This window comes from Nocardioides sp. Root151 (assembly GCF_001427925.1).
Lineage (GTDB): Bacteria > Actinomycetota > Actinomycetes > Propionibacteriales > Nocardioidaceae > Nocardioides.
This window is the reverse complement of the sequence record NZ_LMGG01000008.1, coordinates 55,831-102,971: the sequence shown is the minus strand read 5'-3', so window position 1 is coordinate 102,971 and position 47,141 is coordinate 55,831. Positions and strand designations below refer to the sequence as shown.

The window sequence follows — 47,141 nt, the reverse complement described above, 5'->3', positions numbered from 1 at the left end:
TTGTCCTGCTGGCCGCCCTGCCTGTCGGACTGCTGCTTCTCCTGCTGCTTGTCCTGCTGGCCGGACTGGCGGTTGCCTTGTTGCCGGTCCTGTTGCCGGTCCTGTTGCCGGTCCTGTTGCCGGTCCTGCTGCTTGTCCTGGCGGCCCTGCTGCTTGTCGCCGTGCTGCTTGTTGTCCTGCTGGCCGGCGCCACGGTCCTGCGCCTGATCGGCCTGCTTGTCCGACTGCTTGTCCGACTGCTTCTCGGGCTGGTCGCGGCGGGCGCGCTGGCCCTCCGACGCGTCCGCGCCGGAGGCCTCGCCTGCTGTCGCGCGGACCGACGACTCCTGGTTCGTGGTCTCCCGGTCGTCCTGGGCACGCTGGCGTTCACCGCGCGACTCACGCACGGTGTTCGCTTCGTCGGCCGGGCGGTCACCCTCGCCGGATCCGGCAGCGGCGCCCGGCGCCTTGGCCGCGCCGCGGACCCGGGTCCGGACCCGTGGCTGGTCCGGGGCGTTGTCGCTGGAGCCTCCGCTCGGCGCGGACGACTCCGCGGCCGGCTTGTCGGCGACCGGCTTGCCGCCCGACGGGCCGCTCGTCTTGCCGCTTGTCTGGGCCGCCTTGATGGCCTCGACCAGTTGTGCCTTCTTCATGCTGCCGGAGCCGCTGATGCCGAGCCCGCCGGCCATGGCCTTCAGGTCGGCGATCAGCATGGAGTTGAGCCCGCCGGTGCGCTTCTTGGGCGCGGCCTTGGCGGCCGGGGCCTCCGACTGCGTCGCAGCGGTGGTCTCGTTGGTTTCCGTCACGTGAGGTCCTTCCCACGTATCTGTGCCGTTCCGGCTCGAGTGCCGACGGCTTCTCGTGTATGTGCCTCGTCGCGCCCGGTCGCGAGTCACACCGAGGTGACGGTCGCCGACTGCGACATGACGAGGAGGAGGGTGCACCGCGCCGGGCGAACCCAGAGGGAGTGCGAGCGCCTGATGATCGTGGCGCCCGACCAGAGTAACACCAGGTGACCGCCCTCACTGCGCACCCGTCGTACGCGTCGGCGTGGGGTCAACTGGTGACGACAACCCCGTGCGTGTCGACCTCGAGGTGAAGCGTCGTCCAGCCCTCAGGGCACTGCGCCATCAGGGACTCGGGGCCGGTCGACCAGCCCGCCACCGGGTGCACCGGGCCGTCGGTGAACGCCAGGACGGTCGGCCCCGCCCCCGAGACGATCGCCGGGTGCTCCTGGCCGCGCAGGGCCTCGACCAGCGCCAAGGACTGCGGCATCGCGGGCGTCCGGTAGGACTGGTGCAGGTAGTCGCGGGTGGCCAGGTGCAGCAGGTCCGGACGTCGGGCCAGGGCCGCGACCAGCAGCGCCGTACGTCCGGAGTTCGCCGCAGCGTCGGCGTGCGGGACGACGTCGGGCAGCAGGCCCCGGGCGGCCTCGGTCGAGACGGGGGTGGACGGGATGAAGACCACCGCCGAGATGCGCGGGTCGACGACCGACCCGGCGGCGTAGAAGTCGTTCGCCTCACGTCCCGAAATCACGAAGCCCCCGTAGAGCGCAGGCGCCACGTTGTCGGGGTGCCCCTCGATCTCCGCCGCGAGGCGGAACATCGCGTCGTCGTCGAGCAGCAGCTGCCCGCCGGCGACGAGGCCGCGGGCCAGGGCGAGGCCCCCGACGATGGCGGCAGATGACGAGCCCAGGCCGCGCGCGTGCGGGATGCGGTTGACGCAGCTCAACGACAGGCCCGGAGGTTCGGCGTTCATCAGACCGAACGCAGCCCGCATCGCACGCACCACCAGGTGCGACTCGTCGCGGGGTACGTCGTCCGCACCGGCACCCTCGACGTCGATGCGCAGGCCGGAGCCGGTCACCGTGCCGGTGAGCTCGTCGCGCAACGAGAGGGCCAGGCCGAGCGAGTCGAAGCCCGGTCCGAGGTTGGCCGAGGTCGCCGGCACCGAGACCGTGACCGGGCCGTCGACGAATCGCGCCATGTCAGGCGAGACCGGCCGCCGCCGCCGCGGACTCGACGTCGGGGTCGACCACGTTGTCGACGAGGTCGCCGAACCCCTCGAGTGCGGTCGCGGTGTCCTTGAGCCCGTGGCCGGTCACGGTGATGACGATCGTCTTGCCGGTGAAGTCCTCGCCACCGGCGTGCGCCTTCAGCAGACCGGCCACACCGGCTGCCGAGGCCGGTTCGACGAAGACGCCGTCGCTGGAGGCCAGCGCCTTCTGGGCGGCCAGGATCTCCTCGTCGGTCAGCGAGGTGAACCCGCCGCCCGACTCGGTGGCGGCGTCGACGGCCAGGGTCCACGAGGCGGGGTTGCCGACCCGGATGGCGGTGGCCTTGGTCTCGGGGTTCGGGAACGGCTCTCCGGTCACCAGGGGTGCGGCACCCTCGGCCTGGAAGCCACGCATCACGGGCAGCCGAGTGGCGTCACCGGAGGCGACGTACTCGGTGTAGCCGAGCCAGTACGCCGAGATGTTGCCGGCGTTCCCGACCGGCAGGAAGTGCAGGTCGGGGGCCTCGCCGAGGAAGTCGACGATCTCGAACGACGCGGTCTTCTGGCCCTGCAGGCGGATCGGGTTGACCGAGTTCACCAACGCGACGGGGTACTTCTCGGACAGGCCGCGGGCGATCGCCAGGCAGTCGTCGAAGTTGCCGCGCACCATGATGACCTGGGCGCCGTGCACGATCGCCTGGGCCATCTTGCCGGCCGCGATCTTGCCCTCGGGCACGAGCACGAGCGGCTTGATGCCGGCCTTGGCCGCGTAGGCCGCCATCGACGCCGACGTGTTGCCGGTCGAGGCGCACACCACGGCCTTGGCGCCCTCGTGCACCGCCACGGAGATCGCCGCGGTCATGCCGCGGTCCTTGAACGAGCCGGTGGGGTTGTCACCCTCGACCTTGAGCCACACCTCGGCGCCGGTGAGGCCCGAGAGCCATCCGGAGGAGACCAGCGGGGTGCCGCCCTCACGCAGGGTGATGGCCGGGGTGCCCTCGGGGATGTCGAGGCGGTCGCGGTACTCCTCGACGACGCCGCGCCACTGGTGCGTGCTCACTCTGATTCACCTTCCACGCGCATCACCGAGGTGACCTCGCGAACCATGTCCATGCCCCGCAGGTGCTCGACGGTGGCGCTGAGTTGGGCGTCGGTCGCCCTGTGGGAAACCACGACGAGCTGTGCGTCGGCGCCGCGGCCTTCCTGGCGGACGGTCTGGATCGACACGTCGTGCTCGGCGAAGGCGAGCGCAACAGCCGCCAGCACACCCGCGCGGTCCTGGACGTCGAGCGCCACGTGGTAGCGCGTGATCGTCTCGCCCATGGGCAGCACGACACGATCGGCGTACGCCGACTCCCCCGCGCCGCGCGTTCCGCCGAGACGGTTGCGGGCCGCGGTGACGAGGTCACCGAGCACCGCCGACGCGGTCGGTGAGCCGCCGGCGCCGGGGCCGTAGAACATCAGCTGACCGGCCGCCTCGGACTCGACGAAGACCGCGTTGTAGGCCTCACGCACCGACGCCAGCGGGTGGGTGAGCGGGATCATCGCCGGGTGCACGCGCGCCGAGACAGCGTCGTCCTTGAGCTCGCAGATCGCCAGCAGCTTGACCACGCACTTCATCTCGCGGGCCGACTGCACGTCGGCGGCGGTCACCTCGGAGATGCCCTCACGGTAGACGTCGTCGGCGGTGACCCGGGTGTGGAACGCGATGCTGGCCAGGATGGCGGCCTTCGCTGCGGCGTCGAAGCCCTCGACGTCGGCGGTCGGGTCGGCCTCGGCGTACCCGAGCTCCTGGGCCTCCTCGAGCGCCTCGCCGAAGCCGGCACCCGAGGTGTCCATCTTGTCGAGGATGAAGTTGGTGGTGCCGTTGACGATGCCGAGCACGCGGGTGACCTTGTCACCGGCCAGCGACTCACGCAGCGGCCGCAGGATCGGGATCGCGCCGGCGACGGCCGCCTCGTAGTAGAGGTCGCGCCCCGCCTTGGCCGCGGCCTCGAAGAGCGTCGGCCCGTCTTCGGCGAGCAGCGCCTTGTTGGCCGTGACGACCGAGGCGCCGTTCTCGAGCGCGGTCAGGATCAGCGACCGGGCCGGCTCGATGCCACCGATCACCTCGACCACCAGGTCGAGGTCGCCCCGGGCGAGCAGCGCGTCGGCGTCGGTGGTGAGCAGTCCCTCGGGCACCTCGACCTCGCGGGTCGCGTCGAGGCGGCGTACGGCGACGCCGACCAGGTCGACCGGCGCACCGATCCGCGCGGCCAGGTCGTCGGACTGCTCGGTGAGCAACCGCACCACCTGTGAGCCGACCGAACCGCATCCCAGGACTGCGACCTTCAGCCGCTTGCCAGCCTCACTCAACTGCTTGCTCCATCACGTCGGGGTGCCACGTCGGTGGCCAGAAGATCGTCCTCAGTCTCTCGCCGAACGACGACGCGCGTGACGCCGTCCCGTACAGCGATCACCGGCGGGCGCAGCGCATGGTTGTAGTTGCTGGCCATCGAGCGGCAGTAGGCGCCGGTGCCGGGCACCGCGACGAGGTCTCCGGGGCGTACGTCGCCCGGGAGGAACTCGTCCTTGACCACGATGTCGCCGGCCTCGCAGTGCTTGCCGACCACGCGGGCCAGGACGGCGGGCGCCTCCGAGACGCGTGAGGCCAGCGTGCACGAGTAGTCGGCGTCGTAGAGGGCGGTGCGGATGTTGTCGCTCATGCCGCCGTCGACGCTGACGTAGACCCGTCGCGCGCCGCCGTCGAGGGCGACCTCCTTCACCGTTCCGACCTCATAGACCGTGCACACGCTCGGCCCGACGATGGCCCGACCGGGCTCGATCGAGAGGCGCGGCTCCTCGATGCCGAGCGCGCGGCACTCGTGCTCCACGATCTTGCTCATCTCGGTGGCCAGCTGCGCCGGGTCGGACGGGTCGTCCTGGGTGGTGTAGGCGATGCCGAAGCCCCCGCCGAGGTCCATCTCGGGCATGTCGACCGACAGCTCCTCGGAGACCCGGGCGTGCAGCGCCAGCACCCGTCGGGCGGCCACCTCGAAGCCCGAGGAGTCGAAGATCTGACTGCCGATGTGGCTGTGCAGCCCCAGGAGCTCGAGGCCCGGCGCGGCGAGCACGCGGCGTACGGCCTCGAAGGCGTCGCCCGAGGTGATCGAGAAGCCGAACTTCTGGTCCTCGTGGGCAGTGGCGATGTATTCGTGGGTGTGCGCCTCGACGCCCGCGGTCACCCGCAGCATCACCTTCACCGACCCCCCGGTCGAGGAGGCACGTCCCACCTCGAGACCAGCCGTGATCGCCTCGAGCCGCTCGATCTCGTGGAGGGAGTCGACCACGATGCGGCCCACACCGGCCTGGATCGCACGCCGCAGCTCGGCGGTGGTCTTGTTGTTGCCGTGGTAGCCGATGCGCGACGGGTCCACGCCACCACGCAGGGCGACGGTCAGCTCACTGTTGGAGCACACGTCGAGGCACAGACCCTCCTCGGCGATCCACGAGGCGATCGTCGTGCAGAGGAACGCCTTGCCGGCGTAGTAGACGTCGTACGCCGAGAACGCGTCACGGAAGGCGCGCGCCCGGCCGCGGAAGTCGTCCTCGTCGAGGACGTACGCCGGTGAGCCGTGCTCGGCGACGAGGTCACGGAGGTCCACTCCCCCGACGACCAGCGCACCGTCGTCGTTCTTGTGCGCGGTCGACGACCAGAGCTGGCCGACCAGGGCGTTGGCGTCGTCGGGCTCACGCAACCAGTGGGGTCCCCGGAGGGCACCGTCAGCGTGGGCCCAGCCGGAGGGGTGGGCGGTAGGCACTCCGGATCACATCCTCTCGGGCGCGGAGACGCCCAGGAGGGCGAGGCCGTTGGCCAGCACGGTCCGGGTCGCGTCGACGAGCAACAGCCGCGCCCGGTGCAGGTCAGTGGTCTCCTCGTCGCCGCGGGGCAGCACCCGGCAGCTGTCGTAGAACCGGTGGTAGACGCCGGCGAGGTCCTCGAGGTAGCGCGCGACCCGGTGCGGTTCGCGCAGCTCGGCGGCCGCCTTGACCACGCGCGGGAACTCCGCGAGGGAGCGCAGCAGCACGCCCTCCTTCTCGTGGACCAGGAGCTCGGGGTGCGACGCCGCCACGACGTCGAGGTCGGCCGCGTTGCGCAGCAGGCTCGCCACCCGTGCGTGGGCGTACTGCACGGTGAAGACCGGGTTGTCGTTGGTTGCCTTCGCCCACAGGTCGAGGTCGATGTCGATGGGCGAGTCCGAGTGGTAGCGGGCCAGTGCGTAGCGGCTGGCGTCGACACCGATCGCGCCGACCAGGTCGTCGATGGTGACGACCGTCCCGGCACGCTTGGACATCCGCAGCGGCTGGCCGTCGCGGAGCAGGTTGACCATCTGGCCGATCAGGATCTCGAGGTTCTTGCCCGGCTCGTCGCCGAATGCGGCACACATGGCGTTCATGCGGCCCACGTAGCCGTGGTGGTCGGCGCCGAGCATGATGAAGCAGCGGTCGAAGCCCCGCTCCCTCTTGTCGAGGTAGTAGGCCAGGTCGCCGGACAGGTAGGCGCCGTTGCCGTCGGACTTGATGATCACGCGGTCCTTGTCGTCACCGAACTTCTCGGTGGCGAGCCAGAGCGCGTTGTCCTTCTCGTAGGTGTTGCCGAGCTCGGTGAGCCGCTCGACCGCCTTCGCGACGGCACCGCTCTTGTGCAGGTTGTCCTCGTGGAAGTAGACGTCGAAGTCGACGCGGAAGTCGCGCAGCGACTTCTTGATCTCGTCGAACATCATCTCGACGCCGATCCGGCGGAAGACCTCGCGCGCCTCGTCGTCGCCGAGCTCGAGGACGTCGGGCTCCTGCGCGACGATCGCTGCGGCGATGTCCTGGATGTACTCGCCGCCGTAGCCGTCCTCGGGGGCCGGCTCCCCCTTGGCGCTGGCCAGCAACGAGTTGCTGAACCTGTCGATCTGGCCGCCGTGGTCGTTGAAGTAGTACTCCCGGGTGACCTCGGCGCCGGTCATCGTGAAGATTCGGCCGAGCGCGTCACCGACGGCAGCCCAACGCACGGCACCGATGTGCAACGGACCCGTGGGGTTGGCCGAGACGAACTCGAGGTTGATCTTCTCGCCGGCGAACGCGTCGGAGGCGCCGTACGATGACCCGGCGGCCACGACCTCGGCGGCGAGCCGGCCCTGGGCGCCCGCGTCGACCGTGATGTTGAGGAAGCCGGGACCGGCGATCTCGACCTCGGCGACACCGTCGGCGGCAGTCAGCTTCTCCGCCACCAGCTCGGCGAGGGCGCGCGGATTCGTGCCAGCCTTCTTGGCGAGCTGGAGGGCGACGTTGGTGGCGTAGTCCCCGTGGCCCTTCTGTCGCGGCCGCTCGATCGTCACCTCGGAGGGAACGCCGTCGGGCAGGGCGAGCGCGCCCTGGTCGACCAACGAGGCAAGGGCATCGACGACTGCGGTGGAGAGCTGTTCGGGAGTCACCCGGTAAGCCTATCGGCGGACCTCGGTTTCACGTCAGCGAGTATCGACCGGTAGTCTTCGGCAGCGCGCTGCGACGCGCATGCCTCCGTAGCTCAGGGGATAGAGCACTGGTTTCCGGTACCAGGTGCCGCAGGTTCGAATCCTGCCGGAGGCGCTCGACCGAATCACCACCACAACCCCGCCCGAACGTGCGGGGTTGTCGGCATTTCGTGACCCGTGTGACTGGTGTGAACCATCCGAATGCCGGGCAATCTCGCCATTCTCCAGCGGGTTTGCCCAATTTTGGGGAAGATTTCCACGTAACGAAGTGGACTGCCTCTCGTTGCATCCGGTGAGACCTTTCATCGGGAGCTGACATAGGCGGTCTCGGACCACTATTTATCGTTTTGGGGAGACAACCTGTGAAGACTTCAGTGCGGCGTATTCTCGCTGCTTCAACGGCCACGGCAGTGGCCATGGTCGGTGCGCTCGGCCTTGCCGGCAGCGCGAACGCGGCACCCGCCGCGGCCGCGACGACCATCACGAACTACGCGTTCCAGGGCTGGGCCTACGGCACCTACGCGAACGTCGGCCTCGCCGGCGTCTCGTCGTCGCCGACCGCCTACTCCTGGCTGGGCTGCACCCGCCGTACCGGCATCATCCGTGACCGCAGCGTCGCCGCCGCCAACGTGCCGAACCCGAGCCCCGTGCTCAAGGTCGGCGCCGTGGCCAGCCGCAGCCGCACCTACAAGTCCGGCAGGACCGTCGGCATGCGCAGCACCAACCGGGTCGCCTCGGTCCGTCTCGGCGCTGCCGACGGGCTGAACCTCAGCATCACCGGTCTCTCCACCACGGCCGACGCCCACGCCCGGTCCGGCAGGTTCGGCACCAGCGCGTCGTTCAGCTCGGTCGACATCGCCGCCAACACCGGCACGCCGCTCGACGACATCCTGAACCAGGTCGGCGCCGGCGTCGGCGACCTGATCAAGCAGCTGCAGAAGGCCACCGGCAACGAGCTCACGCTCCCCGGTCTCGGCGTCATCCGGCTCGGCAAGACGCGCAAGGCGGCCTACGCCCACCACGCGTTCGCCAACGCCGTGGCGTTGAACGTCACGCTCTTCGGTCTCGACGGCCACGCCGGCGGATCCGACGACGTCAACGTGACCATCGGTCGCTCCTTCGCCCAGATCAGCGACGACGTCCCGTCAGCCGTGATGGCCGGCAACGCCCGGGTCCTCGAGGCCAAGGTGCTCGGCGGTGTGGTCACCGCGGGTCCGATCTCCGAGCGCTCCATTCCCTGTGAGGGCACTCGCGGCGTGGTCCGCAAGAGCGCGACGGTCGGCGCCAACCTGCTGAACCTGAACGCCGTCGTCGCCGGTGTCGCCCAGGCCCGGGTGTACGGCGTGCAGCAGAGCCGTGGCCGCGCCAAGGCCTGGACCGAGGCCGCACTGGCCGACATCAAGCTGGGCGTCGGCGACTCCAGCCTGCAGGTCAAGGGCGTCGTGGCCCGTGCCAACGTGGCGCGCTCCGCCAAGGGCCGCATCGCCAAGAGCACAGCCGGAAGCTCGGTCGCCTCGATCACCTTCGGTGGCAAGGCCTACAAGGTTCCGGTCCCCGGCCAGACGCTCGACATCGGCGGGCTGGTCAAGATCCAGTCGATGGTGAAGTCGACCACCAAGACCGGCATCACCGTCACGGCCCTTCGGGTGACCGTGCTCGGCGACCAGACCGTCGTGGTGAACATCGGCGTGGCGAAGGCCAGCCTGCGTCGCACCTGATCCACCGCATCACCTGACAGACGCTGAAGGGGCGGCTCCGATCCGGAGCCGCCCCTTCACGCTTTCCCGAGCTCACGCCCGCCGGTTCAGCAGTGGGAGATCACGGCGTCCTTGCGGGCGTCGTTGCCGTAGCGCCGCGCCTGGTCGACGTACGGCAGGACGACGCTGGCGCCACCGATGTTCCCGATGCTGCCGTTGACCACGCAGTGGGTGATCCGGTCGCTGCGCACCGCCGCCACCGCGCGTGCGATGCGGAAGAGCTCCTTGGGCGGCACCCGGGCGTCCATGTGCTGCATGACCGCCAGGGTGCCCTTGTCGAGGAAGCCGGGCTGGTCCTGCCGGGCCTTGACCTGCCGGTGGATCGCCTGCAGTGTCTCCTGCTGGTTCGCCGACCGGTCGAAGTCACCACGCGGCAACGACTTGCGCACCCGCGAGAACGCCAACGCCCCCAACCCACCGAGGTGCTGCTTGCCCACCTTGAAGCCCTGTGGCCGAAGGTAGGGGTCGCTGAAGGCGTGCCGCGAGTTGACCGTGATGCCGCCGATCGCGGTGACCATGTTGCGCAGCCCCATGAAGCTGGCCACCATCACGTAGTCGGGTTCCACGCCGGTGAGGCCCTTCACGGTCTCGGCCATCAGCTGCGGACCGCCGAAGTAGAGGGCCGCGTTGATCCGGTTCGACCCGTGTCCCGGGATCGAGACCCAGGAGTCGCGCGGCATGCCGATCGCCGTGGCCGCGCCAGTGCGGCTGTTGATGCCGACCAGCTGGATGGCGTCGGCACGGCTGCGCAGCACGTTCTGGCCGGGCCGGGCATCGGAGCCGAGAGCCAGGATCCACACCACGTCCGGCGACAGGTCGACCCCCTGCGCGCGCTGCACCTTCACGAGGGTCGCGTCGGTCTGGCTCACCGAGCTGTTCGGCACGAGCAAGAGCGTCGCGGAGAGTACGGCGGCCAACGCCGTCCTGCTCAGTAGTCGTCGCATCAGTTGTCCTTCCTCGACGCCGGCACGGCCCTGGCCGAGCGCGCCACGTCGTACTCGAAGATCCGCCAGGTGCCCTTGACCGGGCTCAGGGTCAGCCGACCTGTCACCGTCACGCGGCGCCGGGCGTCACCGTCGGTGTCGAAGACGAGCCGGAAGCGCGCGGTGGCACCCACCGCTCGCTTCGACGCGCCGAGCAGGTCGACCTTCACGGTGCGGCGTACGACGGTCACCTCGTCGATGCGGCCCGCCAGCTGGGCGTTCGAGGTGAGCGTCCTGTCGTGCCGGGCCTGCGCTGCCAGGTCGCGGGTGAAGCCGGGCCACGAGCCCTTCATGCTGCGCCGGGGGAAGTCGCCGCCGACCCAGGCCGCCTCGAACCACGTGTCGACGGTGCGTCCGACCGTCGTCACTGCCTGCGTGCGCCGCTTCGGCGGGAGCTTGCCGGTGACCTTGCCGACCGTGGCCACCAGGGGCACCTGGGCCACCCGGGGCTCGTCGAGCCCCGGCGCACGCCCCTTCTCGGTCGGGTCGTCGCCCTCGTCGTCGGAGCTGCATCCGCTCGCGAACAGGGCCAGGACGAGCACCAGTGCGGCTCCTCGTGCTCGCCGATTTCTCTTCGTCGACATCAGTCGTGCACCTCCTCAATGGTGATACCGGCAACACCTTGCCCGAGAAGGGAGACCAGCCTCTGCATTTGTTGCCGGGTGGGTCTAGCCTTGACGCTTGTATCGACACCCCGCAAATGCCGCACCGGAAGAGGCGAACCAAGCCGTGGCTGAGTCTTCTCAGAACAACCGACTTATCGACTTCGGAGCCAACGAGTGGCTCGTTGACGAAATGTTCGAGCAGTACCAGAAGGATCCGGCCAGCGTGGGCCCGGAATGGACCGCATACTTCAAGGATCAGGGCGGCTCCAACGGGGCCGCTCCCGCATCCGGAGACGCCTCCGCGCCGGCCTCACGGACGACCGCACCGACCGCGTCCGCCCCGGCCGCGGCACCCTCCCAGCCCGCGCAGCAGGCTGCGGCGGCTCCCGCCGCGGCAGCGCCTGCGGCAGAGACACCCGCGGCCGACTCCGCGACGCCGGCTCCGGTGGCCAAGCCCCGCCCGGTGAGCAAGCCGGTCGAGCCCGCCAAGGGCACCGCGAACCCCGAGCCGCGTGACCCCAAGCCCAGCGAGCCGAGCGAGCCGACCGACGAGCCGAAGCACACCGTGCTGCGCGGCATCGCGGCCGCCACGGCGAAGAACATGGACGTCTCCCTCCACGTCCCGACGGCAACCTCGGTGCGCAACGTCCCGGTGAAGCTGCTGTGGGACAACCGCGTGGTCATCAACAACCACCTCAAGCGCGCCCGTGGTGGCAAGGTCTCGTTCACCCACCTCATCGGCTACGCGATCGTCAAGGCGATCCGCTCGATGCCGGAGATGAACAACTCCTACACCGAGACCAACGGCAAGCCCACCATGGTCACGCCGGCGCACATCAACCTCGGGCTGGCCATCGACCAGCAGAAGCCCGACGGCACCCGCCAGCTCGTCGCCCCCTCCATCAAGGCGACCGAGTCGATGGACTTCGCCGGCTTCTGGACGGCGTACGAAGCGATCATCCGCAAGGCCCGCGACAACAAGCTGTCGATGGACGACTACACCGGCACCACGATCAGCCTGACCAACGTCGGTGGCCTCGGCACCAACAACTCCGTCCCCCGCCTGATGGCCGGCCAGGCCGCGATCATCGGCGTCGGGTCGATGGACTACCCGCCGGAGTTCCAGGGCGCGTCCGAGGAGACGCTGACCCGCAACGCGGTCAGCCGCATCCTCACCATCACCTCCACCTACGACCACCGGGTCATCCAGGGTGCCCAGTCGGGTGAGTTCCTGCGCCGGCTGCACCAGCTGCTGCTGGGCGAGGAGGGGTTCTACGACGAGATCTTCCGCTCGCTGCGCATCCCCTACGAGCCGATCCGTTGGGGCAACGACATCGCCACCAACCACGATGACGAGATCAGCAAGCAGGCCCGCATCCTCGAGCTGATCCACGCCTACCGGGTGCGCGGTCACATGATGGCCGACACCGACCCGCTCGAGTACCGCCAGCGCAGCCACCCCGACCTCGAGATCGAGTCGCACGGGCTGACCCTGTGGGACCTCGACCGCGAGTTCGCCACCGGCTCGTTCGGTGGCGAGGGCCGCCGCTTCATGCGCCTGCGCCAGATCCTCGGCATCCTGCGTGACTCCTACTGCCGCACCATCGGCATCGAGTACATGCACATCCAGGACCCCGAGCAGCGTCGCTGGATCCAGGAGCGCGTCGAGCAGCCGCACGTGAAGACGCCCCGCGAGGAGCAGCTGCGGATCCTGCTGAAGCTCAACCAGGCCGAGGCCTTCGAGACCTTCCTGCAGACCAAGTTCGTCGGCCAGAAGCGGTTCAGCCTCGAGGGCGCGGAGACCACCGTGCCGGTGATCGACGAGATCTGTGAGGCAGCGGCCGAGTCGGCCCTCGACGAGGTCTGCATCGGCATGGCCCACCGTGGGCGCCTCAACGTGCTGGCCAACATCGTCGGCAAGAAGTACTCCCAGATCTTCCGCGAGTTCGAGGGCAACATCGACCCGCGCACCGTCCAGGGATCCGGCGACGTGAAGTACCACCTCGGCGCCGAGGGTGAGTTCCTCTCGGGCCTCGGCGACAGGATCAAGGTCTCCGTGGCCGCGAACCCGTCGCACCTCGAGGCCGTCGACCCGGTGCTCGAGGGCATCGCCCGCGCCAAGCAGGACGTCCTCGACCGGGGCGCCGAATACCCCGTGCTCCCGCTGCTCGTGCACGGTGACGCGGCGTTCGCCGGTCAGGGTGTCGTCGCCGAGACGCTCAACCTGTCGCAGCTGCGCGGCTACCGCACGGGCGGCACGATCCACCTGGTGGTCAACAACCAGGTCGGGTTCACCACCTCCCCCGGTTCGTCGCGCTCCTCGCTCTACTGCACCGATGTCGCCCGCATGGTGCAGGCGCCGATCTTCCACGTGAACGGCGACGACCCCGAGGCCTGCATCCGCGTGGCGCGTCTGGCCTTCGAGTACCGCCAGGCGTTCCGCAAGGACGTCGTCATCGACCTGGTCTGCTACCGCCGTCGCGGTCACAACGAGGGTGACGACCCGTCGTACACCCAGCCGTTGATGTACGACCTGATCGAGCAGAAGCGGTCGATCCGCAAGCTCTACACCGAGTCCCTGATCGGTCGTGGCGACATCACGATCGAGGAGGCCGAGACCGTGCTGCGCGACTACCAGCAGCAGCTCGAGCGGGTCTTCACCGAGGTGCGTGAGGCCAAGAGCTCGCCCGACGAGTGGACCACCGTTCCGGACTACCCGGAGAAGCCCGCGGGCGAGGCGGTCACCAAGATCAGCCAGGACGTCCTCAAGCGCATCTCCGACGCCTACGTCACGCCGCCGGAGGGCTTCACCGTTCACCCGAAGGTGATGCCGCAGCTCCAGCGTCGCGCCACGGCGATCACCGAGGGCCCGATCGACTGGGGCACCGGCGAGATCCTGGCATTCGGCTCGTTGCTGATGGAGGGTCGTCCGGTGCGTCTGGCCGGCCAGGACTCACGTCGCGGCACGTTCGTGCAGCGGTTCGCCACCATCATCGACCGCACCAACGCCGACGAGTGGACCCCGCTGAGCACGCTCACCGAGGACCAGGCCCGCTTCCACGTCTACGACTCGCTGCTCTCCGAGTACGCCGCCCTCGGCTTCGAGTACGGCTACTCCGTGGCCCGTCCCGACGCCCTGGTGCTGTGGGAGGCCCAGTTCGGTGACTTCGTCAACGGCGCACAGACCGTCATCGACGAGTTCATCACCGCCGGTGAGGCCAAGTGGCGCCAGCAGTCGGGCGTCGTACTCCTCCTGCCGCACGGCTACGAGGGCCAGGGCCCCGACCACTCGTCGGCCCGCATCGAGCGGTTCCTGGCGATGTGTGCCGAGGACGCCATGGTCGTGGCACAGCCGTCGACGCCCGCGTCGTACTTCCACCTGCTGCGCCGGCACTCGCTGGGTGAGGAGCACCGACCGCTGGTGGTCTTCACACCCAAGTCGATGCTCAAGCGCAAGGAGGCGGCCTCGCAGCCGGCCGACTTCACGCAGGGGTCGTTCCAGGGCCTGATCGGCGACGACCAGGCCGACCCGAACACCGTCGACACGCTGCTGCTGTGCTCGGGCCGGGTCACCTGGGACCTCATGGTCGACCGGGGCAAGCGCGAGAACGGCAACCGTTTCGCGATCGCCCGCGTCGAGCGCCTCTACCCGTCACCCGACGAGCAGATCGCCGACGAGATCAAGAAGTTCCCGAACCTCAAGACGGTCCGCTGGGTGCAGGACGAGCCGCAGAACATGGGCCCGTGGCCGCACTACGCGCTCAACGTCTGGAACAAGCTCGGCATCGAGGTCCAGCCGATCACCCGGGCCGCTTCGTCGGCGCCCTCGGTGGGCGTGGCCAAGCGGCACCAGGAAGAGCAGCGCAACCTGCTCGACCGTGCCTTCGAGTGAGCTGAACCAGATGTACTTCACCGACCGCGGCATCGAAGAGCTCGAGAAGCGTCGGGGTGACGAGGAAGTCACCCTGGCGTGGGTCGCCGACCGGTTGCAGGAGTTCACCGACACGTTCCCGGAGTTCGAGACACCCGTCGAGCGGCTGGCCACCTGGCTGGCCCGCCTCGACGATCCGGAGGACTAGGACACGCCCTGGTTCCAGACGCAGAACGGCCCCGCGACTCGATGAGCCGCGGGGCCGTCTTGCTTGTCTGCCGATCAAGCCGTGCTCAGCAGGTCAGCCCTGTCGTGGAGCCGGCCGGATCGTCACCTCGGGGATCGTCGCGTCCCCCGGCAGGTCGAGCACGTGGACGATCGTCCCGGCCGCGGTCTGCGGATCGATCCAGTTGCTCGCGTCGTACGCCGCCCCCTCCTGCTCGTGCACCTTCTGCTGCATCGCCGTCGCCGTACGTGAGGGGTAGACGGTGGTGACGCGTACGCCGTTCCCCTGCTCCTCGGCACGCAGGGCGTCGGCGAACGCGCGCACCCCGAACTTCGAGGCGGCGTAGGCCGACCAGTGTGCGTTCGCCGTGAGACCGGCGGAGGAGTTCACGACGAGCACCAGGCCACGCGCAGCACGCAGCGCCGGGAGACAGGCCTTGGTGAGCAGCATCGGGGCCACCAGGTTCACGTCGAGCTGCGCGCGAAGGTCGTCCACCTCGAGCTCCGCCACCGGACCCAGCTCGACGACACCCGCGATGTGCAGCACGCTGTCGAGGGCATCGGGCAGGCCGGTCAGCGACTTCTCCAGGGAGGCAGGGTCGGCGAGGTCGGCCACGAACACGTGCGCCTTGGGGAACTCGCGTGACAGGTCGTCGGCACGCTGCGCCGAGCGGGCGGGCAGCCACAACTCGTCGCCGCGACCGGCGAGGATGCGGGCGACCGCCGCACCGATCCCCGAGCCGGCGCCGGTGACCAGGTGCCGGCCCGGTGCCGTCATCGGGTGAGGACGATCTTGCCGAACACGTCACCCTTCGCCATTGCCGCGAAGCCCTCACCTGCGTCGGCCATCGGGATCTCACGGTCGATCAGGGGGCGGGTGCCGGTGGCGTCCAGCATCTGGGTCAGGGCGGCCAGCTCACGGCTGGTGCCCATCGTCGAGCCGACCACGCTCAGCTGGAGGAAGAAGATGCGGGTCAACTCGGCGTCGTCGAGCTGCGGGCCGGACGTCGTACCGCTGATCACGATCCTGCCACCGGGTCGCAGGGCCCGGATCGAGTGGGACCAGGTGGCGCGGCCGACGGTCTCCATGACCGCGTCGACCTTCATCGGCAGCCGGGCGTTGGACTCGAAGACCTCGTGGGCGCCGATCTCGAGGGCGCGGGTCCGCTTGGCCTCGTCACGGCTGGTGGCCAGCACCTTCAGGCCGCCGGCACGAGCCAGCGTGATCAGCGCGGTGGCCACGCCGCCGCCGGCGCCCTGCACCAGCACGCTGTCGCCGGCCTTGAGCCCACCCTGGGTGAAGAGCATGCGGTACGCGGTGAGCCAGGCGGTCGGCAGGCAGGCCGCCTCGGCGAACGACATCGAGGCGGGCTTGGCGATCACGTTGCGCCTCGGCACGATCACCTTGTCGGCAAAGGTGCCCTGGTGGCGCTCGGAGAGCAGGGAGCGCTTCGGGTCGAAGGTCTCGTCGCCGGACCAGTCCGGGTCGCTGACGACGGCGTGCACGAGCACCTCGTTGCCGTCCTCGTCGAGACCCGCGGCGTCGCAGCCGAGGATCATCGGCAGCGACTCCTCGCGGAGCCCGACCCCGCGCAACGACCAGAGGTCGTGGTGGTTGAGCGAGGCTGCCTTGACGGTGACCGTCGTCCAGCCATCAGGGGCGACCGGGTCGGGACGCTCCCCGACCACCAGGCCGCTCAGCGGATCCTCGGACGAGAACTTCTCTGCATAGACCGCAAACATGACCCGAGCCTAGCGAGGTGTGGAGCCTTGCCGGCTGGGTGGTCAGTCGCTGGTCAGTCGGTGGTGGTCAGTCATCCGTGATGCGGGCGACTCCGTCGCGACGAGCCGCCTCGGCCACCGCGGCCGCGACCGCCGGGCCGACCCGCGGGTCGAACGGCGAGGGAATGATGCAGTCCTCGGTGAGCGCGTCGCCGACGAGATCGGCCAGCGCCTCGGCGGCGGCCAGCTTCATGCCCTCGGTGATCGCCCGGGCGTGCACGTCGAACGCGCCCCGGAAGATGCCCGGGAAGGCCAGCACGTTGTTGATCTGGTTGGGGTAGTCGGACCGGCCGGTGGCGACCACGCGGGCGTGCCGGTGGGCGACGTCGGGGTGCACCTCGGGCGTGGGGTTGGCCAGGCCGAAGATGATCGCGTCGGCCGCCATGGTCGCCACGATCTCCTCGGGAACGTTGCCACCGGAGACACCGATGTAGACATCGGCGCCCTTCATGACGTCGGCCAGGCTGCCCGTGCGACCGAAGTTGTCTGCGGTGTCGCGGGCGAGGTCCTGCTTGACCTGGGTGAGGTCGGAACGCTCGGAGTTGAGCACGCCCTGCCGGTCGATGACGGCGATGTCCTTGATGCCCGCCTCGAGCATGATCCGGGTGACCGCCACGCCCGCGGCGCCGGCACCGGAGATCACGACGCGGGTCGTCTCGGCGAGGCGCCCGGTGAGCTTCAGCGCGTTCTTCAGGGCGGCCAGGGCGACCACGGCGGTGCCGTGCTGGTCGTCGTGGAAGACGGGGATGTCGAGGCGGTCCTTGAGCCGTTGCTCGATCTCGAAGCAGCGCGGCGCAGAGATGTCCTCGAGGTTGATGCCGCCGAAGGACGGCGCCATGCGGGCCACGGTCTCGACGATCTCGTCGACGTCGGTGGTGGCCAGGCAGATCGGGATCGCGTCGACGCCGCCGAACTGCTTGAACAGCACCGCCTTGCCCTCCATCACGGGCATGGCTGCGGCCGGTCCGATGTCGCCCAGGCCCAGGACGGCCGTTCCGTCGGTGACCACGGCCACCGTGTTGGGCACCCACGTGAAGTGGCGGGTCATCTCGGGGTCTTCGGCAATCGCCTCGCAGACGCGGGCCACACCCGGCGTGTAGGCGAGCGACAACTCGTCGGCCCCGGCCAGCTCGACCCGGGAGCGGATCTCCATCTTCCCGCCGACGTGCAGGTCGAAGACGGGGTCGCCCGCGAACGGGTGCTCCGCGTTGTCGTTCACAGAGGAAGGCATGACGGACTTTCGTAAGAGAGTGCGGTGTGGGCGGGCCCAGCTCGACGCGTCAGAGGTGGTTCGCGGAACTTGTCGGACCAGGGGGTCTCCCTGCCGGTCATCTTGTCATAACCCGGGCGCGCACAGAATGGCGATTCCTTCCGTGCCGAAGAAGTGAGACGCGCGTCACCGCCGCAGGATCGGCCACACCCGGCGCCGTACGACGCCCAGCACCGCCTCGGCCGGCACGACCCCGCGGTGCCGGGAGTCGATCCCCTCCCCCGGGTTGTCGCTGAGCAGCCACCAACCCGGATCGCCCGAACGGGTCTGGCGGGCCCCGTCGACCCGCTTGACCACGAGGGTGCCGTCGACGAACCGGGCCACCACGACGTCGCCGGGCCCCACGGGTACGTCGTAGCGCACGAGGACCCGATCTCCGTCGCGCAGGCCCGGCTCCATCGACCTGCCGCGGACGACGGCGATGCCGAACCGGCCAGTGACACCCGCCTGCCGTCCTCTGCCCATGCGGAGTAGTGTCGCAGTCAGCTCAACCGTCAACGTTCATCTGTCGAAGGAGAGGACGCCAAGCATGCTTGCGCGACTGTTCGCCCCCACCGTCGAGGTCCAGGCCCACTGCGACTTGCCCTGTGGTGTCTACGACCCCGCCCAGGCCCGTATCGAGGCCGAGTCCATCAAGGCCGTCATCGGCAAGCTCGCCGACAACGACGACCCGGACTTCCGCACCCGCGCGGTCCTGATCAAGGAGCAGCGCTCCGAGTTGGTCAAGCACCACCTCTGGGTGCTGTGGACCGACTACTTCAAGCCCCCGCACTTCGAGAAGTACCCGCAGCTGCACACGCTGGTGAACGAGGCGACCAAGCTTGCCGGCGCGACCGGCACCAAGGGCTCCATGGACGCCGAGGTGGCCGACCAGCTGCTCGCCAAGATCGACGAGATCGCCGAGATCTTCTGGGAGACCAAGAAGGCCTGAACGATCTCGACGGAGTCGAGCCGTTCAGGCCTTCGCCGTCCAAAGGAAGGGTGTCGCGCGCCAGCGCGGCACCCTTCACCGTTTCCGGCACCACGGGCGGTCGGCCGTTCAGGCCTTCGCCGTCCAAAGGAAGGGTGTCGCGCCCCAGCGCGGCACCCTTCACCGTTTACCTGCACCACGGGCGGGTCGGCCGTTCAGGCCTTCGCCGTCCAAAGGAAGGGTGTCGCGCGCCAGCGCGGCGCCCTTCTCCGTTTACCGGCACCACGGCCGGGTCGGCCGTTCAGGCCTTCGCGTTCACTTGAACATACAGTTCAGACCCGGGGACCATCGTCTGAGCGTGCGTTGCCCCCGTCGTACGGCGAACTGTGTGTTCAGGTGAACGCATTGCTCCGTGCCCGACGCCTTGGCGACAAGTGAAGGCCCGGCGATCGTGACCATCCGGCGAAGAGGTCGTCGAGCCGGGCTCCGCCCGCACGAGCGGAGCAGGCGATATGTTGTCCGCATGCGACCCGATGTCGAGCTCCGACTTCCCGTAGACAGCGCCTACGTGTCCGTGCTGCGGGCCACCACGGTGAGCCTGGCCGCCCGGCTCGACTTCACCCTCGATGACATCGAGGACCTCCGCATGGCCGTCGGCGAGGCCTGCGCCATGGTGCTGCCCTCCGCGACCGAGGGCACCGACCTGACCTGCCAGTTCTTCATGAAGTCCGGCGAGGTCACCATCACGATCACGGTGCCCAGCACCACGGCAGATCTGCCGGAGGAGGACGGCTTCGCGTGGCAGGTGCTCAGCGCCCTGACCACGCACGCCGATCTGTCGACCGGTGACGGCACGCTCGCGGTGACGATGACGATGAACTCGACGGTCGACGCCTGACATGAGTGCCGAAACCGGGGGACCCCCACAGCGCATGCCGCTGGCGGAGATCAAGGCAGCCAGTGCTGCGCTCTTCGACAGGGTGGCTGACGACGGCCTGAGCGAGGCCATGCGGTCCGGAGCCCGCGACGACCTGGTGCGCCTGCACCTGCCGTTGGTGGAGCACTGCGCACGCCGTTTCCGCAACCGTGGCGAGCCGTTCGAGGATCTCGTCCAGGTCGGCACCATCGGGCTGATCAAGGCCGTCGACCGTTTCGACACCGACCGCGGGGTGGAGTTCTCGACGTACGCCACCCCGACGATCATCGGCGAGATCAAGCGGCACTTCCGCGACAAGGGCTGGGCGATCCGGGTTCCCCGGCGCCTCCAGGAGCTCCGCATGCAGATCAGTGCGTGCACCGCCGAGCTCAACCAGTCGCTGGGCCGCTCCCCCACGCCGTCCGAGCTGGCCGGGGCGATCGGCTGCTCGGTCGAGGAGGTCATCGAGGGCATCGAGTCGAGCAACGCCTACTCGACGCTGTCCCTCGACGCCGGCAGCGACAGCAGCGAAGAGGGTTCGCTGAGCATGCTCGACACGATGGGCATCGACGACGAGGGCCTCGAGCACGTGGAGCTCCGCGAGTCGCTGAAGCCGTTGCTCGAGCAGCTGCCACCCCGCGAGAAGAACATCTTGATGCTGCGGTTCTTCAAGAACATGACGCAGTCCCAGATCGCCACGGAGGTCGGGGTCAGCCAGATGCACGTCTCACGACTGCTCAGCAAGACCCTCGACCACCTGCGTGAGGCACTGGCCGACTCGAACTGAGCCCTCGGCCAGGTGACGTTCAGTCGACCTCGGCGCCGTCGTCGTCCGCGAGGAAGTCGATGCTGGCCGGGTGCAGGGCTCCGACCAGCACGATCAGCGCCACCACGAGCAGGCCGATGGCCACCCCGGTCGTCTCACCGCCGCGGAAGCTCCAGGCCATGCCGAGCAGGAGCAGCTGGGTGAGCACGATCGGGCTGCGCGCCCAGGACCCGCCCCGGTTCATGGACCACGCGGCCCAGAGCAGGAAGACGCCGTACCCGCCGAAGAACAGCGCGGTGGTCAGACCCATGGTCAGGCGCTCCGTGGAGACGTTGAAGAGCTCCAGGACGCCGTACCCGAGCATTGCCACGCCCTCGACCCCGGTCAGGCTGGCTGCGACGGTCAGGGGCGCCGGAGTTGCGCTGTCGGGGAGGGTGCTCACGGGTAAAAACCATACTTGTGACCAAAGTGACCCCGGTAAGGGGTTGTCACGGGGTCCAGTTCTTGCGAATCTATTGCGTGCGCCTTGAACAGGTTCGCGAGAGCCTGCGCGCACACCGAACTTTTACGCAACGATCCACAGGTCGTTGACGCCGCTAGTGAAAAGGAAGTCCCCCGCCATGGATTGGCGCCATCGCTCCGCATGCCTCGATGAGGACCCGGAGTTGTTCTTCCCGATCGGCAACACCGGTCCCGCGATCCTTCAGATCGAGGAGGCCAAGCAGGTGTGCCGACGCTGCGAGGTGCGCGAACAATGCCTCGCCTGGGCCCTCGAGGCGGGACAGGACCACGGCGTCTGGGGTGGACTCGGTGAGGACGAGCGTCGCGCGCTGAAGCGCCGCAACGCCCGGGCTCGCGTCCGCACTGCGTAGTCGCGGCCTCAGGTCTGCTTTCGGTCACCGGGCCTCGGCACGTTTCGAATGCGCCGAAAGCACGCCCGAGACCAGGGTTCACTCAATCGGAAGATCGATCTGGACCCGCGTGCCGTGCTGCAACGGCGCGTGCGCGGCTCCCATGTCGAGCACTCCGGCCAGCTCCGACTCGACCAGGGTGCGCACGATCGACAGGCCCAGGTTGACGGTTCCGTCGAGGTCGAAGCCGTCGGGCAGCCCCTGCCCGTCGTCCTCGATCGTGACGTGCAGCCGACCCACGATGCGCCTGGCGTCGAGGGTGATGCGGCCCGAGTCGCCGGTGGAGTAGCCGTGCTCGACCGCGTTCTGCAGCAGTTCGGTGATCACCATGGCCAGTGCCGTGGCGGCCTCTGAGGCGAGCACTCCGAAGGTGCCGGTCCGTACGACGCGCACCGACTCCCCCACCGCACTGACATCGGTGACCATGCGTCCCAGGCGGTCGGCGATCTCGTCGAACTCGACGTGCTCCTCGACGGCCTGGCTCAGGGTCTCGTGGACGATGGCGATCGACCCGACCCGGCGTACGGCCTCTTCGAGCGCGGCCTTGGCGTCTGGTGTGTCCATGCGTCGGGCCTGCAGTCGCAGCAGCGCGGCCACGGTCTGCAGGTTGTTCTTCACCCGGTGGTGGATCTCGCGGATCGTGGCGTCCTTGGTGACCAGCTCACGGTCGCGCCGCCGCAGGTCGGTGACGTCACGCAGCAGGATCAGCGCTCCGATGTGCTCGCCTGCCGGTCGCAGCGGAATGCTGCGCGCGATCACGGCGGCGCCGCTGCCGGTGATCTCGGCATCCTTGTGGAGGTGGCCGCCGAGCACGGAGCTGAGCGTCTCCTCATCGGGTCGCTTGCGAGGCGGCACGAGCTGCCGGGTCAGATCGGTCAGCACGTGTCCGACCAGGTCACCCGTGTGGCCGAGCTTCCGGTAGACGCTGAGGGCGTTGGGTGAGGCGTAGGTGACGATGCCGGTGAGTCCCACGCGGATGAAGCCGTCGCCGACCCGGGGTGTGTCGGCGTGGTCGCTGCGCTCGCCGGCCGAGGGAAACAGGCCCTGGCTGATCATCTGGGTCAGGTCGGCCGCGGTCTGCAAGTAGGAGAGCTCGAGCCGGCTCGGCGTCCGCACGCCCAGGAGGTTGGTGTTGCGGGCGACCACCGCGATCACCCGGTCGCCACGACGGACCGGGATCGTCTCGACCCGCACCGGCACGTCGTCGCGCCACTCCGGGTCGCCCTCGCGGATCACCCGACCCTGTGCGAAGGCCATGTCGAGCATCGGTCTGCGGTTGACCGGCACGAACGTGCCCATGACGTCGTCGAGGAGCGCGGTCGGACCCGTGGTCGGGCGCATCTGGCCGCCGGCCCAGAATCCCTTGCCCTCGTGGTCAGGCAGCCACAGGACCAGGTCGGCGAAGGAGAGGTCGGCGATGATCTGCCAGTCGGCCATCAACCGCTGCAGCCAGGCCAGGTCGCCGGAGTCGAGGTCCGTGTGCGCCTTGGCCAGTTCATCGAGAGTGGGCACTGCGCCAGAGTAGTGGTCATCGCCGGACGTGCCACGGATGCTGTCCAGCATCGTTCATGCCCGGAGGCTCGTCACGGCGACCGGTCGACCTACTGGCAGACTGGCGCGCATGGCGTCAACGATCTGGGAACACGTGCTCACCCACGATCTGGCCGTGCCGACCGATCGCCCCCTCGCCGAGCTGACCACAGAGCTCACCACCATGCTCGGCAGCACCGATCCGGTGCAGCGCGACACGACCGCCTACCAGGTCCTGGCCACCTGGATCGAGCGCGGTGTGTACGACGACCTGCTGGTCGGACTCGGCGACGGAATGGCCGCCGGCCTCGACGTCGGGATCGGCGAGAGCGGCACCGACACCGTGTTCCGCCGAAGCTTCTCCGCGCTGGTTCTCGCCGAGTGCCTCGACCGGGGCAACAACATCGGGTTGTCCTCGTCGAAGGTGCTGGAGTGGGGTGACCGCATCGCCAGCTGGTACGTCCGCGAGCAGGACCTGCGCGGTTTCGTCGAGGGCAAGGGCTGGGCCCATGCCGCGGCGCACGGCGCCGACGCGATCGGCATCCTCGCCGGCTCGCCGCACTTCACGTCCAACGAGCTCACCGTGCTGCTCGACGTGCTGGCGGACCGACTGCTCCTGCCCAACGCCGAGCTGCTGGTCTGCGGCGAGCCGGACCGGATGGCCGAGGCCACCGCGATCGTCCTGCGCCGCAACCTGGTCCCGATCGGGGTGCTCGAGGCCTGGATCGCGCGGCTGGCGAACGCCGCAACGGCCAGCGGAGGCGAGGGAAACCCGTTCCTGACGACGTTCAACGCGCAGTCGTTCCTGCGTGCCCTCTATCTCAAGATCGCCTTCTCGACCCCGGCGCCCGAGCTGCGGGCCGATCTGTTGCTCGTCCTCATCGACCGGCTGCGCGAGTCGAACCCACACCACCTGGGTGATGGCTAACCTCTGGTTATGAGTGACGAGAGCGGATCGTTGACCGGCCACGGCGGCGAGCTCGCCGTGCATGTGGCCCGCGCCCACGGCGTCGAGACCATGTTCACCCTCTCCGGGGCCCATGTGTTCCCGATGTACGACGGCGCGGTGAAGGCCGACCCGCCGATGCGGCTGGTCGACGTACGCCACGAACAGACGGCGGCGTTCGCGGCCGAGGCGACCGGCAAGCTCACTCGCGTTCCCGGCCTGGCCGTGCTGACCGCCGGCCCCGGTGTCACCAACGGAGTCAGCGCGATCGCACAGGCCCAGTTCGCCGGCTCCCCCATGGTCGTGGTGGGCGGTCGCGCGCCGGCCAACCGCTGGGGCACCGGCAGCCTGCAGGAGCTCGACCAGCCGCCGATCATCGCACCGGTGGCCAAGCACGCGCGCACCCTGCCGACTGTCGGAGACATCGCGGGCGGCATCGACGACGCGTTCGCAGCCGCCCGTTCCCCGCATCGGGGCCCGGCCTTCGTCGACGTGCCGATGGATGAGTTCTTCAACTCGGCGACGAGCGACTTCACCGGCGTGCGGCGTACCGACCCGGCGGTCGCGGACCCTGAGTCGGTCACCGGCATCGCCGAGCTGATCGGTCGTGCGCAACGGCCGGTGCTGGTCCTGGGCACCGACGTGTGGGCCGACGGGGCCGACGTGGCCGCCCGCAGCTTCGTCGAGGCCATCGGCATCCCGACGATCACCAACGGCATGGGTCGCGGCGTGGTCCCCGGCGGACATCCCCTGCTGGTGACCAAGGCCCGCGGCCAGGCACTGGGCACCAGCGACCTCGTCGTCGTGGTGGGCACGCCCCTCGACTTCCGGCTCGGCTACGGCGTCTTCGGCGGCAAGGACGGTGCGCCGGTCGCAGAGGTCGTGCACATCGCCGACTCGGAGGCGCAGGTCTCCGGACACGCCACGCTCGCCGGGTCGGCGTACGGCGACCTGTCGTTGCTCTTCGAAGCCCTGGTCGATGCCATGCACCAGGTGGTGCGCAAGCCCGACTGGTCGCCGTGGGTCTCGGCGCTGCAGCAGGGCGTGGCAGCGGCCGTCGAGCGCGACAGCGCGCTGCTCTCCGCCGAGGCCGACCCGATCCACCCGGCTCGGATCTACGGCGAGCTGGTGCCGCGACTGGCCGACGACGCGGTCGTGATCGGCGACGGTGGCGACTTCGTCAGCTTCGCCGGCAAGTTCGTCGAGCCCAAGCAGGCCGGGTGCTGGCTCGATCCCGGGCCCTACGGCTGCCTGGGCGCCGGACTCGGCTCCGCGATGGCGGCCCGCATCGCCCGCCCCTCCTCCCAGGTCGTGCTCCTGCTCGGCGACGGCGCGGCGGGCTTCTCGCTGATGGACGTCGACTCGCTCGTGCGCCAGGACCTCCCGGTCGTGATGGTCTGCGGCAACAACTCCGCATGGGGCCTCGAGAAGGGCCCGATGCAGATGCTCTACGGCTACGACGTGGCCGCCGACCTCGCACCGCGCACGCCGTACGACGAGGTGGTCAAGGCCTTGGGCGGCGCCGGCGAGACGGTGAGTGATCCCCGTCAGATCGGTGCCGCGATCGACCGCGCCTTCGCCTCCGGTGTGCCCTACCTGGTCAACGTGATCACCGACGTCGAGGCGGCCTACCCCCGCGCCACGTTCGGCATCTGAGCATGGAGGTCAGGGAGGCGCACGCCGCCGAGCTCAGTCGCATCGGCGAGCTGACCGCGGCGGTGTACGTCGACGAGGGGTACATCCATGCCACTGCCGAATACGTGGCCGAGCTGAAGGACGCGCAGGCGCGAGCCACCGGAGCCGAGCTGCTGGTCGCGGTCGACGAGGGCCTGCTCCTGGGGGCTGTGACGTACTGCCCCACCGGGTCGAAGTGGCGCGAGACGGCCGAGGACGACGAGGGTGAGTTCCGGATGCTCGTGGTCGCTCCCACCGCACGAGGTCGCGGTGTCGGCCGTGCCCTGGTGGCTGCCTGCCTCGACCGTGCTCGTGCCGGCGGGCTTGCCGGCGTACGCCTCTCGTCGCTGCCGACCATGAAGTCGGCGCACCGGCTCTACGCCGCCCTCGGCTTCACCCGGCTCCCGGAGGCGGACTGGTCGCCGGTCGAGGGCATCGACCTGCTGGCGTTCGGCCTGCGCTTCAGCTGAGGTCAGAGCCGGGACAGGAACTTCTCGGCGTCGACGACGACCCGGGTGACCTCGCCGTTGCCGACCAGCTTGCCGCCGTCGCGCGCGGAGACCGCGAAGCGCACCAGCCGCCCGTCGACGTACGACGACGAGGCGGTGACCACCACCTCGGCGCCGACCTTGCTGGCGGCCAGGTGCTCCAGGGAGACACGGGTGCCGACCGAGGTACTGCCCTCGGCCAGCGTGGGCTCGATCGCCGCGCAGGTGACCGCCTCACACCAGGCCAGCAGCCGCGGTGTGCCGAGGACGGCAAGGGAGCCGCTGCCGACCGCGAGCGCGGTGTCGTCGTCGGTGACGGTGAAGGTCAGGGCGGCGGTGAGGTCAGCGGTCGACATGCAGTGAGTCTCGCGCACCATGCGCGCCGACGGCCAACGGCGTACTCAAGAATTGCCGGTTCGAGGCGCAAGAGTTGCAGGCTCGCGCATCAAAAACCCACGGTTCGCGACAAATGAACGAACCCCCTCGCCAAAGGGATTGGCTCGGGGGTTCAGCAGGCCTGACGAATCAGGCGTTGGGGCGCTTGCCGTGGTTCGCGCCCTTCTTCTTGCGCGAGCGGCGCTTGCGTCCGGTCTTGCCCATGGTTTCCTCCTGGAGATCTGCGGCGGCCATTGTCGCAGTAAAGCCACCCGGGCCGCGAATCGGCCCGGACACTTCACTCGTCGTGGGTCACTGTTCGGTGATCCGGACCTGCACCTGGCGCAACTGCACGAGCACCCGCTCACGCAGGCCCTGCGGCGCCGACTCGGAGCACGAGCGGGCCACGACGGCCTTGACGGTGCGCTCGAGGTCGTACTTCGCGAGGCACGGTCCACACTCGTCGAGGTGCTGGCGGACGACCGAGCAGTCGGCCTCGTCGAGCTCGTTGTCGATGAGGTAGACGATGCGCTCGAGGAAGTCCGAACAGTCTTCGGTCTCGTTCTGCCCGGTCATCACTCGTCACCTTCCGGGGCGGACTTCAGCAGGTAGTTGTCGCGGACGTAGCCCGACAACATGTCGCGCAACTGGCGCCGGCCGCGGTGCAGCCTGGACATCACGGTGCCGATGGGTGTCTCCATGATCTCGGCGATCTCCTTGTAGGGGAACCCCTCGACGTCGGCGAGGTAGACCGCGAGGCGGAACTCCTCGGGGAGACGCTGCAGCGCGTCCTTCACCTGGGAGTCGGGGAGATGCTCGAGGGCTTCCATCTCCGCCGACTTGAGCCCGGTCGAGGAGTGTGACTCCGCGCGGGCGAGCTGCCAGTCCTCCACGTCTTCGGCCATCGACTGCTGCGGCTGGCGCTGCTTCTTGCGATAGGTGTTGATGAACGTGTTGGTGAGGATGCGGTAGAGCCAGGCCTTGAGGTTCGTGCCGGGCTTGTACTGGTGGAAGGCGGAGTACGCCTTCGCGAAGGTCTCCTGGACCAGGTCCTCGGCGTCGGCCGGGTTGCGGGTCATCCGCATCGCGGCCGAGTAGAGCTGGTCGAGGAAGGGCATGGCGTCGCGCTCGAACCGCATCGAGCGCTGCGCGTCGGTCTCGTTGGCGATGTCGACCTCGGTCATGTCGACATCGGTCGTCAGGGATTCAGTCATCGCCTCCCAGACTACCGGGGCGGCGGGACGTTCGAGTACGGCGATCACATAGTCCAGAACAGAACCGGACCGTGGTTGATTCCCGGAGGGCCGGATCAGCGCCCGGTGACCTCCCGGACGATCCACTCCAGGGTGGCCTCCACGATCATCGCGGTGACGTCGTCACCGCTCAGGGGTGCGGCCTTGCCGACCCGCAACGAGTGGTCGGCGTAGGGCACCTCGAGCAGCTCGGTGCCCGCCGGGAACTCCTCGGGCCGGCCCATCGGGTCACGGGCGCCCTGCACGACCAGCAGCGGCACCTTCACGCCGAGCAGCTCGTCGACCCGGCTCTTCTCCGGCCGCCCCGGTGGGTGCAACGGGAACGACAGGGCCAGTACGCCGGACGCCCCCAGGGCGCGCGACGAACGGGCCGCCGAGCGTGCCCCAGCGGAGCGGCCGCCGAGGATCAACGGGGTTCGCGGCCGCAGGTGGTCCGCGGCGAGCTTCAGGGCCACGTCGAGGGTGGGCGGGGCGGTCGCGACCTTCTTTCCGGCCACCTTCCACGGCTGCTCGAGGCGGTGCACCGTGATGCCCTGGCCGGGCAGGGCCTTGGCCAGTGCCTCCAGGTCGGGAGTGTCGATCCCGGCACCGGCGCCGTGGCTGAGCAGCAGTGTGGCGACCGGGCGACGGGAGCGTGAGGACACCAGCCGTGCGTCGCCGTACGGCGTGGGCAGCATCTTCTCGACGTTGACCATCACTCCACCCCTTCGACGGGCAGCGGCTCGATGAGCTCAGGGCCGTTGTTGCGCACGTTGCTGACCAGGGTCGAGACCGGGAACGCCTCGAGTCGCCCGGGGGCTGCGGGTTCGAGCAACGACAGCAGGTCGTCGGTCGACTTGCTGGTCGGGTCGAGCCAGTCGCTCCAGCGGTCGGCGGGCACCATCAACGGCATGCGGTCGTGGATCCGGCCGAGCGAGTCCTCCGCGTCGGTGGTGATCACCGTGCACGTCCAGCGGAACGGCGCCGGGTCGTCGTCGGCCCGGGACGGGTCACGCCAGATCTCGTAGAGCCCCGCCATGGCCAGCACCCCGCCGTCCTGCGGGCGGATGAAGTAGGGCTGCTTCTTCGGCTTGCCGGACTTGGTCTGCTCCTCGGTCTTGTACCACTCGAAGTAGCCGTCGGCGGGCAGCAGGCAACGCCGCGAGGCGAAGGCACGGCGGTACGCCGGCTTCTCGGCGACGGTCTCCATGCGCGCGTTGATCATGCGGTTGCCGATCGAGGCCTCCTTGGCCCACGACGGGATCAGACCCCACGTCAGGACGCGCAACTGGCGCTGCTGCGGACGCTCTTCCTTGGCGGGCCGTTCGAGGACGGCGTACACGTCCTTGGTCGGGGCCACGTTGTAGTCGGCCTCCAGCGGCTCAGGGACCAACGACTCCTGGACCTCGAACTCCTCGATGAGGTCCTCGGGCTGGCGCGACGAGGCATAGCGTCCACACATGCGCCGAGACTATCCGTGCACGACGAAGGAGTGCACGGATAGTAGCGAGGCGGGTCGAGCAAGCCCCGCGACCGAGCTTGCGAGGTCGCGACGGGCGGGTCGAGGCACCGAGGAGCCGACCACCCGCACACGGTGGTCGGCGCCTCCCCGAGCCGAGTTCCCCCCCGCAGGTTCAGGTACGGCAGGTTCAGGTGCGGCAGAGCTCGTCGAGCAGTGCGGCTGCCGCGCGGTCGGTCGAGGGCAATCCCTCGATCCAGATCCTGGTCGGGTGGTCGGCCATCCCCAGCAAAGTGCGCACGAGCGCCACACGGCGACCCAGTTGCGCGTCCCTATCCACGACCACCACGACCCGGTTCGTGCCGGAGCGACCGATGGTCTCGGTGCCGCTGAAGACAGTTCGCGCAGCGTCCCCGAGGCGGGAAAGCCTCATTGCTCGCGTGAACTGGTCGGCACCGTGACCCGGCCGCTCCTCCGGGATCTCCATCACCACGAGGGCGTGGGTCTCCTCGATTCCCGCAGCGTCCCGTCCGAGCTGTCCCCGGTACAGCTCCGACAGGCGGCTGCGGATGTGCGCCAGACTGGCCAGACCCGTGAGCGGGTCCTCGCAGGACAGCTGGTGCAGGTAGGCCAGTGTCGACTCGCTCCATGCCATGGACAGCGCACGGATGTCGTCAAAGGCCGGTTCCCCTCCCGTGACGGCACGACTGGTCTGGCCCAGTTGGTCGAGCGCCTCGTCGAGCGAGGCTCCGTCCCTGGCCAGAGCCCGTCCTGCCACTTCACAGGCTTCAGCGGAGCCTGATCCCGAGGCGAGAGCCTCTCCCACTGCTTCGAACGGCGCCGGCAACCCCAGCCGTACGCGTTCGTCCAGTGAGCCCATCGCCTCGGGACCATCCGTGTTGCTTCGTCGCACCAACGTGTCGAAGAAACCCACGGCCCTGCTCCCCTCGGTTCGTCATGCTCGACGTTCTCGTGACCTTGAAACGGGGCGGGGCGGGCTTCATGACGCGGTTTCGCAAAACTTTCTCCCGGGCACGTCTGCCCCGGCAGCTCCGGGGCCCGCGCGGCCGGGTCCGCAGAGGACTACGCTGAACAGCGTCATCAATTGCGAACTGGATCGTTGGACAACCGTGAGCACCACACTTCCCGAACTCGAGGAACTGGGCGATGCCGAGCTGATCTCGGCCGTCCGGGGTGGCGACACGTCCGCATACGGCCAGTTGTTCGAGCGCCACGTGGGCGCGGCCCGCCGCCTGGCCCGCCAGCTGATGAGCCCCTCCGACGCCGACGACCTCGTCTCCGACGCGTTCACCAAGGTGCTCAAGGTGCTCCAGGGCGGAGGCGGCCCCGACGTCGCGTTCCGCGCCTACCTGCTCACCGCCGTACGCCGACTCCACGTCGACCGGATCCGTGCCGGGTCGCGGCTGCACACCACCGACGACCTGGAGCCGTTCGACCCCGGGGTGCCGTTCCGCGACACCGCCGTCGAGGGGTTCGAGAACGCCGCGGCCGCCAAGGCGTTCGCCTCGTTGCCCGAGCGGTGGCAGCTGGTCCTGTGGCACACCGAGGTCGAGGGCCAGAAGCCCGCCGAGGTGGCCGCCCTGCTGGGCATGAGCCCCAACTCCGTGTCGGCACTTGCCTACCGGGCCCGCGAGGGCCTGCGGCAGGCCTTCCTCAACTCCCACGCCGAAGAGCTCGAGGCGCCCGAGTGCCGCTGGACCCACGACCACCTCGGCGCCTACGTGCGCCAGGGCGTGGCCAAGCGCGACGCCACCCGCATCGAGAAGCACCTCGACGAGTGTCGTGGCTGCATGGCGATCTACCTCGAGCTGACCGAGGTCAACTCGAACCTGGGCGCCCTGCTGGCGCCGCTCCTCCTGGGCAGCTCCGCCGGCATGGCCTACCTCGCCGGCGCCGGATCGCTGGCCACCAAGGGCTTCCTGCTTCTCTTCGTCGACCGGATCAAGGACTTCGTCGCCGCCAACACCCAGGTGGCGGCCGTCAGCGGGGTCGTCGCGGTGACCGCCGTCGCCGGGGTCTCGTTCGCGGTCATGTCCGGTGGCGACGACCCGGCCCCCGCCGCGCGGGACCGGGCCGAGGCACCGGCCACCACCGACAGTCCTTCACCGACGGCCACCCAGCCGGCGCCAGCACAGTCCAAGGCCCCGCCGAAGGCCAAGGTGCCAGCTCCTGCGCCCGTGACGTCGGCGCCACCGGTGACCTCGACGGCCCCGACGACCGAGCCGTCCGTCGTCCCACCGACCAGTGCCGCGCCGCCCGTCGACTCCCCCGCCCCGCCGCCGAAGGACGAGCCGAAGCCAACGGACAAACCCACGGAGCAGCCCCCGCCACCGCCGCCACCACCACCGCCACCGCCACCGGTGGCCGACCTGACGATCACCGCCTCCGCTGAGCGGCTCGCCGCCTCGACGATCTGGAAGGTCACCTCCACGGTCAGCCACGGTCCGGCCACCCTCCAGATCACCAGCGACAACCCGGTGCTGGTCCTCGACCTCCTCGACGGACGGTGCAGCCGCATCGGTGTGGGCAACTTCAGCTGCAGCGTCGGCGCGGACGGCCCGGAGACCTTCGACCTGACCGCGATGAAGGTGTTCACCACCAGCACCCTCACCTTCACGGTGACCCCCGACGACGGCACCGAGGACGCCGACCCCGGCAACAACACCCAGACCGTCCTGCTGGCTCCGTGACGCCAGCGCCGGGTCGATACCCTTCCCCCGTGACGACACCTGATCCCTGGCCCGCACCACGCGCCCTCGAACCCGTCGAGGCCACCGTCTCCCTGCCCGGGTCCAAGTCGCTGACCAACCGCGCCCTCGTACTGGCCTCCCTGGCCGACGGCCCGTCCGTCGTACGCCGCGCGCTGCGCTCGCGCGACACCGAGCTGATGGCGACCGCCCTCACCTCGCTCGGCGCCGACATCGACACCACCGGCGACGACTGGAGCGTCACCCCCGGCGCGTTCGACCGTGACGCCGCCGTCGACTGCGGCCTGGCCGGCACCGTCATGCGCTTCGTGCCTCCGGTGGCCGGACTGTCCAGCGGCACGATCGCGTTCGACGGCGACGCCCACATGCGCAACCGCCCCATCGGCGAGGTCCTGACCGCCCTGCGTGGGCTCGGCGTCGACATCTCCGACGGAGACCGGCTCCCGTTCACCGTCTCCGGTCACGGCAGCGTCCGCGGCGGGACGGTCGTGGTCGATGCCTCGGCGTCCTCCCAGTTCATCTCCGCACTGCTGCTCGCGGGCGCCCGTTACGACGAGGGGCTCGACGTCCGCCACGACGGCAAGCCGGTCCCGTCCCTCCCCCACATCGACATGACGGTCGCCATGCTGCGCCAGCACGGTGTCGAGGTCGACGACTCCGACGCCAACCGCTGGGCCGTGGCACCCGGCCCGATCCGTGCGGTCGACCACGAGATCGAGCCCGACCTCTCCAACGCCGCACCGTTCCTCGCGCTGGCCGCGGTCTCCGGTGGCTCCGTGACGGTGCGCGACTGGCCGGAGAGCACGACACAGGCCGGAGACGCCCTGCGCGACATCCTGGAAGCCATGGGTTGCGAGGTCACCCGCTCCGAACACGGTCTGACCGTCACCGGAACCGGCACGCTGCACGGCGTCGACCTCGACCTGCACGACGTCGGCGAGCTGGCACCGGCGATCGCGGCCCTGTGCGCATTGGCCGACTCGCCCTCGCACCTGCGCGGCATAGCCCACATTCGCGGCCACGAGACCGACCGGCTGGCTGCCCTCGCCGCCGAGCTCGGCAACCTGGGCGCGGATGTCACCGAGCACCCCGACGGGTTGTCGCTGCGCCCCGCTGCCCTGCACGGCGGCGTGTTCCGCACGTACGCCGACCACCGCATGGCGCACGCCGGTGTCATCCTGGCCGCCGCCGTCGACGGCGTGCTCGTGGAGGACATCGCCACCACCTCGAAGACCTTCCCCGACTTCGCTGCGTTCTGGGCCGGCCTGCTGCCGGCAGGGGCTGGTCGCCCGTGAGTGGCCGCTACTCCGACCAGGACATCGAGCACTACGACCGACCGCGTCGCCGTACCCGGCCGCGGACCAAGGACCGCCCGTCGTACGACGACGCGGTCGAGGCCGTCGTGATCACGGTCGACCGGGGCCGCTTCACCCTCAACTACGAGGGCAGACGGGTGATGGCGATGAAGTCGCGCCCACTGGGTCGCAAGGGTGTGGTCGTCGGTGACCGGGTCCGGGTCGTGGGCGACATGTCGGGCAACGACGGCTCACTGGCCCGCATCGTCGAGGTCTGCGAACGCTCCACCACCCTGCGCCGCACCGCCGACGACGACGACCCCGTCGAGCGGGTCATCGTGGCCAATGCCGCGCAGCTCGTCGTGGTGGCCGCTCTGGCCGACCCGGAGCCGCGCCCGCGCCTGATCGACCGGGCCCTCGTGGCGGCGTACGTCTCGGGCATGCAGCCGATCCTGTGCCTGACCAAGTCCGACCTGGCCGACCCCGAGACGCTGCTGTCGACGTACCGCTCCCTCGGCGTCCCGTACGTCGTCACTCAGCGCGGCGGCGACGTCGGGCCAGTGCGCGACGTGCTCAGCGGCACCACCAGCGTGCTCGTCGGACACAGCGGCGTCGGCAAGTCGACCCTGGTCAACGCCCTGGTGCCCGACGCGATGCGCGAGGTCGGCGTGGTCAACGCGGTCACCGGCCGGGGGCGGCACACGTCGACGTCGGCGTACATGCTGGCCCTGCCTGATGACGACGGGTGGATCATCGACACGCCCGGCATCCGCTCGTTCGGCCTGGCCCACGTGCAGCCCGAGGACCTGATCGGCGCCTTCCCGGACCTCGAGGAGATGATCGACGAGTGCCCGCGCGGCTGCACGCACGGCAGCGGTGAGCCGGAGTGCGGGCTCGACACCGCCATGGAAGCAGGCGACCTCGACCCCGAGCGGGTGGAGTCGTTCCGGCGGCTGCTGGCCTCGCGTGAGGGCAGCCCGGACCAGGAGCGCTAGCCGCCCCAGACCAGGCGGGCGCCCTGCTCACCGGTCTGGAAGGTCGTGGCGATCGCCGCGATCGCGAAGATGACCAGCATCGACACCATGGTCCACTCGATGATCGGGGCGTGCTTGCCGCGCGCCCCACGTCCGGAGACCAGGGCCGAGGGGCCACCCAGTGCCCACGCGCCCAGCAGGACCACGAAGAAGAACACGATGGTCACCCAGAACAGGATGTTGGCCTGCTCCTGGTGGAAGCGGAACCGGTCGGCGTTGGCACCGGCGTCGACCATGCTCGCCTTGAGGTTGCGGCCGGAGAACCAGGCGGCCAGGACCGCGATCAGTGCGGCGGTCTGCGCGCCGACCATCGGCCAGCGGGTCGACCAGCGCCAGCGGGGCACCACGGCGTAGGTCGCGGCCAGCACAGCGGCCACGGGAACGAGCACGACCGCCGCGTGAATGATCAGGGGGTGTGCAGGCAGGCCGTTGATCTCCATGCCCTGAACCCTAGGGCACGACCAAGCCAAACCCGCAGAGGAATAGCCTGTGTCCATGGCCACCGACTACACCGACGACCTTCGCCTGGCGCACGTCCTGGCCGATGACGCCGACTCCCTGACCCAGGCGCGATTCAAGGCGCTCGACCTGCACGTGATGAGCAAGCCCGACCTCACGCCGGTCACCGACGCTGACCAGGCTGTCGAGGAGGGCATTCGCCGTACGCTCTCTCGGGTGCGTTCCCGCGACGCGGTCGTCGGCGAGGAGCAGGGCACCACCGGGCACAGCCAGCGTCGCTGGGTGATCGACCCGATCGACGGCACCAAGAACTTCGTCCGCGGCGTGCCGGTCTGGGCGACGTTGATCTCGCTGGTCGTCGACGACGAGGTCGTGCTGGGCGTGGTCTCCGCACCGCAGCTGCAGCGCCGGTGGTGGGCCTCCCGGGACAACGGCGCCTGGACCGGCCGCTCCCTGTTGAAGGCGACCCAGATCCACACCTCCGACGTACGCCGCCTCGAGGACGCCTCACTGGCCTACTCCTCGCTCTCCGGGTGGGAGGAGCGCGGCCGGCTCGAGGACTTCCTGTCGCTGACCCGTCGCTGCTGGCGCACCCGTGCGTACGGCGACTTCTGGTCCTACATGCTGGTGGCCGAGGGCGCCGTCGACATCGCCGCCGAGCCCGAGCTGGAGCTCTACGACATGGCCGCCCTCGACATCATCGTGCGCGAGGCCGGTGGCCAGTTCACCTCGTTGGGCGGCACTCCCGGTCCCTTCGGTGGCAACGCGGTGGCCAGCAACGGGCACCTCCACGAGGCCGCACTGGCCTTCCTGGGGTCGTCCGACACGACCGACGAGGGCCGGCCCCCGCAGGGCGGCTCGGTGCACGACCTCAGGTCACGCCGTCGGACACCCGCGGACCAGGACGTGCGTCCGGAGGACGAACCCCCGCTGGGCTGACGACCGTCCCGCGCCATCGTGTGAACCGTGCCAGCAGCCACGGCGCGACGAGCAGCGCGACCAGGTCGAACCAGCCGTAGCCGCCCGCGGCTCCCGAGGGCGGGTTCCCGATCCCGATCCCGAGGATCGGGTCGTGCGCCTGCCACGCCCAGTTGCCCAGCCCGGTGCCGAGCAGCTCGAGGTGGCTGACCACGACGAACGCACCGACGTACACCTCGCGCGACGGCCCCCAGAGCAGGAACCCGGCCAGGCAGAGGAACCAGAAGAACCCGAGCGCGTCGCCCTCGGCCAGGCCCGCCCCGGCCCACACGCCGCCGACCAGCACCACGGCGTAAGACGCATGCGTGAGGTGGCGACGCACGAACGGCGTGTGTCCCAGCGCCCAGGCCGAGAGATAGACGAGGCCGTGGCCCGGTGGCACGTAGGCCGGCACGTTCTCGAACCGGTAGAGGTAGACCTCCAGCGTCGGCGAGAAGACGAACTCGATCACCGTCGCGAACGCGACCACCACCAGTGCCTGCGTACGGACCAACGGCGTGAACCAGCGCAGTGCCAGCACGAGCACCAGCCAGGTGCCGAGGCCCAGTCCGCGTTGCAGCCACAGGCCTCCCCCACCGTCGGCCCGGTCGAGCAGGAGCACGACGGAGAGCCACCCCATCAGGAGCACCGGCGTCCGCACTGTGTTCACGGGCCTACCCAACCACCTCGTCGGACCACTAGCGTGACTGGTGTCACACCAAGAGACCGGGAGGTCCCATGCGCATCAATGACGTGCTCCACGGCAAGTCACGACAAGACGTCGTCACCATTCGCCCCGACGCCACCGTGCGGGAGCTGGTCGGCCTGCTGGCCAAGCACAACGTAGGGGCCCTGATCGTCAGCAACGACGGCACCTCGGTCGACGGGATCGTCTCGGAGCGCGACGTCGTACGACGCCTGCACAGCGACCCCGCCGTGCTGGAGGCCACCGTCGACACGATCATGAGCACCCAGGTGCAGACCTGTGAGGGCACCACGCCCGTCGACCACCTCATGCAGGTGATGACCGAACACCGGATCCGCCACGTGCCCGTGCTCACCGACGGAGCCCTGACTGGCATCATCTCCATCGGCGATGTGGTGAAGAGCCGCATCGGCGAGCTCGAGTTCGAGCGCGACCAGCTCGACAACTACCTGCACCAGACCTGAGAGGCAACACGCTGTGAGCACTGAGAAGCCCGAGATCGATTTCGTCGACCCCGAGCCGCCGACCGACCTGGTCATCACCGACCTGAGGGAGGGCGACGGCGACGAGGCGACCGCCGGCTCGACCGTGTCGGTGCACTACGTGGGTGTGGCCCACTCCACCGGCGAGGAGTTCGACGCGTCCTACAACCGCGGCGCGCCGCTGCAGTTCCGCCTCGGCGTCGGCCAGGTCATCTCCGGCTGGGACACCGGCGTTCAGGGCATGAAGGTCGGCGGCCGCCGCCAGCTCGTCATCCCGCCGCACCTGGGGTACGGCGACCGCGGTGCCGGCGGCGTGATCAAGCCCGGCGAGACGCTGGTCTTCGTCGTCGACCTGATCGGCGTCTCCTGAACTGACAGCTCAACGACGGCCCGCTCCCCACCAGGGGGCGGGCCGTCGTCGCTTGTCCGAGCACGACGTCCTGAGAACCGGTCGCCCCGGCAACCCCGACGCAGGACCTCCCGTACGACGTCCTGCGAACCGGTCGCTACCAGGGCAGGCCGTCGTCGGCGTCCGGGTCGTGCACGGCCACGCGCGCACCGAGGGTGCCGAGGGTGACCACGTCGCCCACCACCAGCTGGCGGCCGCGGCGCAGGTCGACCTCGCCGTTGACGGTGACCAGCCCGTCGGCGATCACGGTCTTGGCCTCGGCGCCGTTCTCGACGAGGTTGGCCAGCTTGAGGAACTGCCCGAGCCGGATCGAGTCGTCGCGGATGCCTACGTCGGTCGTCATGCGCCCATTCTCCCCTCGCCCACCCGGTAGTCCCTAAAGAGGGCTCACCGCCCGGTCGTCAGGGCCGGTCCGAACGCCGGACCGGTCAGGGGATCAGGATCGTGGCGGCGTGGATGATCACGCCGACCAGGCCACCGACGATCGTGCCGTTGATGCGGATGAACTGGAGGTCGCGGCCGACGTGCAGCTCGATGCGGTCGGCGGCCTCCTTTCCGTCCCACTGCTCGATCGTGTGGGTGATCACCGTGGTCAGCTCGGCGCCGTAGCGAGAGATCCCGAACACGACGGCGTCTGCCAGCAGGTCGTCGAGTCGGCGCTGGAGGCCCTCGTCGGTCTCGAATCGCTGGGCGACGCGCACCAGCTCGCCCTCGAGCCGCGCCTTCAGTGGCCCGGTGGGGTCACGCAGCGCGGCCAGCAACGCATTGCGCAGAGCCTTCCACAGGGAGATGCCGGTGGCGGAGAACTGCGGGTGCTCGAGCAGTCTCAGCTTGAGGTTCTCCGCGCGCTTCTGCGTGTCCTCGTTGAAGAGCAGGTCCTGGCCGAGCTGGGCGAGCATCGAGTCGAGGGCCGCCCGGGCACGGTGCTGCGGGTCGTCACGGATGTCGGAGAGCCAGCGCACCGCCTCGGTGTGGATGCGCGTGGTGACCGCGTCGTTCAGCTTCGGCGGCGCCCACCAAGGGGCACGCTCACCGAGCACCTCGACGAAGGTGTCGTGGTTGTGCACCAGCCAGGCGTGCAGCTCCTCGAGGGCCAGGTCGACCACACCGTGGTGCAGGTCGTCGCGGACCGCCTCGACGAGGAACGTCCCGAGGATCGGCGCGATCGGTTCCTCGCGGAACCGGGGCACCAGCACGGCGTCGACCAGCTCGACGATGTGCTGGTCCTTGACCCGACCGAGTCCGATGACGGAGATGTCGGTGACCTCTGAGACCACCCGGGAGGCGTTGACGGGGTTCGCCGCCCAGTGGCCGATGCGCCGTGTCACCTGGGCGGAGTTGACCCGCTCGCGCACGATGCCCTCCTGCAGGAAGTTCTCCCCCACGAACTCCTCGAGGCCCCTGCCCAGGTCGTCCTTGCGCTTCGGGATCAGCGCGGTGTGCGGGATGGGTAGGCCCAGCGGGTGGCGGAACAGGGCAGTCACGGCGAACCAGTCCGCCATCGCACCGACCATGCTGGCCTCCGCCCCGGCGTTGACGAAGCCGAGCCATCCGTCCTGGCCACGCGTGGCGACGTACACGACGGCGGCGAAGACGAGCAGGCCGAGAGCCACGGCGCGCATGCGGCGCAGGCCCCTTCGTCGTTGCTCGTCCGCCTCGGGCGCGGGGGTGATCAGTGGAATGCTCATCGCGGGTCGATTGTGTCAGGTGGGGCCCCGGTAGCATTCCCGCCATGCCTCGCACCGTCATCACCTTCGGCACCTTTGACGTGTTCCACGTCGGCCACCTCCGCGTCATCGAACGCGCCGCCGAGTTGGGTGACCGCCTCGTCGTCGGGGTTTCTGCCGATGCGCTCAACGAGCGCAAGAAGGGCCGCTCCCCCGTGTTCAGCCAGGGCGAGCGCCTGGCCATCGTCGCCGCACTCAAGCCGGTCGACGAGGTGTTCGTCGAGGAGAGCCTCGAGCTCAAGCGCGACTACATCCAGCGGTTCGGTGCCGACGTACTCGTCATGGGCGACGACTGGAAGGGCCGCTTCGACGAGTTCTCCGACATCTGCGAGGTGGTCTACCTGCCCCGCACGCCCGCCATCTCCACCACGGCCCTGATCGAGAAGATCTCAGGGACCGCCTGACTTCTGGGGCCCTGCGGACGACACTGGGGTAACTTTGCGGCCATGCCTTCCACCCCCAGGTCCCTGTTCCGTGCTGCCCTGGCAGCGACGTCGGTGGCCCTTGCCGTCGGTCTGTTGGCCCCGTCGTACGCCGCGTCGCCCGCCGCGACCGACCCCGGTCGTGGCAGCGCGAACGACCATGCCTCCGACCACGCGCAGGCCGCTCTGGACCACGCGCAGGAGATTGCCGCCGGCCACACCGAGGGTGATGCCACCCTCGCGCTGACGCAGCTCCAGCAGACGAAGGACGACCTGCCCGCCGGGGAGCAACGCGAGGCCGAACGCCTGCTGGCCCGGCCCGGTGATCCCGGATCCCCCGACGTCGACGACGAGTACGTCCCGAACTTCCCCGCGAACCACAGGATCGCCTGCTCGACCACCGTGTGTGTGCACTGGACGCAGAGCGGCACCCACCAGGCCAGTGCGTCGTTCTCCGTCCTGGTGCAGCGCACGATGAAGTTCGTGTGGGACCGCGAGATCGCCGGCTTGGGCTACAAGACCCCGCTCGGTGACGGCACTCGCGGCGCCCTGAACGGTCAGGGCACCGACGGACAGCTCGACGTCTACCTCGGCAACACGGGCGCGAAGAGCGTCTTCGGCTATGCCGTGCCCGAGCAGGACAGCCGCCAGAGCCACGCCTACATGGTGCTCGACAACAACTTCGCCGAGTTCGGTGGCAATCCGACAGTCCAGTTGCGGGCCACCGCCGCCCACGAGTTCTTCCACGTCGTCCAGTTCGGCTACGACTCCTATGAGCAGGGCTGGCTGATGGAGGACACCGCCACGTGGATGGAGGAACAGGTCTATGACGAGGCGAACGACAACCGCAATTACCTGCCGCGCAGCTCCCTGCGCCACCCCACGGTCTCGCTCGACCACCAGAGTGTCTGGTACGGCAACTGGGTCTTCTTCCAGCATCTCTCCGAGGCGTACGGCGAAGGTGTCGTGAAGGACATCTGGGGGCGGGCCGTCAGCAGGAGCGCGAAGGATGCACTGCGCAGTGCACTGAGCGCGCGTGGCACGAGCCTGGCCGACCGGTTCTCCAAGTTCTCCGTCGACAGCAACATCCCCGCACGCGTGTACGAGGAGGGGTCGACGTTCCCACGCGCGATCGTGGGCGGCACGTGGGCACTGTCCACCAGTCGCCGTGACCTGAGCCTGTCGACCCGGATCAACCACCTGGCCTCCAACAACGTGGTCGTCCGTCCGGCTTCGTCGCTGACTGGCCGGTGGAGGGTTCGGATCCGGGTCAACGGCCCCTACTACCTGACCCGCGCCTACGCCCTGTTGCACCGTCGGGACGGAAGACTCGGTCGCTACCCGATCCGCATCAACAGTGCCGGTGACGGCAGCGCGACGCTGGTCTTCTCCCGCGCCAGCGTCAACCGGATCACGCTGAACCTGGCCAACACCCACCCCAGCTACACCAAGAACAACCTGCCCTTCAAGGTGAGGTTCACCGCGTTCCGGGGGTGACCTGAACACGTCGTCCGCGGCAGTGGCGCAGATAGGGTGACGGGCGTGACCCCGACAACCGCATGCCTCATTGCGGCCCTCGTGGCGCTGATCGTCTCCTTGGTCGCGCTTGGCCGGGTCCTGTCGCACAACAGGCAGTTGCGCGAGGAGCGCGACGAGCTGCTGCGTCGACTCGAGAGGCCCGCGCCGAGCCTGCCGCGACAGGCCGCCACGTTCGCGTTCCGCACGGCGGTCGGCACGGCTGTGCGCGTCCGCGAACAAGGTGTCGGCGGCTTCCTGACCTCCTCGATCGAGGAATGGACCGGCATCGCGCTGGCCGACCGCACCGAGATCGAGAAGGTCGCCGCACCCGACGGCACGGTGACGATCTTCTTCTCCGACATCGTCGACTCCACCGCACTCAACGAGCAGCTCGGCGACCAGCGCTGGATGGCGCTGCTCGAGGCCCACGACAAGGTCATCCGCAAGCGGGTCACCGCGCACGGCGGCCACGTCGTGAAGTCCCAGGGCGACGGTTTCATGGTGGCCTTCGGCGATCCGGGCGAGGCGTTGCGTGCCGCGATCTCCATGCAGGCCGGGCTGGCCGAGGCCCGCGGTCGCGTGCTGCGGCGTACGCCGGTGGAGGTGCGCATGGGACTGCACACGGGCCGCGCGATCGAGAAGGACGGCGACTACTTCGGCCGCAACGTCGCCATGGCCGCCCGCGTGGCCTCGCACGCCGTCGGCGGCGAGATCCTGGTCAGCGACGCCGTGCACGAGGGCCTGGTCGCGGACTTCGACTTCGGTGAGCCGCGGCGGGTCGAGCTGAAGGGGTTCCCCGGCGAGCACGACCTGTGGCCGGTGGGCCTGCTGGACTAGACCGGGGGCCGGACCAACCAGAACCGCACGGTCGGTGCGATCGCCGTACGCGCCAGGGGTCGGGCCGTCCAACATGCAGTTCGCGGTACGGCGGACGTCGCTGAGCGTGCGACGTACGTCGGCAGGGCCGAACTGCATGTCGCACGGTCCGCTCGACGGAAGGGCGGGTCCACGGCCGGAGGCGCCTGACCCGTCAGACGGTCGAGGCCTGGTTCCGGAAGCGGAGCTCGAGCTGCGGCGCCGCGTCACCGAGGCGTCCGCGCTTCCACATCGCGTGGATGACGAGCGCTGCGCCGACCGCACCCAGCATGCCCAGGGACAGGTCGCCGAGGGTGTCGGTGTAGGCGCCGTGGCGTTCCCAGGACTTGCTGAGGAACGCGGCGTACTCGGCCAGCTCCCACACGACCGACCCCGTGACCCCGATCGCGAGTGCGCGTTCGATGGTCGCGAGCAGCGTGGAGCTGCGATGCATGGTGAGCAGGATGACGGCTCCGGTGATCACGCCGGTGTTGAAGAAGTGCATGAAGTCGTCGAACCACACGACCTGGTCGTAGAGGTCCATCCGGTTGCCGAAGATGTCGGAGAAGCAGGACAGCGTGATCATCAGGTCGGCCAGCCAGGGGAACGACGCGCGCTCCTTCCAGAAGACCGACCAGATCACCGGAACGGTGAAAGCCAGCATCGGGTAGGCGACGGCCCGGGCACCGGCCCCCTTGTCGCGCATGTTGCCGAGGTTGGGGTCGACGAACGCGATCACCAGGAGCAGCAGCAGTGCGCCCTTGGCCGCCACGTCGAGTCCGCGGACCAGCGCCGGTGTGGCGTGCCGGGTTTCCAGGTGCGTGTCAGTCATCAGAGGACGAGCCTATGTGGAGCCTCCACCTCCCGCGGCATCACCGGAGATTCCACCGGGCATGGTGTCTCGCCGGTCACATCGGCCGCCACACGCAGGCCCGTCAGCGGGCAGCGGTCCAGCTGGCCTCGATGAGGTCCTCAAGGGGCAGGTGCGGGTCGAGAGTGACACCGCGGGCGCGGGTGTGGCCGTCGATCGCATACCAGATCGTGTCGGTGAGCAGCCGCGACAACACCTCGGCCGTGGGCTGTCGCTCGGGCCTGGCCAACCAGAGCTGGACGGCGCTGATGGCCAGGCTGACCAGACCGAGCGCCAGCGGGTCGAGGGCGGCGCGGTCGTCGTCGTCCAGCTCGACCACGAGCACGTCCGCGGCCAGCGAGATCAGCCCCGACAGCTCGGCGGCGATCTGTTGTACGGCGGTCTGCAGCGGGCTCGTCGTCGCCACACCGGCGAAGTCCTGGGCAGCGACCCGGTGCAGGTTCGGGTGCTCGGCCGCCCAGTCGACGTACGTCGAGACGATCCGCAGGATGATCTCGTCGACGCTCCCGCTCAGCACCACCTGCGGAGTCAGTCGGCCCCGCAGCGAGTCGAGGATGTGTGTCTGGACAGCTTGGTCGAGGTCGGCCCGGTCGGCGAAGTGGCGGTAGATCACCGGGCGGCTCAGGCCCGCGCGCGCCGCGATCTGGGAGACGTGTATCTCGGCGCCGTGCGGAGAGTCCTCGATGACGGCCAGCGCAGCGTCGAGGATCTGGCCGCGTCGCTCGAGCTTGTGCTCGAGCCAGCGCGACTGGCGACCGTCGGTGGACCCTGCGTCACTCACGTGGGTGTTCGACTCCTGGAGGTCTGGCGTTTCGTGGACTGGCGGATCGGGAGACCTCGATGCTCCCGACCGGTCTGCGTCATCGGCGGCCGAGCGACCGCCACGAGGTCGGGAAGGTCCACGATCTTAACGCGTGGGCGCGCTCGCTCCGCGCCGCGACCGCGCTCCGTGTCGTCGATGCGACGCCATCCGGACCGGTCGACGACCTTGCCCTCCAGGGACATCAGGAGTCGTTCGACGGGCACAGTCGGTTCGGTCAGGTGCCCGTGCTCGAGATCGTCCAGCAACCCGGTGACGGTCTCCTCCGCGCAGGCCTTGTTGGTGCCGATGTAGCCGGTGGGACCACGCTTGATCCAGCCGGCGACGTACACCCCGGGGCGCACCCTGCCACCGTCGTTGGGGACGGTTCCGGTCGCGTCGTCGAAGGGCAGTCCGTCGACCGGTCGCCCCCGGTAGCCGACGGAGCGGAGCACCATGGCGCACGGGATCACCTCGGTCTCCCCCATCGGCACGGCACGCGGAACCCCGTCGGCGTCCGGACGAAGGTCGGTGCGCACCACCTCGATCGCCTGGACGCTGCCGTCGCCGACGACGGCGACCGGTGCGGTCCGGAAGCGGAGCACGATGCGCCGACGCCCCGGGGTGGGCCGACGCCGTGAGAGCTCCGCGATCAGGGCGGTCTTGGGCGAGTCCACGACGATCTCCTCGCCGCCGTTGTCGACCAGCACGTCGACGTCGTCGCGCCCGGCCAGGCCGATCAGCTCGGGCATCGTGAACGCAGCCTCGGCGGGGCCCCGTCGTCCGAGCACCAGCACCTCCTGGACGGCACTGCCGCGCAGGGTCGCCAGGGGCAGGTCGGCGATGTCGGTGCCCGCCAGGGTCTCGGGATCAGCGGTGAGGATGCGGGCGACGTCGAGCGCCACGTTGCCGTTCCCGACCACCACGATGCGCCGCTCGCCGAGATCGACGTACGTCTCGCCGTGGTCGGGATGCCCGTTGTACCAACCGACCACGTCCGTCGCGGAGACGCTGCCGGCCAGGTCCTCGCCGGGGACGCCGAGTGCGCGGTCGGCGGAGGCGCCCACGGCGTACACGACACCGTGGTAGCTCCGGGCCAGGTCGTCATGGCTGAGGTCGCGACCGATCTCGACGTTGAGGACGTAGCGGAACCCGGGCTGCTCCTCGATCGCCCGGAACAGCTTCGTCACGAGCTTGGTGTCCTGGTGGTCGGGTGCGACCCCCGCGCGCACCAGGCCGTACGGCGTGGGCAGCCGGTCGAACACGTCGACCTTCACCCCCGGGTTCTTCAGCAGCTCGTCCGCGGCGTACATCGCTGCCGGGCCGGCCCCGACCACCGCGATGCGCACGTCATCGGCCTGCACGACCCGGCGGGTGGGCACCAGCGCCAATGGCGTGCGGTCCGCGTGCGGTTCGTCCATGAAGTACGACGAGTTCAGTGCGATGAACGGCAGCTGGCGCTCGGTCAGCTTCGTGTGCGGAACGATCGCGCCGACCGGGCACGCCGTCACACAGGCGCCGCAGTCCACGCACGACTCCGGGTCGACGTACACCATCTCGGCCTCGGCGAAGCCGGGCTCACCGGGGGCCGGGTGGATGCAGTTGACCGGGCAGGCCACGACGCACGAGGCGTCGCTGCAGCAGGACTGGGTGACGACGTGGGGCATGGCGGAACTCCGTTCGGTCGCGGGACGGGCGGACTCAGGCGGCGGGTTCGCTGCGGAACCGGGCCGGTCGACCGTCGATGCGCATCAGCTTCCAGATGCGCCGGGACACCGGGTTCATCAGGTCGGCCTCCTCGGCGAGCATCCGCACGTCGGCGAAGAGGTCCTTGAGCAGCTTGCGGGACTCGGCGTCGCGCCAGTAGATGTCCTTGATGACCTCGCGCGGGATGCCGACCGCGTCGGTCACCTCCTTGCTCGGGACCATGATCACGTCGCACAGGGTGCGCATGATCAACGGGTACATCACCGACAGGAAGGCGCGCCGCGGCCGGCTCAGTCTCGCGGTGCGGTGGGTGATGAACTGGTGCGCGAAGCCGATGTGGCGGGCCTCCTCGGCCACGTGGATCTGCATGATCCGCTGCAGCAGCGGGTGCATGTCGTTGCCGGCGCGCAGCACCGACTTCTGCAGGTGGTCGATCGGCTCCTCACCCGCGAGGATGCCGGCGAAGAAGATCTCCGGCAGCACCGGAGCAGCCAGGGGAAGCAGCGGCGCCACCGCGCGGAACCACTTCGGGCCCCCGGGAACGTCGAGGCCGGTGCGGTTCACGAACTCCTGGAACATCTGGGTGTGGTGGCACTCCTCGGTCGCCTCGTGCGTCGAGTAGCGGAACTCGGGGTTGCCGTTCTTCAGGAAGAAGACGTGCCACATGATGCCGCCGATGAGGACCTGCTCGAACTGGAGCCCGACCTTGGTGATGTTGGCCTGACGCCAGAGGCCGATCTCGATCTGGCGCTCCCTGGGCAGCGACTTGTACCACTCATGGCGGCCGAGCGGGTCGACCTCGGGAAGGATCCACCGCGGGTCGTCGTGATGGATCGCGTAGTCGGGGTTGTCCCAGTCGATGTCGACGAAGGCATCGAAGTGCCGGTTCACCGACGCCTCCGAAAGGGTCGCCAAGGTCTCTTCGTAGCTCTGGGTCACAGCCATCTCGCACCTCATCCTGGAACGGCATTGCGGTCAACCACGACTTTAATGTGACGTGGAGTCACATGTAAATAGGTATCTGTGACGCGATGTCTCAGATACCTGCCGACCTGTCGCCAGTTCTGATCGACCCGTCGCCAGTTCTGATCGACCCGTCGCCAGTTCTCGGCCTCGATCCGAGCCACTACGGTTCCCCTATGACCCTTCCTGCACCCGCGTCCGACCGGACCGCAGTCGTCACCGGAGCCTCGTCCGGAATCGGCGAACAGATCGCCCGACAGCTCTCCGCCCGGGGCCACCACGTCACCCTCGTCGCGCGTTCGACGAGCCGGCTGGAGGCGCTCGCCGAGGAGCTGCGGTCCGCCGGCGGCGAGGCATCGGTGCTGACTCTCGACCTGGCGGACCGGGACGGCCGCGCCGGCCTGGCCGGACGGATCGACGCGGAGGGGCTCGTTCCCGAGATCCTGGTCAACAACGCCGGGCTCTCCACCCTCGGTCCAGTCAGCGCCTCCGACCCCGAGGCCGAGCTGAACCTGGTCGAGGTCGACGTGGCCAGCGTGGTCGACCTGTGCAGCCGCTTCCTCCCCGGCATGGTCGCCCGCGGCCGCGGCGCCGTACTCAACGTGGCCTCGACCGCGGCCTTCCAGCCGCTCCCCGGACAGGCGGCGTACGGCGCCAGCAAGTCGTTCGTGCTGTCCTACACCCAGAGCCTGGCCGGTGAGCTGCGCGGCAGCGGCGTGACCGCGACCGCACTGTGCCCGGGCCCGGTGCACACCGGCTTCGGCGAGCGCGCCGGCTTCGCCCGCGAGGACGCCGAGGCGGCACTCCCCGCGGTGATGTGGGTCGACGCCGAAGAGGTCGCCCGGATCGCGGTGGAGGCCATGGACCGTGGCCGCCTGGTCGCGATCCCCGGCAAGGTCAACCGTGTGGCGTCGGTGTTCGCACAGATGGCACCGCGCTCCCTGCTGCTCCCCGTGCTGGCCAGGAACCACCCCGGCCTGCGCTGAGCCATGATGCCGAGATGCGCCTGCGCGTCGGGCCGTCAGCCCTTCGG

The 47,141-nt window shown here is 69.5% G+C and carries 50 protein-coding genes and 1 tRNA gene (1 of these 51 running past the window's edge); 21 read left to right on the top strand and 30 right to left on the bottom strand.

Annotated features, from left to right (window positions below):
• The 6 genes from ASD66_RS25470 to argS form a co-directional block, all read right to left on the bottom strand.
• A partial coding sequence (locus ASD66_RS25470; RefSeq protein ID WP_235530235.1) for a Rho termination factor N-terminal domain-containing protein occupies positions 1–785 on the bottom strand: 785 nt, incomplete at its 3' end.
• A gap of 250 nt (positions 786–1,035) precedes the next feature.
• Complete coding sequence (gene thrB / locus ASD66_RS23270; RefSeq protein ID WP_056686393.1) at positions 1,036–1,965, bottom strand: homoserine kinase; 930 nt, start codon at positions 1,963–1,965, stop codon at positions 1,036–1,038.
• Position 1,966: 1 nt separating this feature from the next.
• Complete coding sequence (gene thrC / locus ASD66_RS23265; protein WP_056892418.1) at positions 1,967–3,034, bottom strand: threonine synthase; 1,068 nt, start codon at positions 3,032–3,034, stop codon at positions 1,967–1,969.
• Positions 3,031–4,329, bottom strand: a complete 1,299-nt coding sequence (locus ASD66_RS23260) for a homoserine dehydrogenase (RefSeq protein WP_056686389.1) — start codon at positions 4,327–4,329, stop codon at positions 3,031–3,033. The genes thrC and ASD66_RS23260 overlap by 4 nt, the downstream gene beginning before the upstream one ends.
• Positions 4,326–5,774, bottom strand: a complete 1,449-nt coding sequence (gene lysA, locus ASD66_RS23255; RefSeq protein ID WP_056892417.1) for a diaminopimelate decarboxylase — start codon at positions 5,772–5,774, stop codon at positions 4,326–4,328. The genes ASD66_RS23260 and lysA overlap by 4 nt, the downstream gene beginning before the upstream one ends.
• 6 nt (positions 5,775–5,780) lie before the next feature.
• A complete protein-coding gene (gene argS / locus ASD66_RS23250) occupies positions 5,781–7,436 on the bottom strand; it encodes an arginine--tRNA ligase (protein ID WP_056686375.1) in 1,656 nt (551 codons plus the stop codon).
• An 81-nt stretch (positions 7,437–7,517) separates the two neighbouring features.
• Between argS and ASD66_RS23245 the strand changes: the two genes are divergently transcribed.
• Positions 7,518–7,590 (top strand) — tRNA-Arg (locus tag ASD66_RS23245).
• Positions 7,591–7,837: 247 nt separating this feature from the next.
• Positions 7,838–9,193, top strand: coding sequence for a choice-of-anchor P family protein (locus ASD66_RS23240; protein WP_156388877.1), 1,356 nt, complete (start codon positions 7,838–7,840; stop codon positions 9,191–9,193).
• Between the two features lie 86 nt (positions 9,194–9,279).
• Here the strand turns inward: ASD66_RS23240 and ASD66_RS23235 are convergent, their stop codons facing one another.
• Entirely contained in the window at positions 9,280–10,176 is an 897-nt protein-coding gene (locus ASD66_RS23235) for an LCP family protein (RefSeq protein ID WP_056686369.1), read from the bottom strand.
• Complete coding sequence (locus tag ASD66_RS23230; protein WP_156388876.1) at positions 10,176–10,799, bottom strand: hypothetical protein; 624 nt, start codon at positions 10,797–10,799, stop codon at positions 10,176–10,178. Before ASD66_RS23230 ends, ASD66_RS23235 begins: the two co-directional genes overlap by 1 nt.
• Before the next feature lie 145 nt (positions 10,800–10,944).
• On the opposite strand from ASD66_RS23230, the gene ASD66_RS23225 reads away from it, so the two are divergent.
• Both ASD66_RS23225 and ASD66_RS23220 read left to right on the top strand, forming a co-directional pair.
• The gene (locus ASD66_RS23225; RefSeq protein WP_056686361.1) at positions 10,945–14,712 is read left to right on the top strand and encodes a multifunctional oxoglutarate decarboxylase/oxoglutarate dehydrogenase thiamine pyrophosphate-binding subunit/dihydrolipoyllysine-residue succinyltransferase subunit; all 3,768 of its coding nucleotides are present in this window, start codon (positions 10,945–10,947) and stop codon (positions 14,710–14,712) included.
• Between the two features lie 10 nt (positions 14,713–14,722).
• The gene (locus ASD66_RS23220) at positions 14,723–14,899 is read left to right on the top strand and encodes a DUF6104 family protein (RefSeq protein ID WP_235530257.1); all 177 of its coding nucleotides are present in this window, start codon (positions 14,723–14,725) and stop codon (positions 14,897–14,899) included.
• A 93-nt stretch (positions 14,900–14,992) separates the two neighbouring features.
• On the opposite strand, the gene ASD66_RS23215 is transcribed toward ASD66_RS23220, so the two are convergent.
• The 4 genes from ASD66_RS23215 to ASD66_RS23200 form a co-directional block, all read right to left on the bottom strand.
• Positions 14,993–15,694 carry an SDR family oxidoreductase gene (locus ASD66_RS23215; protein ID WP_200950171.1) on the bottom strand — a complete coding sequence of 234 codons (702 nt, stop codon included), beginning with the start codon at positions 15,692–15,694 and terminating at the stop codon, positions 14,993–14,995.
• Entirely contained in the window at positions 15,691–16,659 is a 969-nt protein-coding gene (locus ASD66_RS23210) for a zinc-binding dehydrogenase (protein WP_056892416.1), read from the bottom strand. Before ASD66_RS23210 ends, ASD66_RS23215 begins: the two co-directional genes overlap by 4 nt.
• A 67-nt stretch (positions 16,660–16,726) precedes the next feature.
• Entirely contained in the window at positions 16,727–17,929 is a 1,203-nt protein-coding gene (locus tag ASD66_RS23205; RefSeq protein ID WP_056892415.1) for an NADP-dependent malic enzyme, read from the bottom strand.
• A 165-nt stretch (positions 17,930–18,094) separates the two neighbouring features.
• Positions 18,095–18,433 (bottom strand): S24 family peptidase, encoded by a 339-nt coding sequence (locus tag ASD66_RS23200; protein ID WP_056686347.1) that lies wholly within the window; start codon positions 18,431–18,433, stop codon positions 18,095–18,097.
• Positions 18,434–18,497: 64 nt separating this feature from the next.
• On the opposite strand from ASD66_RS23200, the gene sodN reads away from it, so the two are divergent.
• The 3 genes from sodN to ASD66_RS23185 all read left to right on the top strand — a co-directional run bounded on the left by sodN (position 18,498) and on the right by ASD66_RS23185 (position 20,581).
• Positions 18,498–18,899, top strand: coding sequence for a superoxide dismutase, Ni (sodN, locus tag ASD66_RS23195; RefSeq protein ID WP_056686344.1), 402 nt, complete (start codon positions 18,498–18,500; stop codon positions 18,897–18,899).
• Between the two features lie 502 nt (positions 18,900–19,401).
• A complete protein-coding gene (locus ASD66_RS23190; RefSeq protein ID WP_056892414.1) occupies positions 19,402–19,776 on the top strand; it encodes an anti-sigma factor in 375 nt (124 codons plus the stop codon).
• Position 19,777: 1 nt separating this feature from the next.
• Positions 19,778–20,581, top strand: coding sequence for an RNA polymerase sigma factor SigF (locus ASD66_RS23185; protein WP_056686339.1), 804 nt, complete (start codon positions 19,778–19,780; stop codon positions 20,579–20,581).
• 19 nt (positions 20,582–20,600) lie between these two features.
• On the opposite strand, the gene ASD66_RS23180 is transcribed toward ASD66_RS23185, so the two are convergent.
• The gene (locus ASD66_RS23180) at positions 20,601–21,002 is read right to left on the bottom strand and encodes a hypothetical protein (RefSeq protein ID WP_056686336.1); all 402 of its coding nucleotides are present in this window, start codon (positions 21,000–21,002) and stop codon (positions 20,601–20,603) included.
• Positions 21,003–21,180: 178 nt separating this feature from the next.
• Here ASD66_RS23180 and ASD66_RS23175 point away from each other — a divergent pair, with 178 nt between their 5' ends.
• Positions 21,181–21,432 (top strand): WhiB family transcriptional regulator, encoded by a 252-nt coding sequence (locus ASD66_RS23175; protein ID WP_056686333.1) that lies wholly within the window; start codon positions 21,181–21,183, stop codon positions 21,430–21,432.
• 78 nt (positions 21,433–21,510) lie between these two features.
• On the opposite strand, the gene ASD66_RS23170 is transcribed toward ASD66_RS23175, so the two are convergent.
• The gene (locus ASD66_RS23170; RefSeq protein WP_056686785.1) at positions 21,511–22,983 is read right to left on the bottom strand and encodes a sensor histidine kinase; all 1,473 of its coding nucleotides are present in this window, start codon (positions 22,981–22,983) and stop codon (positions 21,511–21,513) included.
• Positions 22,984–23,092: 109 nt separating this feature from the next.
• Between ASD66_RS23170 and ASD66_RS23165 the strand changes: the two genes are divergently transcribed.
• From ASD66_RS23165 to ASD66_RS23155, 3 genes are read left to right on the top strand one after another with little or no spacing between them, the layout of a single operon-like run.
• On the top strand, positions 23,093–23,929 hold the full coding sequence (locus ASD66_RS23165; RefSeq protein ID WP_056686331.1) for a DUF2785 domain-containing protein: 837 nt from the start codon (positions 23,093–23,095) through the stop codon (positions 23,927–23,929).
• A gap of 9 nt (positions 23,930–23,938) precedes the next feature.
• The gene (locus tag ASD66_RS23160; RefSeq protein WP_056892413.1) at positions 23,939–25,603 is read left to right on the top strand and encodes an acetolactate synthase; all 1,665 of its coding nucleotides are present in this window, start codon (positions 23,939–23,941) and stop codon (positions 25,601–25,603) included.
• A gap of 2 nt (positions 25,604–25,605) precedes the next feature.
• Positions 25,606–26,091 carry a GNAT family N-acetyltransferase gene (locus tag ASD66_RS23155; RefSeq protein ID WP_056892412.1) on the top strand — a complete coding sequence of 162 codons (486 nt, stop codon included), beginning with the start codon at positions 25,606–25,608 and terminating at the stop codon, positions 26,089–26,091.
• Between the two features lie 2 nt (positions 26,092–26,093).
• Here ASD66_RS23155 and ASD66_RS23150 read toward each other — a convergent pair whose 3' ends face one another.
• The 7 genes from ASD66_RS23150 to ASD66_RS24840 form a co-directional block, all read right to left on the bottom strand.
• A complete protein-coding gene (locus ASD66_RS23150) occupies positions 26,094–26,465 on the bottom strand; it encodes a thioesterase family protein (RefSeq protein ID WP_056892489.1) in 372 nt (123 codons plus the stop codon).
• A gap of 169 nt (positions 26,466–26,634) precedes the next feature.
• On the bottom strand, positions 26,635–26,709 hold the full coding sequence (locus ASD66_RS25740; protein WP_396378553.1) for a 50S ribosomal protein bL37: 75 nt from the start codon (positions 26,707–26,709) through the stop codon (positions 26,635–26,637).
• 87 nt (positions 26,710–26,796) lie between these two features.
• Positions 26,797–27,060, bottom strand: coding sequence for a mycothiol system anti-sigma-R factor (gene rsrA, locus ASD66_RS23145; RefSeq protein WP_056686322.1), 264 nt, complete (start codon positions 27,058–27,060; stop codon positions 26,797–26,799).
• Entirely contained in the window at positions 27,060–27,698 is a 639-nt protein-coding gene (locus tag ASD66_RS23140; protein ID WP_056686780.1) for a sigma-70 family RNA polymerase sigma factor, read from the bottom strand. The genes rsrA and ASD66_RS23140 overlap by 1 nt, the downstream gene beginning before the upstream one ends.
• Before the next feature lie 95 nt (positions 27,699–27,793).
• The gene (locus ASD66_RS23135) at positions 27,794–28,432 is read right to left on the bottom strand and encodes an alpha/beta family hydrolase (protein ID WP_056686320.1); all 639 of its coding nucleotides are present in this window, start codon (positions 28,430–28,432) and stop codon (positions 27,794–27,796) included.
• On the bottom strand, positions 28,432–29,178 hold the full coding sequence (locus ASD66_RS23130; protein WP_056892411.1) for an SOS response-associated peptidase: 747 nt from the start codon (positions 29,176–29,178) through the stop codon (positions 28,432–28,434). The genes ASD66_RS23135 and ASD66_RS23130 overlap by 1 nt, the downstream gene beginning before the upstream one ends.
• A gap of 187 nt (positions 29,179–29,365) precedes the next feature.
• Entirely contained in the window at positions 29,366–30,109 is a 744-nt protein-coding gene (locus tag ASD66_RS24840; protein WP_162254308.1) for a hypothetical protein, read from the bottom strand.
• Positions 30,110–30,305: 196 nt separating this feature from the next.
• On the opposite strand from ASD66_RS24840, the gene ASD66_RS23120 reads away from it, so the two are divergent.
• The 3 genes from ASD66_RS23120 to rsgA are packed head-to-tail and all read left to right on the top strand — an operon-like array spanning position 30,306 to position 34,194.
• On the top strand, positions 30,306–31,886 hold the full coding sequence (locus ASD66_RS23120) for a sigma-70 family RNA polymerase sigma factor (protein ID WP_056892410.1): 1,581 nt from the start codon (positions 30,306–30,308) through the stop codon (positions 31,884–31,886).
• Positions 31,887–31,915: 29 nt separating this feature from the next.
• Positions 31,916–33,199 carry a 3-phosphoshikimate 1-carboxyvinyltransferase gene (gene aroA, locus ASD66_RS23115; protein ID WP_056892409.1) on the top strand — a complete coding sequence of 428 codons (1,284 nt, stop codon included), beginning with the start codon at positions 31,916–31,918 and terminating at the stop codon, positions 33,197–33,199.
• Positions 33,196–34,194, top strand: coding sequence for a ribosome small subunit-dependent GTPase A (rsgA, locus tag ASD66_RS23110; protein ID WP_056686304.1), 999 nt, complete (start codon positions 33,196–33,198; stop codon positions 34,192–34,194). The genes aroA and rsgA overlap by 4 nt, the downstream gene beginning before the upstream one ends.
• Here the strand turns inward: rsgA and ASD66_RS23105 are convergent.
• Positions 34,191–34,673 (bottom strand): hypothetical protein, encoded by a 483-nt coding sequence (locus tag ASD66_RS23105; RefSeq protein ID WP_056686301.1) that lies wholly within the window; start codon positions 34,671–34,673, stop codon positions 34,191–34,193. The two genes, rsgA and ASD66_RS23105, sit on opposite strands and share 4 nt — an antisense overlap.
• 55 nt (positions 34,674–34,728) lie before the next feature.
• On the opposite strand from ASD66_RS23105, the gene hisN reads away from it, so the two are divergent.
• Positions 34,729–35,631, top strand: coding sequence for a histidinol-phosphatase (hisN, locus tag ASD66_RS23100; protein WP_082599698.1), 903 nt, complete (start codon positions 34,729–34,731; stop codon positions 35,629–35,631).
• Here the strand turns inward: hisN and ASD66_RS23095 are convergent.
• Positions 35,564–36,319: a hypothetical protein gene (locus tag ASD66_RS23095; RefSeq protein WP_056892408.1), complete on the bottom strand. Its 756-nt coding sequence runs from the start codon at positions 36,317–36,319 to the stop codon at positions 35,564–35,566. The two genes, hisN and ASD66_RS23095, sit on opposite strands and share 68 nt — an antisense overlap.
• Positions 36,320–36,387: 68 nt before the next feature.
• On the opposite strand from ASD66_RS23095, the gene ASD66_RS23090 reads away from it, so the two are divergent.
• Entirely contained in the window at positions 36,388–36,819 is a 432-nt protein-coding gene (locus ASD66_RS23090; protein WP_056686296.1) for a CBS domain-containing protein, read from the top strand.
• Positions 36,820–36,832: 13 nt separating this feature from the next.
• A complete protein-coding gene (locus ASD66_RS23085) occupies positions 36,833–37,207 on the top strand; it encodes an FKBP-type peptidyl-prolyl cis-trans isomerase (protein ID WP_056892407.1) in 375 nt (124 codons plus the stop codon).
• A gap of 136 nt (positions 37,208–37,343) precedes the next feature.
• On the opposite strand, the gene ASD66_RS23080 is transcribed toward ASD66_RS23085, so the two are convergent.
• Both ASD66_RS23080 and ASD66_RS23075 read right to left on the bottom strand, forming a co-directional pair.
• Positions 37,344–37,589, bottom strand: coding sequence for an RNA-binding S4 domain-containing protein (locus ASD66_RS23080; protein ID WP_056686291.1), 246 nt, complete (start codon positions 37,587–37,589; stop codon positions 37,344–37,346).
• Positions 37,590–37,674: 85 nt separating this feature from the next.
• On the bottom strand, positions 37,675–38,934 hold the full coding sequence (locus ASD66_RS23075) for a DUF445 domain-containing protein (protein WP_056686286.1): 1,260 nt from the start codon (positions 38,932–38,934) through the stop codon (positions 37,675–37,677).
• Positions 38,935–38,978: 44 nt separating this feature from the next.
• Here ASD66_RS23075 and ASD66_RS23070 point away from each other — a divergent pair, with 44 nt between their 5' ends.
• The 3 genes from ASD66_RS23070 to ASD66_RS23060 are packed head-to-tail and all read left to right on the top strand — an operon-like array spanning position 38,979 to position 41,750.
• Positions 38,979–39,377 carry an adenylyltransferase/cytidyltransferase family protein gene (locus ASD66_RS23070; RefSeq protein ID WP_056686284.1) on the top strand — a complete coding sequence of 133 codons (399 nt, stop codon included), beginning with the start codon at positions 38,979–38,981 and terminating at the stop codon, positions 39,375–39,377.
• A gap of 42 nt (positions 39,378–39,419) precedes the next feature.
• Positions 39,420–40,892 (top strand): MXAN_6640 family putative metalloprotease, encoded by a 1,473-nt coding sequence (locus tag ASD66_RS23065; RefSeq protein WP_056892406.1) that lies wholly within the window; start codon positions 39,420–39,422, stop codon positions 40,890–40,892.
• 45 nt (positions 40,893–40,937) lie between these two features.
• Complete coding sequence (locus ASD66_RS23060; RefSeq protein WP_162254307.1) at positions 40,938–41,750, top strand: adenylate/guanylate cyclase domain-containing protein; 813 nt, start codon at positions 40,938–40,940, stop codon at positions 41,748–41,750.
• Positions 41,751–41,943: 193 nt separating this feature from the next.
• Here the strand turns inward: ASD66_RS23060 and ASD66_RS23055 are convergent, their stop codons facing one another.
• From ASD66_RS23055 to ASD66_RS23040, 4 genes are all read right to left on the bottom strand, one after another.
• Positions 41,944–42,600, bottom strand: a complete 657-nt coding sequence (locus ASD66_RS23055) for a hypothetical protein (protein ID WP_056892404.1) — start codon at positions 42,598–42,600, stop codon at positions 41,944–41,946.
• Between the two features lie 103 nt (positions 42,601–42,703).
• A complete protein-coding gene (locus tag ASD66_RS23050) occupies positions 42,704–43,420 on the bottom strand; it encodes a TetR/AcrR family transcriptional regulator (RefSeq protein ID WP_056686271.1) in 717 nt (238 codons plus the stop codon).
• Positions 43,417–45,105, bottom strand: a complete 1,689-nt coding sequence (locus tag ASD66_RS23045) for an FAD-dependent oxidoreductase (RefSeq protein WP_056892403.1) — start codon at positions 45,103–45,105, stop codon at positions 43,417–43,419. The genes ASD66_RS23050 and ASD66_RS23045 overlap by 4 nt, the downstream gene beginning before the upstream one ends.
• A gap of 34 nt (positions 45,106–45,139) precedes the next feature.
• A complete protein-coding gene (locus ASD66_RS23040) occupies positions 45,140–46,090 on the bottom strand; it encodes an AurF N-oxygenase family protein (RefSeq protein WP_082564040.1) in 951 nt (316 codons plus the stop codon).
• 194 nt (positions 46,091–46,284) lie between these two features.
• Between ASD66_RS23040 and ASD66_RS23035 the strand changes: the two genes are divergently transcribed.
• Complete coding sequence (locus ASD66_RS23035; RefSeq protein WP_056892402.1) at positions 46,285–47,094, top strand: SDR family NAD(P)-dependent oxidoreductase; 810 nt, start codon at positions 46,285–46,287, stop codon at positions 47,092–47,094.
• A 35-nt stretch (positions 47,095–47,129) separates the two neighbouring features.
• Here ASD66_RS23035 and ASD66_RS23030 read toward each other — a convergent pair whose 3' ends face one another.
• A protein-coding gene (locus ASD66_RS23030) for a TfoX/Sxy family protein (RefSeq protein WP_056892401.1) crosses the window boundary here: on the bottom strand, positions 47,130–47,141 show its 3' end. Its footprint extends 324 nt past the window's final position; 12 of the gene's 336 nt are visible here — the last part of the coding sequence; its start codon lies off the right edge, out of view; its stop codon occupies positions 47,130–47,132.

What these genes read in the sequence shown, in the direction of transcription:
- thrB (WP_056686393.1), bottom strand. Translation starts at nt 1,965, where the DNA reads ATGGCGCGATTCGTCGACGGCCCGGTCACGGTCTCGGTGCCGGCGACC.
- ASD66_RS23235 (WP_056686369.1), bottom strand. Translation starts at nt 10,176, where the DNA reads ATGCGACGACTACTGAGCAGGACGGCGTTGGCCGCCGTACTCTCCGCG.
- ASD66_RS23230 (WP_156388876.1), bottom strand. Translation starts at nt 10,799, where the DNA reads ATGTCGACGAAGAGAAATCGGCGAGCACGAGGAGCCGCACTGGTGCTC.
- ASD66_RS23220 (WP_235530257.1), top strand. Translation starts at nt 14,723, where the DNA reads ATGTACTTCACCGACCGCGGCATCGAAGAGCTCGAGAAGCGTCGGGGT.
- ASD66_RS23215 (WP_200950171.1), bottom strand. Translation starts at nt 15,694, where the DNA reads ATGACGGCACCGGGCCGGCACCTGGTCACCGGCGCCGGCTCGGGGATC.
- ASD66_RS23210 (WP_056892416.1), bottom strand. Translation starts at nt 16,659, where the DNA reads ATGTTTGCGGTCTATGCAGAGAAGTTCTCGTCCGAGGATCCGCTGAGC.
- ASD66_RS23205 (WP_056892415.1), bottom strand. Translation starts at nt 17,929, where the DNA reads ATGCCTTCCTCTGTGAACGACAACGCGGAGCACCCGTTCGCGGGCGAC.
- ASD66_RS23200 (WP_056686347.1), bottom strand. Translation starts at nt 18,433, where the DNA reads ATGGGCAGAGGACGGCAGGCGGGTGTCACTGGCCGGTTCGGCATCGCC.
- sodN (WP_056686344.1), top strand. Translation starts at nt 18,498, where the DNA reads ATGCTTGCGCGACTGTTCGCCCCCACCGTCGAGGTCCAGGCCCACTGC.
- ASD66_RS23190 (WP_056892414.1), top strand. Translation starts at nt 19,402, where the DNA reads ATGCGACCCGATGTCGAGCTCCGACTTCCCGTAGACAGCGCCTACGTG.
- ASD66_RS23185 (WP_056686339.1), top strand. Translation starts at nt 19,778, where the DNA reads ATGAGTGCCGAAACCGGGGGACCCCCACAGCGCATGCCGCTGGCGGAG.
- ASD66_RS23175 (WP_056686333.1), top strand. Translation starts at nt 21,181, where the DNA reads ATGGATTGGCGCCATCGCTCCGCATGCCTCGATGAGGACCCGGAGTTG.
- ASD66_RS23165 (WP_056686331.1), top strand. Translation starts at nt 23,093, where the DNA reads ATGGCGTCAACGATCTGGGAACACGTGCTCACCCACGATCTGGCCGTG.
- ASD66_RS23160 (WP_056892413.1), top strand. Translation starts at nt 23,939, where the DNA reads ATGAGTGACGAGAGCGGATCGTTGACCGGCCACGGCGGCGAGCTCGCC.
- ASD66_RS23155 (WP_056892412.1), top strand. Translation starts at nt 25,606, where the DNA reads ATGGAGGTCAGGGAGGCGCACGCCGCCGAGCTCAGTCGCATCGGCGAG.
- ASD66_RS23150 (WP_056892489.1), bottom strand. Translation starts at nt 26,465, where the DNA reads ATGTCGACCGCTGACCTCACCGCCGCCCTGACCTTCACCGTCACCGAC.
- rsrA (WP_056686322.1), bottom strand. Translation starts at nt 27,060, where the DNA reads ATGACCGGGCAGAACGAGACCGAAGACTGTTCGGACTTCCTCGAGCGC.
- ASD66_RS23140 (WP_056686780.1), bottom strand. Translation starts at nt 27,698, where the DNA reads ATGACTGAATCCCTGACGACCGATGTCGACATGACCGAGGTCGACATC.
- ASD66_RS23135 (WP_056686320.1), bottom strand. Translation starts at nt 28,432, where the DNA reads ATGGTCAACGTCGAGAAGATGCTGCCCACGCCGTACGGCGACGCACGG.
- ASD66_RS23130 (WP_056892411.1), bottom strand. Translation starts at nt 29,178, where the DNA reads ATGTGTGGACGCTATGCCTCGTCGCGCCAGCCCGAGGACCTCATCGAG.
- ASD66_RS23105 (WP_056686301.1), bottom strand. Translation starts at nt 34,673, where the DNA reads ATGGAGATCAACGGCCTGCCTGCACACCCCCTGATCATTCACGCGGCG.
- hisN (WP_082599698.1), top strand. Translation starts at nt 34,729, where the DNA reads ATGGCCACCGACTACACCGACGACCTTCGCCTGGCGCACGTCCTGGCC.
- ASD66_RS23090 (WP_056686296.1), top strand. Translation starts at nt 36,388, where the DNA reads ATGCGCATCAATGACGTGCTCCACGGCAAGTCACGACAAGACGTCGTC.
- ASD66_RS23080 (WP_056686291.1), bottom strand. Translation starts at nt 37,589, where the DNA reads ATGACGACCGACGTAGGCATCCGCGACGACTCGATCCGGCTCGGGCAG.
- ASD66_RS23075 (WP_056686286.1), bottom strand. Translation starts at nt 38,934, where the DNA reads ATGAGCATTCCACTGATCACCCCCGCGCCCGAGGCGGACGAGCAACGA.
- ASD66_RS23070 (WP_056686284.1), top strand. Translation starts at nt 38,979, where the DNA reads ATGCCTCGCACCGTCATCACCTTCGGCACCTTTGACGTGTTCCACGTC.
- ASD66_RS23065 (WP_056892406.1), top strand. Translation starts at nt 39,420, where the DNA reads ATGCCTTCCACCCCCAGGTCCCTGTTCCGTGCTGCCCTGGCAGCGACG.
- ASD66_RS23055 (WP_056892404.1), bottom strand. Translation starts at nt 42,600, where the DNA reads ATGACTGACACGCACCTGGAAACCCGGCACGCCACACCGGCGCTGGTC.
- ASD66_RS23045 (WP_056892403.1), bottom strand. Translation starts at nt 45,105, where the DNA reads ATGCCCCACGTCGTCACCCAGTCCTGCTGCAGCGACGCCTCGTGCGTC.
- ASD66_RS23040 (WP_082564040.1), bottom strand. Translation starts at nt 46,090, where the DNA reads ATGGCTGTGACCCAGAGCTACGAAGAGACCTTGGCGACCCTTTCGGAG.
- ASD66_RS23035 (WP_056892402.1), top strand. Translation starts at nt 46,285, where the DNA reads ATGACCCTTCCTGCACCCGCGTCCGACCGGACCGCAGTCGTCACCGGA.